The 57,176-nt window shown below is 71.1% G+C and carries 51 protein-coding genes and 2 pseudogenes (2 of these 53 cut by a window edge); 22 read left to right on the forward strand and 31 right to left on the reverse strand.

Features of this window, described 5'->3' with window-relative positions; translation table 11 throughout:
* The 5 genes from IM697_RS34120 to IM697_RS34140 all read right to left on the reverse strand — a co-directional run.
* Positions 1–1,204 carry the 5' portion of an ATP-dependent DNA helicase gene (locus IM697_RS34120; RefSeq protein ID WP_194039941.1) on the reverse strand. Its footprint begins 782 nt before the window's first position, so 1,204 of the gene's 1,986 nt are visible here — the first part of the coding sequence; its start codon is at positions 1,202–1,204; the stop codon falls past the left edge of the window.
* 478 nt (positions 1,205–1,682) lie between these two features.
* The gene (locus IM697_RS34125) at positions 1,683–2,504 is read right to left on the reverse strand and encodes a GNAT family N-acetyltransferase (protein WP_194039942.1); all 822 of its coding nucleotides are present in this window, start codon (positions 2,502–2,504) and stop codon (positions 1,683–1,685) included.
* 39 nt (positions 2,505–2,543) lie between these two features.
* Complete coding sequence (locus tag IM697_RS34130; protein WP_194039943.1) at positions 2,544–4,640, reverse strand: IucA/IucC family protein; 2,097 nt, start codon at positions 4,638–4,640, stop codon at positions 2,544–2,546.
* A gap of 251 nt (positions 4,641–4,891) precedes the next feature.
* Entirely contained in the window at positions 4,892–6,532 is a 1,641-nt protein-coding gene (locus IM697_RS34135) for a diaminobutyrate--2-oxoglutarate transaminase family protein (protein WP_194039944.1), read from the reverse strand.
* A 447-nt stretch (positions 6,533–6,979) separates the two neighbouring features.
* Entirely contained in the window at positions 6,980–8,296 is a 1,317-nt protein-coding gene (locus tag IM697_RS34140; protein ID WP_194039945.1) for an APC family permease, read from the reverse strand.
* Positions 8,297–8,367: 71 nt separating this feature from the next.
* Between IM697_RS34140 and IM697_RS34145 the strand changes: the two genes are divergently transcribed.
* The 3 genes from IM697_RS34145 (at position 8,368) to IM697_RS34155 (ending at position 12,302) form a co-directional block, all read left to right on the forward strand.
* The gene (locus IM697_RS34145) at positions 8,368–9,396 is read left to right on the forward strand and encodes a GlxA family transcriptional regulator (RefSeq protein WP_194039946.1); all 1,029 of its coding nucleotides are present in this window, start codon (positions 8,368–8,370) and stop codon (positions 9,394–9,396) included.
* 237 nt (positions 9,397–9,633) lie between these two features.
* On the forward strand, positions 9,634–10,854 hold the full coding sequence (locus IM697_RS34150) for a trypsin-like serine peptidase (protein WP_194039947.1): 1,221 nt from the start codon (positions 9,634–9,636) through the stop codon (positions 10,852–10,854).
* A gap of 221 nt (positions 10,855–11,075) precedes the next feature.
* Entirely contained in the window at positions 11,076–12,302 is a 1,227-nt protein-coding gene (locus IM697_RS34155) for a trypsin-like serine peptidase (RefSeq protein WP_194039948.1), read from the forward strand.
* A gap of 75 nt (positions 12,303–12,377) precedes the next feature.
* Here the strand turns inward: IM697_RS34155 and hflX are convergent, their stop codons facing one another.
* From hflX to miaA, 6 genes are all read right to left on the reverse strand, one after another.
* Entirely contained in the window at positions 12,378–13,871 is a 1,494-nt protein-coding gene (hflX, locus tag IM697_RS34160) for a GTPase HflX (protein WP_194039949.1), read from the reverse strand.
* A 178-nt stretch (positions 13,872–14,049) separates the two neighbouring features.
* The gene (locus IM697_RS34165) at positions 14,050–15,561 is read right to left on the reverse strand and encodes a M1 family metallopeptidase (protein WP_194039950.1); all 1,512 of its coding nucleotides are present in this window, start codon (positions 15,559–15,561) and stop codon (positions 14,050–14,052) included.
* 115 nt (positions 15,562–15,676) lie between these two features.
* Positions 15,677–17,848: a RelA/SpoT family protein gene (locus IM697_RS34170; protein WP_194039951.1), complete on the reverse strand. Its 2,172-nt coding sequence runs from the start codon at positions 17,846–17,848 to the stop codon at positions 15,677–15,679.
* A 300-nt stretch (positions 17,849–18,148) separates the two neighbouring features.
* Entirely contained in the window at positions 18,149–19,018 is an 870-nt protein-coding gene (gene dapF, locus IM697_RS34175; RefSeq protein ID WP_194039952.1) for a diaminopimelate epimerase, read from the reverse strand.
* Between the two features lie 46 nt (positions 19,019–19,064).
* Positions 19,065–19,568 (reverse strand): hypothetical protein, encoded by a 504-nt coding sequence (locus tag IM697_RS34180; RefSeq protein ID WP_194039953.1) that lies wholly within the window; start codon positions 19,566–19,568, stop codon positions 19,065–19,067.
* A gap of 108 nt (positions 19,569–19,676) precedes the next feature.
* A complete protein-coding gene (miaA, locus tag IM697_RS34185) occupies positions 19,677–20,615 on the reverse strand; it encodes a tRNA (adenosine(37)-N6)-dimethylallyltransferase MiaA (RefSeq protein WP_194039954.1) in 939 nt (312 codons plus the stop codon).
* A 182-nt stretch (positions 20,616–20,797) separates the two neighbouring features.
* On the opposite strand from miaA, the gene IM697_RS34190 reads away from it, so the two are divergent.
* Both IM697_RS34190 and IM697_RS34195 read left to right on the forward strand, forming a co-directional pair.
* On the forward strand, positions 20,798–21,067 hold the full coding sequence (locus IM697_RS34190) for a hypothetical protein (protein ID WP_194039955.1): 270 nt from the start codon (positions 20,798–20,800) through the stop codon (positions 21,065–21,067).
* Between the two features lie 24 nt (positions 21,068–21,091).
* A complete protein-coding gene (locus tag IM697_RS34195) occupies positions 21,092–21,361 on the forward strand; it encodes an antitoxin (RefSeq protein ID WP_194039956.1) in 270 nt (89 codons plus the stop codon).
* Positions 21,362–21,443: 82 nt separating this feature from the next.
* Here the strand turns inward: IM697_RS34195 and IM697_RS34200 are convergent, their stop codons facing one another.
* Together IM697_RS34200 and miaB are read right to left on the reverse strand one after the other, a co-directional pair.
* Positions 21,444–22,172 (reverse strand): class III extradiol dioxygenase subunit B-like domain-containing protein, encoded by a 729-nt coding sequence (locus IM697_RS34200; protein WP_194039957.1) that lies wholly within the window; start codon positions 22,170–22,172, stop codon positions 21,444–21,446.
* Positions 22,173–22,276: 104 nt separating this feature from the next.
* Entirely contained in the window at positions 22,277–23,803 is a 1,527-nt protein-coding gene (gene miaB / locus IM697_RS34205) for a tRNA (N6-isopentenyl adenosine(37)-C2)-methylthiotransferase MiaB (RefSeq protein WP_194039958.1), read from the reverse strand.
* A gap of 128 nt (positions 23,804–23,931) precedes the next feature.
* Here miaB and IM697_RS45175 point away from each other — a divergent pair, with 128 nt between their 5' ends.
* A complete protein-coding gene (locus IM697_RS45175; protein ID WP_228044287.1) occupies positions 23,932–25,524 on the forward strand; it encodes an oxidoreductase in 1,593 nt (530 codons plus the stop codon).
* Between the two features lie 51 nt (positions 25,525–25,575).
* On the opposite strand, the gene IM697_RS34220 is transcribed toward IM697_RS45175, so the two are convergent.
* Entirely contained in the window at positions 25,576–26,058 is a 483-nt protein-coding gene (locus IM697_RS34220) for a MarR family winged helix-turn-helix transcriptional regulator (RefSeq protein ID WP_194039959.1), read from the reverse strand.
* A gap of 174 nt (positions 26,059–26,232) precedes the next feature.
* Here IM697_RS34220 and IM697_RS34225 point away from each other — a divergent pair, with 174 nt between their 5' ends.
* The 3 genes from IM697_RS34225 to IM697_RS34235 all read left to right on the forward strand — a co-directional run bounded on the left by IM697_RS34225 (position 26,233) and on the right by IM697_RS34235 (position 28,324).
* The gene (locus IM697_RS34225; RefSeq protein ID WP_194039960.1) at positions 26,233–26,904 is read left to right on the forward strand and encodes a GTP cyclohydrolase II; all 672 of its coding nucleotides are present in this window, start codon (positions 26,233–26,235) and stop codon (positions 26,902–26,904) included.
* Between the two features lie 41 nt (positions 26,905–26,945).
* On the forward strand, positions 26,946–27,242 hold the full coding sequence (locus IM697_RS34230; protein WP_194039961.1) for a DUF2218 domain-containing protein: 297 nt from the start codon (positions 26,946–26,948) through the stop codon (positions 27,240–27,242).
* Positions 27,243–27,376: 134 nt separating this feature from the next.
* Positions 27,377–28,324 carry an NADP-dependent oxidoreductase gene (locus tag IM697_RS34235; protein ID WP_194039962.1) on the forward strand — a complete coding sequence of 316 codons (948 nt, stop codon included), beginning with the start codon at positions 27,377–27,379 and terminating at the stop codon, positions 28,322–28,324.
* Positions 28,325–28,359: 35 nt separating this feature from the next.
* Here IM697_RS34235 and IM697_RS34240 read toward each other — a convergent pair whose 3' ends face one another.
* A complete protein-coding gene (locus tag IM697_RS34240) occupies positions 28,360–28,764 on the reverse strand; it encodes a pyrophosphohydrolase domain-containing protein (RefSeq protein WP_194039963.1) in 405 nt (134 codons plus the stop codon).
* Between the two features lie 120 nt (positions 28,765–28,884).
* Between IM697_RS34240 and IM697_RS34245 the strand changes: the two genes are divergently transcribed.
* On the forward strand, positions 28,885–29,880 hold the full coding sequence (locus IM697_RS34245; protein WP_194039964.1) for a TAXI family TRAP transporter solute-binding subunit: 996 nt from the start codon (positions 28,885–28,887) through the stop codon (positions 29,878–29,880).
* Positions 29,881–29,898: 18 nt separating this feature from the next.
* Here IM697_RS34245 and IM697_RS34250 read toward each other — a convergent pair whose 3' ends face one another.
* The gene (locus tag IM697_RS34250) at positions 29,899–31,290 is read right to left on the reverse strand and encodes a sensor histidine kinase (protein ID WP_194039965.1); all 1,392 of its coding nucleotides are present in this window, start codon (positions 31,288–31,290) and stop codon (positions 29,899–29,901) included.
* 9 nt (positions 31,291–31,299) lie between these two features.
* Complete coding sequence (locus IM697_RS34255; RefSeq protein WP_194039966.1) at positions 31,300–31,986, reverse strand: response regulator transcription factor; 687 nt, start codon at positions 31,984–31,986, stop codon at positions 31,300–31,302.
* Positions 31,987–32,274: 288 nt separating this feature from the next.
* Here IM697_RS34255 and IM697_RS34260 point away from each other — a divergent pair, with 288 nt between their 5' ends.
* The 8 genes and pseudogenes from IM697_RS34260 to IM697_RS34290 all read left to right on the forward strand — a co-directional run.
* Positions 32,275–33,051, forward strand: coding sequence for an amino acid ABC transporter ATP-binding protein (locus tag IM697_RS34260; protein WP_194039967.1), 777 nt, complete (start codon positions 32,275–32,277; stop codon positions 33,049–33,051).
* A 133-nt stretch (positions 33,052–33,184) separates the two neighbouring features.
* Complete coding sequence (locus IM697_RS34265; protein WP_194039968.1) at positions 33,185–34,027, forward strand: glutamate ABC transporter substrate-binding protein; 843 nt, start codon at positions 33,185–33,187, stop codon at positions 34,025–34,027.
* Between the two features lie 96 nt (positions 34,028–34,123).
* The gene (locus IM697_RS34270; RefSeq protein ID WP_194039969.1) at positions 34,124–34,798 is read left to right on the forward strand and encodes an amino acid ABC transporter permease; all 675 of its coding nucleotides are present in this window, start codon (positions 34,124–34,126) and stop codon (positions 34,796–34,798) included.
* Positions 34,795–35,697, forward strand: a complete 903-nt coding sequence (locus IM697_RS34275; RefSeq protein ID WP_194039970.1) for an amino acid ABC transporter permease — start codon at positions 34,795–34,797, stop codon at positions 35,695–35,697. Before IM697_RS34270 ends, IM697_RS34275 begins: the two co-directional genes overlap by 4 nt.
* 174 nt (positions 35,698–35,871) lie before the next feature.
* Positions 35,872–37,509, forward strand: coding sequence for an FAD-dependent monooxygenase (locus IM697_RS34280; protein WP_194039971.1), 1,638 nt, complete (start codon positions 35,872–35,874; stop codon positions 37,507–37,509).
* A 269-nt stretch (positions 37,510–37,778) separates the two neighbouring features.
* Entirely contained in the window at positions 37,779–37,826 is a 48-nt protein-coding gene (locus IM697_RS45785) for a hypothetical protein (protein WP_309506048.1), read from the forward strand.
* A gap of 84 nt (positions 37,827–37,910) precedes the next feature.
* Positions 37,911–38,459 (forward strand): cupin domain-containing protein, encoded by a 549-nt coding sequence (locus tag IM697_RS34285; RefSeq protein ID WP_194039972.1) that lies wholly within the window; start codon positions 37,911–37,913, stop codon positions 38,457–38,459.
* Positions 38,456–38,878, forward strand: a pseudogene (locus tag IM697_RS34290) (rhodanese-like domain-containing protein); the annotation flags it as partial. The gene IM697_RS34285 and the pseudogene IM697_RS34290, both read left to right, overlap by 4 nt.
* A 318-nt stretch (positions 38,879–39,196) precedes the next feature.
* On the opposite strand, the gene recX reads toward IM697_RS34290, so the two are convergent.
* The 6 genes from recX to IM697_RS34320 all read right to left on the reverse strand — a co-directional run bounded on the left by recX (position 39,197) and on the right by IM697_RS34320 (position 44,055).
* A complete protein-coding gene (recX, locus tag IM697_RS34295) occupies positions 39,197–40,039 on the reverse strand; it encodes a recombination regulator RecX (protein ID WP_194039973.1) in 843 nt (280 codons plus the stop codon).
* An 8-nt stretch (positions 40,040–40,047) separates the two neighbouring features.
* Positions 40,048–41,175, reverse strand: a complete 1,128-nt coding sequence (gene recA, locus IM697_RS34300) for a recombinase RecA (RefSeq protein ID WP_194039974.1) — start codon at positions 41,173–41,175, stop codon at positions 40,048–40,050.
* Positions 41,176–41,763: 588 nt separating this feature from the next.
* Positions 41,764–41,916 (reverse strand): hypothetical protein, encoded by a 153-nt coding sequence (locus IM697_RS34305; RefSeq protein ID WP_194039975.1) that lies wholly within the window; start codon positions 41,914–41,916, stop codon positions 41,764–41,766.
* 115 nt (positions 41,917–42,031) lie between these two features.
* Positions 42,032–42,532 (reverse strand): GyrI-like domain-containing protein, encoded by a 501-nt coding sequence (locus tag IM697_RS34310; protein ID WP_228044288.1) that lies wholly within the window; start codon positions 42,530–42,532, stop codon positions 42,032–42,034.
* Positions 42,529–43,800 carry an AI-2E family transporter gene (locus tag IM697_RS34315; protein ID WP_194039976.1) on the reverse strand — a complete coding sequence of 424 codons (1,272 nt, stop codon included), beginning with the start codon at positions 43,798–43,800 and terminating at the stop codon, positions 42,529–42,531. The genes IM697_RS34310 and IM697_RS34315 overlap by 4 nt, the downstream gene beginning before the upstream one ends.
* A 60-nt stretch (positions 43,801–43,860) precedes the next feature.
* The gene (locus tag IM697_RS34320; protein WP_194039977.1) at positions 43,861–44,055 is read right to left on the reverse strand and encodes a DUF3046 domain-containing protein; all 195 of its coding nucleotides are present in this window, start codon (positions 44,053–44,055) and stop codon (positions 43,861–43,863) included.
* 80 nt (positions 44,056–44,135) lie between these two features.
* On the opposite strand from IM697_RS34320, the gene IM697_RS34325 reads away from it, so the two are divergent.
* Complete coding sequence (locus IM697_RS34325) at positions 44,136–45,080, forward strand: hypothetical protein (protein WP_194039978.1); 945 nt, start codon at positions 44,136–44,138, stop codon at positions 45,078–45,080.
* A 6-nt stretch (positions 45,081–45,086) separates the two neighbouring features.
* Here IM697_RS34325 and IM697_RS34330 read toward each other — a convergent pair whose 3' ends face one another.
* The 3 genes and pseudogenes from IM697_RS34330 to IM697_RS34340 all read right to left on the reverse strand — a co-directional run.
* Positions 45,087–45,395: an AzlD domain-containing protein gene (locus tag IM697_RS34330; protein ID WP_194039979.1), complete on the reverse strand. Its 309-nt coding sequence runs from the start codon at positions 45,393–45,395 to the stop codon at positions 45,087–45,089.
* Positions 45,392–46,114 carry an AzlC family ABC transporter permease gene (locus IM697_RS34335; RefSeq protein WP_194039980.1) on the reverse strand — a complete coding sequence of 241 codons (723 nt, stop codon included), beginning with the start codon at positions 46,112–46,114 and terminating at the stop codon, positions 45,392–45,394. The genes IM697_RS34330 and IM697_RS34335 overlap by 4 nt, the downstream gene beginning before the upstream one ends.
* A 31-nt stretch (positions 46,115–46,145) precedes the next feature.
* Positions 46,146–46,976 (reverse strand): annotated as a pseudogene (locus IM697_RS34340) (AraC family transcriptional regulator); the annotation flags it as partial.
* A gap of 141 nt (positions 46,977–47,117) precedes the next feature.
* On the opposite strand from IM697_RS34340, the gene IM697_RS34345 reads away from it, so the two are divergent.
* From IM697_RS34345 to IM697_RS34355, 3 genes are read left to right on the forward strand one after another with little or no spacing between them, the layout of a single operon-like run.
* Positions 47,118–52,052, forward strand: a complete 4,935-nt coding sequence (locus tag IM697_RS34345; RefSeq protein ID WP_194039982.1) for an ATP-dependent helicase — start codon at positions 47,118–47,120, stop codon at positions 52,050–52,052.
* A 57-nt stretch (positions 52,053–52,109) separates the two neighbouring features.
* The gene (locus IM697_RS34350) at positions 52,110–52,988 is read left to right on the forward strand and encodes an Fpg/Nei family DNA glycosylase (protein WP_194039983.1); all 879 of its coding nucleotides are present in this window, start codon (positions 52,110–52,112) and stop codon (positions 52,986–52,988) included.
* Between the two features lie 32 nt (positions 52,989–53,020).
* Complete coding sequence (locus IM697_RS34355) at positions 53,021–53,785, forward strand: SDR family NAD(P)-dependent oxidoreductase (RefSeq protein WP_194039984.1); 765 nt, start codon at positions 53,021–53,023, stop codon at positions 53,783–53,785.
* On the opposite strand, the gene IM697_RS34360 is transcribed toward IM697_RS34355, so the two are convergent.
* The 5 genes from IM697_RS34360 to rimO form a co-directional block, all read right to left on the reverse strand.
* Positions 53,733–54,029, reverse strand: coding sequence for a hypothetical protein (locus IM697_RS34360; protein WP_194039985.1), 297 nt, complete (start codon positions 54,027–54,029; stop codon positions 53,733–53,735). The genes IM697_RS34355 and IM697_RS34360 overlap by 53 nt on opposite strands.
* A gap of 275 nt (positions 54,030–54,304) precedes the next feature.
* Positions 54,305–54,685 (reverse strand): helix-turn-helix domain-containing protein, encoded by a 381-nt coding sequence (locus IM697_RS34365; RefSeq protein WP_019756312.1) that lies wholly within the window; start codon positions 54,683–54,685, stop codon positions 54,305–54,307.
* A 109-nt stretch (positions 54,686–54,794) separates the two neighbouring features.
* The gene (locus tag IM697_RS34370; RefSeq protein ID WP_194039986.1) at positions 54,795–55,340 is read right to left on the reverse strand and encodes a CinA family protein; all 546 of its coding nucleotides are present in this window, start codon (positions 55,338–55,340) and stop codon (positions 54,795–54,797) included.
* The gene (gene pgsA / locus IM697_RS34375) at positions 55,337–56,116 is read right to left on the reverse strand and encodes a CDP-diacylglycerol--glycerol-3-phosphate 3-phosphatidyltransferase (protein ID WP_194039987.1); all 780 of its coding nucleotides are present in this window, start codon (positions 56,114–56,116) and stop codon (positions 55,337–55,339) included. The genes IM697_RS34370 and pgsA overlap by 4 nt, the downstream gene beginning before the upstream one ends.
* Positions 56,113–57,176 carry the 3' portion of a 30S ribosomal protein S12 methylthiotransferase RimO gene (rimO, locus tag IM697_RS34380; protein WP_194039988.1) on the reverse strand. The gene runs 418 nt beyond the window's last position, so 1,064 of the gene's 1,482 nt are visible here — the last part of the coding sequence; the start codon falls outside the window, past its right edge; its stop codon occupies positions 56,113–56,115. The genes pgsA and rimO overlap by 4 nt, the downstream gene beginning before the upstream one ends.

A 57,176-nucleotide genomic window follows, 5' to 3' on the forward strand; every position in this document is an offset into this window, starting at 1 on the left:
TCGCGGAGGTCAGGACGACGGAGCGGTCCGCGAAGAGCTTCTCCCGCAGCAGACCCGACACCGACATGGGGGCCACTCGCAGGGACGCGCCGAAGCGGTCGTGGCGCTCGTACCAGACGACGTCCCACTCCGAGCCGTTGGTGATCCGCTCCGCCACGTCGTGCACGGTCTCGACCGAGGCCAGCGCCTGCTTACGGACCGCGTCCTCGTCCTGAACGGACTTGTCGCGGGTCGCGCCGATCGCGGAGATGACCGTGCGGCAAGCGTCACGCAGCGCCATGAGCGCGTACGCGAGGTCCTCCGGGATCTCCTCCAAGCGGCCCGGCAGAGCCAGCTCCATCAGCCGCTCAAAGCCCTCGGCGGCGGTCTGGAGCTGGTCGGCGGCCTTCTCGTTGACGAGCTTCGCGGCGCGACGCACCGCACGGTTGACCTGGCCGGGAGTGAGTTCGCCGGTGGCGACTCCAGTGACTCGGGAGACCAGTTCGTGCGCCTCGTCGACGATCAGGACCTCGTGCTGCGGGAGGACCGGTGCGCCCTCGATGGCGTCGATCGCGAGCAGTGCGTGATTGGTGACGACGACCTCCGAGAGCTTGGCCCGCTCACGGGCCATCTCGGCGAAGCATTCGGCGCCGTAGGCGCACTTCGAGGCGCCGAGGCACTCCCGCGACGACACGGACACCTGAGCCCAGGCGCGGTCGGACACCCCGGGCGCCAGGTCGTCGCGGTCACCCGTCTCCGTCTCGTCCGCCCAGTCCCGCATCCGCAGCAGGTCCTGCCCCAGCTTGCTGGTGGGCGCGGCGGCCTCGAACTGGTCGAAGAGGCCCTCTTCCTCGTCCTGCGGGACGCCCTCGTGCAGACGGTGCAGGCACAGGTAGTTCGACCTGCCCTTCAGCATCGCGAACTCGGGGCGGCGGCGCAGCAAAGGGTGCAGCGCCTCGACGGTCCGCGGCAGGTCCCGCTCCACGAGCTGGCGCTGAAGGGCCAGGGTGGCGGTCGCCACGACGACGCGCTCCCCGTGCGCGAGCGCGGGCACGAGGTAGCCCAACGACTTACCGGTGCCGGTGCCAGCCTGGACCAGCAGATGAGCATTGCCGTCGATCGCCTCCGCGACGGATTCGGCCATCGTCACCTGGCCGGGGCGCTCCGTGCCGCCAACGGCAGTGACGGCAGCATGCAGGAGTTCGGGGAGTGAGGGCTTTGTCATAGCGCGACCACCCTACGGCCCACCACTGACATTCGGGCCACCACGGTGGAGCCAGGGGACTGGATCAAGACCGGGAGTTCCTCGGTGGGGATCGGGTCGGTTCGGGTGGGTGTGGGAACGGTTCGGTTGAGGTCGGGAGTGGTTCGGGTGGGCGCGGAGTGGGGTCGGGGGTGGGCCGGATGTGATCAAGATCGGTCAGCTATCAGCCCGGGGGGTGGTCGGCTGCGAGCCCGGGCGTCAGCCGACTGCGGAACTGGGCTCGTCGGCCGCGCCCCGGGTTCGGTCGGCTGCGGCCCCGGGTATGGGGCAGGGGCTTCCGGCGCGGAGACGATGAAGCCCAGCCCATCCTGTGCCAGTCGCGCCCCGCGCAATCTCCCGATCACGGCAGACATCGACTCGGCCTGAATTCGGTTCCCCGGGAGTGGGAACCCGATCGGCGCGAGCGGTGTACCAAAAGTGATGATGCCGCGACGCGGCGTCACAGCAGATGACGCAGGCTCCGGTCTCTGATCATGAGTGCGGCCCGCTTGGCGGGCAGCTCGATCTCGGCGGAGAACCGGAAGCCGGCGGCCAGGAAGGCAGCCACAGAAGGGGTGTTGCGAATGTCGGGTTCGGCGACGATGCGAGCGCAGGCCGGCCACCTGTCGAGTGCGAGGTCGGCGACGGCTCGGAGAAGGGTCCCGCCCAGGCCTCGCCCACGGTCAGCGACGTACCCGACAAGGAGATGGACTCCAATGTCATGGGGCCGAGCCGGGTAGTGGCGGGCCAGCGGATCGAGATCGGCCCTGTAGATCTCCCAGTAGCTCATCGGCGTGCCCTCCAACACGCCCAGGCACGGGACGCTGCGCCCGTCACCGTGGAGCTGGGAGCGCAGATGCTCCTCGGTCGCGTTCTCGGGTCCGGCCAGCCCCCAGAACTCCGTGACGGCGGGGTCGTTCATCCATTGGCTGATGATCAGAAGGTCTCGCTCGATCTGCACGGGGACGAGGTGCAGAGTCCCCACCGTTGTACGGACCGGTCCCCAATTGGAGACGTCCCCGAGCAGATCGCCGACGTTCGGGAGGGCTGAGTCCGGCGCGCCCGTGCCTGCACCCGGGCTTCGCTTCCCACCGACACCGGTGTCCTCCGCGATGAGGGCGAGGAGTTCGTGGGGCAGGCGCAGATCCAGCGTGTCCTCAACGTCTGTGCCCGCGTCGGCTGCCGGGCCGATACGGCTCTCGCGAGCACCTGGACTCGAGGTGGTGCCGATCTCGGTGACCGGGGCGATGCCCGCGTTGGCACTCGCGTCGGTGGGAGGCACGGGGACGCTCCTCTCAGGAGGCGGGGTGGGTCATGTTCCTCAGGAATGAAGGGGGTTGGCGATGGTGACGTAGACGGACTGGGTGTCGACCGGGCCCACGAGTTCGTCGAGGCCGTGCAGCCGGGTCAGGAGGTTGGCCTTGCAGCGCAGGACCGGTGAGTCGAGGAGGTGAGAAGGCAGTGTGGTGGCCAGCCGAGCGGGACCGGAGGCCACTTCGCCGAGGAAGCGTCGGAACGCGGCGAGCAGCAGCCGTTCGTCGACGAGGCGCTGGGAGCCGAACGCGCCGATGAGACCGAACACGTTGTTGATCGCGAGGTAGTACGCGAACCGCTCATCGGCGACCTGGTCCAAGACGAAGGTGTCGCTGTGCTCCCCGATGCCGGGCAGTCGGGCCTCGAGCTCAGCTCGCCGCGACTCGCGGAAGTAGTAGCCCTGGTTGTCGCGGTACCGACCACCCGAAGGCCAACCGTCTCCGTCCAGCAGAAGCAGCGTGTTCTGCTGGTGCGCCTCCAGGGCGACTCCGGCCTGGGCGTCCAGCCACAGCACTGGGCGAACGGCATGTTCGAGGTAGCGCAGGAACCACTCGGCGGCAACGGCTCCTCGCGGGCGGCCGGTTCGGGCGCTAAGACGTGTGACCAACTCGGCCAGGCGGGACCGCAGGGGCTCGCAGCCCCAGCGGGAGCGGGCCGTGGGACTGCCGGGCTGAGGGAAAGGGAGGGGGCGAGGTGAGACGAGGCCGGCTACGCAGGACACGTCGTCGGAGGGCCGGAAGGGGTTGTGCCGGATCAGCACATCGAGACCTGGGACCGGGACGCCGTCCAGCCCGTCGACGGCCAGCCAGGCCGGGTCGCGAACGATGTCGAACGCCGGGTGCGCGGCCTGCCACTGCGTACAGAGTCCGCTGCGCAGAAGGCGGTGGGCCTCCACGCCTCGGTGCAACTCCTTGCGGAGGTTCTCACGGCGGGAGTTGGTGATCCGCAAGCCGAGGGACAGCTTGAGCATGGCCGGAGCGTGGGATCTGTGGACGGTACGTACGGAGGAGGTGGGGTGCCACGCGGGGCCGTGGGCGCCGAGGTCGACCAGCAGTCCGGCATCGAGCAGCGCCGCGACCTCGGGGCGGTACCGGACCTCGCGCAGTTGCCAAGGGTGCAGGGGCAGGGCCGCGTAGCCGTCGTCGGGCAGCGGCAGGTCAGGGCCGGCGAGTCGGGCTGTGAGCTGCGGCGCGGGGACGATTCGGCCGCGTTCGGTCCATGCCGAGTCGGTGGCGAGAAGGGAGGGAGCGACAGCCAGCCAGTGCAAGGGGAAGGAGCCGCGCAACTCGGGTGAGTACAGCCGTGCTTCTGCCTCGGAGAGGCCCTCGCGACTCTTCGCCGTCGGATGGTGCGGGTGTCCGAGGAGGAGTGCCTGCTCCGCTGAGAGGAAGAGGTCGGGGCTGTCGACCGGGTTCTCTCGCCGCTCCCTGATGAAGGTGGCGGTTCGTCGGGTGGAGTCGGCGACACGGGCGATGAGATCGGGCCCTGCGGACGTCAGGGGACTCGCGAGGAGTGCGGGTTTCGATGCGATGGGCGGCTCGGATACGGCGGTGGCGGAGGTGGTCCGGGACACGTCGTCGAACCCGGGGGCTGACGCAGCAGGAGCACCGCCGGAGGCAAGGCAGGCAGCGGAGTCGTAGCCGCAGGACGACGGGTCAGAGGCCGTCTCCCTGGTGAGCAGCGCGGTGAGGGTGGCGGCGTCGATGGGCGGGGACTGGGCCGGTGCATCGGCCAGGTGCGGTAGGCCCAAGCGGTGCCACCCCGTCGGGGACCAGTAGTGGACCGGGACCAGCAGGGCTGTGTCGGTGGCAGGCAGCGGGATGCGGAGGATCCCGTTGTGGGGTGCCGGGATGTTCCTCTCGCGTACCCAGCAGCGGAGCAGGTTCTCCACGGCTGCGGCCTGGGCTGCGATGTGGGGGTCGGGGTGTTCCAGGAGGTCGGAGCTGACGCCGTGCAGGCGCTCGATGTCCGGGGCGCCTGCCTGGGCCGGCGTGCGGGCCGGTACCTGCGCCGACACGGGCGGCTCCGCCTGAGGGGGGTGTGCTGCCGAAGGGTCTCGCGGGCGGGTGTCGGGACGGCCGTCCGTTGTGGGGGTGCTGTTCAAGGTTGGTCCTCTTGGGTGGTTCTGGCTGGTGCGGCGGCGACGGCCGTATCGCGGTGAGGGGGCGTGGGTTGGAGAGGGCCGCGTTTTTGAAGGTGCGTTTGGAGGGGGTGTGTCAGGTGGAGTCGTTGTGTCGGGGAGGCGTGATGTTTCGATTGAGGGTGAGCCGCTGCTCGGGAAGGGCTCGGCCGGCGGGCGACGATGCGAGGGAGCGGGTCGGGACGCGTACCGACCCGCCCCCACCGGCTGCCCGGCTATCCCACCCGGTCGGCGCGATCGGCCCGGTCGCCATGCCGCCGCTGCCCAGCGTGCGAACCGTGGGGCCGGTCGTGGCCGGGGGTGTGACCGCGGGAGACCGCGTCCACGGCGTCGGCGAGCCGGTCGAGTACCGCTGTCGCCTGTTCGTCGCTGATGGTCAGAGGTGGGAGGAGCCGTACGACACTGGAGTGTCGGCCGCCGAGTTCGACGATCAGGCCGCGTCGCAGGCACTCTCGCTGGATGGCGGCGGCGAGTTCGGGGGCTGCGGGTCGAGGGTGCCCTTCCGAGCCGCCGTGCACCGCCGCCGTTCCTCCCCCTCGACCCGCGAAACCTCCAGCCCCGCCTCCAAGGTGACCGAGTTCTGCCGAAGCGTCTGGCATCGCCTGGTCAGTGGCTCCCCCATGCCGGTCCGGAGCGCCCAGCGCGTCGATCCCGTCCCGCGTCGCCAGGGTCAGCGAGCGCTTCTCGTCGCGCTCGGGTTCGGCTTCTGGCTCCACCACCTCGACCCCGATCATCAACCCCCTCCCCCGCACATCCCCGATGCACTCGAACTCTCCCGCGAGTCCACGGAGTTGGTGCATCATGCGCGAGCCCAGTTCGGCCGCGCGCTCGGCGAGGCGGTTCTCGCGGACGTAGGCGAGCGTCGCGGTGCCGGCGGCCATGGCGAGTTGGTTGCCTCGGAAGGTGCCGGCGTGGGCGCCGGGTTGCCAGGCGTCGAGGTCCTCGTTATAGACGATGACAGCGAGGGGCAGGCTGCCGCCGATGGCCTTGGAGAGGACCATCACGTCGGGGGTGACACCGCTGTGGTCCACGGCCCAGAAGGAGCCGGTGCGTCCAACGCCCGTCTGGACCTCGTCGGCGATCAGGGGGATGGAGCGGTCGGCCGTGATCTGCCGCATGCGCCGCAGCCACCCGTCCGGCGCGGGGATCACTCCACCCTCGCCCTGGACGGGTTCGAGGATCATCCCGGCGGGGTGCCGGACGCCCGACTTGGGGTCGTCGAGGACGGACTCGGTCCAGCGGGCGGCGAGTTCGGCACCGTGTTCGCCGCCGACGCCGAAGGGGCAGCGGTAGTTCTGCGGGTAGGGCAGGCGCGCGACCCGTACGTCGAAGGCGCCCCCGGATGCTTCGAGTGCTCCGGCGGTCATGCCGTGGTAGGCGCCGCTGAAGGCGAGGATTCCGGTACGGCCGGTCGCGGCCCGGACGAGCTTGAAGGCGGCCTCCACCGCATCGGTGCCGGCCGGTCCGCAGAACTGCACACGGGCGTTGTCGGCGAGTCCGGGCGGCAGCGTGCGGAACAACTCGGTGACGAAGGCGTCCTTGACGGGAGTCGCCAGATCGAGGACGTGCAGGGGTGCGCCCGAGTCGAGGACCTTGCGGATGGCCTCCAGCACCACGGGATGGTTGTGGCCGAGCGCCAACGTCCCCGCGCCGGAGAGGCAGTCCAGGTAGCGGCTGCCGTCCGCCCCCTCGATGGTCAGCCCACGCGCCCGCACCGGCACGATCGGCAGGGCACGCGCGTAGGTGCGCGCCGCCGACTCGCGGGCCGACTGCCGTCGCAGGATTCCCTCGTGCACGGCGGCGCCCACCCCCGCCGACTCGGACACAACCCCGCGCACAGATTCGGTCACGACCATGGCTCCCTGTCCTCCCGCTGTCCAGGGGCGAGCAGGTCTCTCGCATCCTCGCCCGACCCGACATACGAAGCCCCGCGAGTGTCCACTCGAAACTCCGGGGAACTGGGCACGGGGGACCGCACACGGGCGGCCGGTCCCCCACGGCTACCAACCCCGGACCGGTCGCCCGGTTACGGGTTGCTCCAAGATCCTTGCCGGGACAAAACCATCGGCGATCCAGCCGCCCACCCGAGTGCCGCTGAGGGGGCCGAGGCGCTCGGTGCCGTGGCTGTCCGGTCACCCCGGACCGGGCCCCCCGGCATGCGTCGCCCCCGCGACCTCGCTATCTCCCGGCCCGAGGCCGGGCGGACGTCGCCGCCGCCCGGCGTGCCGACGGGGAGCACTTGGGTGGCGACGCCCGCACAGGGCGCCGACTCCTGGTCGTGGTGCCGTGAGGTGCGGCCTGGATCACTGGCGCCCACTGCCGGCGCGTGCCATGGCCGCCCGGTCGGCGCGTCGGCCGTCGAGCCTGAGGTAGAGCAGCGCGGCGCCGGTGACGGCGAGTGGCCACAGGAGGTACCGGCCGGACATGAGCAGCATGATCACCACAGCCACAAGGGCGACGAGCGCCGCCGCGCGGGCCTTGCCCCGCTTCGGCAGAAGCCGTATGGCGGCGGCCACGCCGACCGCGTACACGGTGACGAACGACCCGGTGGTCAGGAGTACCAGCGGACGAGCTCCTACCCCGGTCAGGGTCACGGCGCCCAGCGACAGGAGCGCGAGGGACGAGACGACGCTGAGGCTGCGGCGCGGCACCTCGCCGGCCGTGCTGCCCCGGGTGAGCCAGGCCGGCAGCGCCCCGTCCCGGCCGAGGGCGGCGCCGAGCTTGGCGGCGCCCGCGAAGTAGGCGTTCATCGCACCGAGGGTGAGCAGCAATGCCGCCACGGCGGCGAGCAGCCGGGCGTTGCCGCCCAGCCCCTGGGCCATGAGCTCGCCGAGCGGCGCTTCGGAGCGGGCGGCGCCGGGTCCCAGCACCGCGATGACGGCGAAGGCGACCGCCAGGTACAGCACGCCGACGATGACGACGGCGGCGGTCGTGGCCCGCGGCAGGTCACGGCCCGGGGAGCGGAACTCGCCCGCGAGGTGGGTGATCGCCTCCCAGCCGGCGAAGCTCCACACCAGCAGGGCCGCCGCGGGCGCGATCGCCGTCCAGCCGTGCGGGGCGAAGGGCCGCAGGTTGTCGGCGCCGGCGTGCGGCAGGGAGAAGGCGACCGCCACCAGCAGCAGGGCGACGAGCAGCCCGGCCAGGGCGAACTGGAAGCGCCCGGTCACCCGCACGCCCACCGCGTTGGACGCGGTGACGACGGCCATCAGCCCGACCGCGGTCACCGTGGTGGTGGTCCGACCGCCGCCGAGCGCCGCGGACACGTAGGCGCCGCCGAAGAGGGCCGCCGCGCTCGCTCCCGGAGGTACCGCGAGGTAGAAGCACCAGCCGACCACGGCCGCCGTACGGTCGCCGAACGCCAGGCGCGCGTAGTGGGACACCCCGCCCGCGTCCGGATGCCGTGCGCCCAGAGCCGCGAAGGTCGCCGCCAGCGGAGCCGACAGCAGCACGAGCGCGAGCCACGCGAGCAGGGAGGCGGGCCCCGCGGCCTCGGCGGCGAGCGCGGGCAGGGCGATCACTCCGGTGCCCAGGACCGCGCCCACGTACATGGCCGTGCCCTGCACCGCGGTGAGCCGGCCCGACAGCCGGCTCGGCCGCGTCTCGTTGGTGTCGGAACTCATGAGGAGAGGGTTTCCGAGCGTGATCAGCACGGACAAGCGGCAGAAACGACAGGGCACGCTAAATTTCTGCCATGCAGCGACATGTTGTGGCCGTCGCCGTGGCCGATGGCGCCCCGACGTTCGAACTCGCCGTTCCGTGCGAGGTGTTCGGCATCGATCGCAGTGATCTGGTCGATCCCTGGTACGAGATGCGGTTGTGTGCGGCACAGCCGGGGCCGCTGCGTACGGCGGCCGGGCTGGTCGTGCCCACCTCGCAGGGGCTGGACGGGCTGTCGGAAGCCGACACCGTGGTCGTGGCGGCCTGTTCCCGGGCCGTGCAGCTCGATCCCCCCGCCGACCTGCTGCAAGCCGTACGCAGCGCCCATGAGAGGGGCCGCCGTATCGTCTCCATCTGTTCCGGCGCCTATGTGCTGGCCGCGGCGGGGCTGCTCGACGGGCGGCGCGCGACGGCGCACTGGATGAGCGCGATGGACTTCAGCCACCGCTTCCCCGACGTGGACTTCGATCCGACCTCGCTCTACATCGAGGACGGCACGATCCTCACGTCGGCCGGCACGGGATCCGCCATCGACCTCTGCCTCCATCTGGTCCGCCAGGACCACGGCTCCGCAGTCGCCAACGAGGTGGCCCGGCGCATGGTCGTGCCACCGCATCGCGAGGGCGGACAGGCCCAGTACGCGCGGTCGCCGGTTCGGGTGCGGAAGGCGAGCGGCACGCTCGCACCGGTTCTGGAATGGGCGCGCCGTCATCTGCACGAGCAGCTGACGGTGCCCCAGCTCGCCCGGCGGGCGGGGCTGAGCGAGCGCACCTTCGCGCGCCGGTTCCGCGAGACGCTCGGCACCACGCCCCTGCAATGGATCCTGCAGGAACGGGTCCGGCTCGCCCAGGAGTTGCTGGAGACGACCGACGCCGCCGTCGAGAGTGTCGCGCGGCGAACCGGCTTCGGCAGCGCGACCAACCTCCGCTACCACTTCGGCCGGCTCACCGGAGTCTCGCCGCAGACGTATCGCCACGTCTTCCGTCACCGCGCGGCACAGGAGCGGGGCGGGGCGCGGGGTTCGGGCGCACGCGCCGGACAAGGGATACCGTCGGAGACGTGAAATCGGCGGTGTTCCGGACAGGTTGCCTGCTCAGACAGCCCGTAGCGAAACCGTTGCCGTTCCGTCGGAACTCCCCCACAGCGAACGCATAGTGTGTGGTGCCGTTCCAACGTGCCATCCCAGCGCGCCGTGACAGCCCGCACGACCAGCGTGTGATCAGCCTCTGATCAGCGACTGATCAGAGGCAGCGCTCACGGCCGCGGCGCCAAGTACCTTCACATCAGGGGGAATCAGATCATGCGATCGATACGGCCGTCGTTCACCGCCCGCCGAGGGAGGAGCGCGCGCCGCAGAACCTCCCCGGTTCCCCTGGTCGCGGTCGCCGCGGCGCTGGTTCTCACCGTCACCGCCTGCGAGTCGGGCGACGCGGAGGCGGGTGCCGACGCCGGCGCGTCCGCCGTGGCGGGAGGTGAGGGCAAGATCACGATCCCGGACGACATCAAGGACAAGCTCAAGGAACACGGGATCGACATCGACAAGTGGAAGGGCGGCGCCTGGAAGAACTGGGACCGGGACGACTGGCTGCGCGAGGCCAAGGACTACATCAACCCGATCATCGAGGGCCTGTGGGACCCGGACCGTATGCGTGACGCCGAGGACCCGGACCGGGGCGTCGACGACAGTGACCTCTCCGGTGACCAGGGCGTGACCGACCCGACGCCGGAGCCGGTGGACGCGCAGGCCGTGTCGCCCACGTACCACGCCAACGCCCCCGAGGCGGGCAAGGTGTTCTTCGACTCCCCCGAAGGCACGATGGTCTGCTCGGCGACGGTCGTACAGGACCCGGCCAACCCCGGTAAGTCCAACATGGTGTGGACGGCGGGCCACTGCGTGCACGCCGGCAAGAGCGGCGGCTGGTACCGCAACATCGCGTTCGTGCCGTCGTACAACGACAAGGCCCTGGGGTCGAGCGCACTGGAGAGTGCCACCCGGGAGCAGGTCGCCCCGTACGGCGTCTGGTGGGCCGACTGGGCGCAGACCTCGGACCAGTGGATCGACCAGGGCGGTCCGACGGGCGGCGACGGAGCCCCGTACGACTTCGCGGTGCTGCATGTGAAGCCGGAGGCGGGCGGCAACGGCAAGTCGCTGGAGGAGACGGTCGGTTCGGCTCTTCCGGTGGACTTCAACGCCCCGGCCGTACCCGATCTGGACAGCATGAAGGCGATCGGCTACCCGGCCGCCGCGCCGTTCGACGGCCAGAAGCTCTACCAGTGCCAGGACCAGCCGGGCCGCCTGTCGCTCAGCGCCTCCGACCCGACCATGTACCGCATCGGCTGCACGATGACCGGCGGTTCGTCCGGTGGCGGCTGGATCGCGGCCGGCTCGGACGGCAAGCCCGCGCTCGTGTCCAACACCTCGATCGGGCCGGTGGACGCGGGCTGGCTGGCCGGACCGCGGCTGGGCAAGGAGGCCGAGACGATCTTCGACGGGGTGAGCGAGAAGTTCGCCGGCCAGTGACGATCGCCGAAACCCGGGGGTGACGGCACCGTACGGCGGTGGGACGGTGGGGAGAAACCTTCACCGCCTCACCGCCGTTCGCTCTCAACTCCCCGGGCATAGTGGGGTGTCGCGTTCGAGGGGCCGCACAGAGCCTGAAGGCAGACGGCCACACCGCGGCTACCGCACAGCCCATGCACACGCGCACAGCAGCATCACGCTTCAACGGGGGTTATCGCACCATGCGTTCCACACCTGCGCCCGCAGATCCACGCCGTCGGCGGCGCTCCGTCCTCGCCGCCACCGGGCTCGTCGCCGCGCTGGCACTGGCCGCGACCGCCTGTGGCGGCTCAGCCGCGGACTCGGCGAACGACCGGGCCGAGGCCGCCGCCTCGAAAGCCGCCGAGGCCGCCGAGGCCGCCGACGCCGCCGGTGACGGCAAGGTCGAGATTCCGGCCGCGATCGCGGACAAGCTCAAGGAGCACGGGATCGACGTCGACAAGTGGAAGGACGGCGCCTGGAAGGACTGGGACAAGGACAAGTGGCTCAGCGAGGCCAAGGACTTCGTCAACCCGGTCATCGAGGGCCTGTGGAAGCCTGACCGGATGCAGTCCGCGAAGGAGGCCAACAAGACGGTCACCACGCAGGACACCGCCGCCGACCAGGGCGTGAGCGACCCGGAGCCGGCGCCGGTCCAGGCCACGGCCGAGAAGACGCCGTACCACGAGAACGCGGCCCCCGTGGGCAAGGTCTTCTTCGACACCCCCGACGGCCCGGCCGTCTGCTCCGGCACCGTCGTCAAGGACGTCAACCACCCCGGTAAGTCCAACCTCGTCTGGACGGCAGGCCACTGTGTGCACGCCGGGCAGAGCGGCGGCTGGTACCGCAACATCGTCTTCGTTCCGGCCTACAACGACCTCGGCAAGTCCGAGGCGGCGCTGCGCAATGCCACGTCCACTCAGATCGCTCCCTACGGCAACTGGTGGGCCGACTGGGTCTCGACCTCCAACGAGTGGATCCAGGGCGGCTCGGAGACGGGTGGCGCGGGCGCGGCGTACGACTACGCCGTACTGCATGTGAAGCCGGAGGCCGGTGCGAAGTCGTTGGAGGAGACGACCGGCGCCCTGGACGTCGACTTCACCGCCCCGTCCGCGACCGAGGTCGGCACGATGGGCGCCTGGGGCTACCCGGCCGCCCCGCCCTTCAACGGCCTGCGGATGTTCAAGTGCCTCGACCGCCCGGGCCGTCTCTCGCTCAGCCCGGCCCTGCCGACGATGTACCGCATCGGCTGCACCATGACCGGCGGTTCGTCGGGCGGCGGCTGGTTCCGCGTGGTGAACGGCAGGACCACGCTGGTGTCCAACACGTCGATCGGCCCGCAGGACAACACCTGGCTCGCGGGCCCGCATCTGGGCGCCGGAGCCGAGTCGCTGTACCAGAACATGAGCAGGACGTACGGCGGCCGGTGACCCACGCACACTGACCCATGCGGAAGGCCCGCCCCCTGGCGACAGGGGGCGGGCCTTCGACGGTGCTACGGCGACTCAGGCGGTCGGCGCCGGAACATACGGCGCGAGATCCGCCGCCAGTTCCTCGTGCACCCGCACCTTGAGCAGCGTGCCCTCCGGGGTGTGCTCCTCGGAGATCACCTCGCCCTCGGTGTGGGCGCGGGCGACCAGCTTGCCGTGCGTGTACGGCACCAGGGCCTCGATCTCGACGGACGGCCTGGGCAGCTCGTTGTCGATCAGGGCGAGCAGTTCCTGGATGCCCTGGCCGGTGCGGGCCGAGACGGCGATGGAGCGCTTCTCGATCCGCATGAGCCGCTGAAGGGTCAGCGGGTCGGCCGCGTCCGCCTTGTTGATCACGACGATCTCCGGGACATCGACCGCGCCGACGTCCCTGATCACCTCGCGCACGGCGGCGAGCTGCTCCTCCGGGTTCGGGTGCGAGCCGTCCACCACGTGCAGGATCAGGTCGGAGTCACCGACCTCCTCCATCGTGGAGCGGAACGCCTCGACCAGGTGGTGCGGCAGGTGCCGTACAAAACCGACCGTGTCGGCCAGTGTGTACAGCCGACCGCCCGGGGTCTCGGCCCGGCGCACGGTCGGGTCGAGGGTCGCGAACAGGGCGTTCTCGACCAGCACGCCCGCGCCCGTGAGGCGGTTGAGCAGGGAGGACTTGCCGGCGTTGGTGTAGCCCGCGATGGCGACCGAGGGCACCTTGTTGCGTCGGCGCACCTGGCGCTGGATCTCGCGGCCGGTCTTCATCTCCGCGATCTCCCGGCGCATCTTCGCCATCTTCTCGCGGATCCGTCGCCGGTCCGTCTCGATCTTGGTCTCACCGGGACCACGGGTGGCGAGGCCGCCGCCCTTGCCGCCGCCCATCTGCCGGGACAGCGACTGACCCCAGCCGCGGAGCCTCGGCAGCATGTACTGCATCTGCGCGAGCGCGACCTGCGCCTTGCCCTCTCGGGACTTGGCGTGCTGGGCGAAGATGTCGAGGATCAGGGCCGTACGGTCGATGACCTTGACCTTGACGATGTCCTCGAGGTGGATGAGCTGGCCCGGGCTGAGCTCACCGTCGCAGATCACGGTGTCCGCGCCCGACTCGAGCACGATGTCCCGCAGCTCGTCGGCCTTGCCGGAGCCGATGTAGGTGGCCGCGTCGGGCTTGTCGCGGCGCTGGATCACGCCGTCGAGCACGAGCGCGCCCGCGGTCTCCGCGAGGGCGGCGAGCTCCGCCAGCGAGTTCTCCGCGTCCTGCGCGGTCCCCGAGGTCCAGACACCGACGAGCACGACCCGCTCCAGGCGGAGCTGGCGGTACTCGACCTCGGTGACGTCCTCGAGCTCGGTGGAAAGGCCCACCACACGGCGCAGGGCCGCGCGGTCGGAGCGGTCGAGCTGGTCGCCGTCCCGGTCTCCGTCGATCTCGTGGCTCCAGGCGACGTCCTCTTCCATCAGGGCATCGGCCCGGCGACCGTCGGCGTAGGTGTGCGCGAAACGCTGCGTGTCCTGGGAAAAGGAAGAAGAGGAGGTCATTGGGTCCTTACGTCGGTCGGGAATCCACTTACGTCGGGTCAACGCACGAGCGCCCCGGGAGATTCCCGCGGGCCGTGCCGCACCGACCCCGAAATGGTCGCACGGCACGGCCCGTCTCGTCACCGCTTTATTTCTTGGTCACCACCGTCATGTCACCACCGACTCGGTCACCACCGTCCTATTTCTTGGTCGCCTTCTTGACCGCCTTCGCGGGATCCACCGACTTCCACTCCGGCCGGCCGGGCATCGGCGGGGTCTTCTCGCTGTACAGCCAGGCGTGCAGGAACCCGTCGAGGTGGCGTCCGGAGACCTCCTCCGCGAGCGCGACGAAGTCCGCGGTCGAGGCGGACCCGTCCCGGTGACGGCTCACCCACAGGCGCTCGAGTCGCTCGAAGGCATGCCGCCCGATCTCCTGCCGCAGGGCGTAGAGGATCAGGGCCGCACCGTCGTAGACGTTGGGCCGGAAGATGCCGGTCTTCTTGCCCGCAGCCGGTGCCTTCGGCGCCGCGGGCGGTCCGCCGGCCGCGCGCCAGCGGTCGGAGGCGGCGTACGCGGCCTTCATCCGTGCCTCCAGCGGCCGCCCGGCCGTTTCCGCCGCGTACAGGGCCTCGTACCAGGTGGCATGTCCCTCACTGAGCCACAGGTCGGACCAGGTGCGCGGGCTGACGCTGTCGCCGAACCACTGGTGCGCCAGTTCATGCACCATGATCGACTCGACGTACCACTTCGGGAACGCGCTCTGGGTGAACAGCTCCCGCTCGAACAGCGACAGGGTCTGTGTCTCGAGCTCGAACCCGGTGGAGGCGTGGGCCATGAGCAGCCCGTACGTCTCGAACGGGTAGCGCCCGACCTTCTTCTCCATCCAGGCGATCTGCCCGGGCGTCTTCTTCAGCCACGGCTCGAGCCGCTCACGGTCGGCGCTGGGCACGACGTCCCGCACGGGCAGTCCGTGCGGACCGCTGCGGTGCACCACCTTGGAGCGGCCGATGGACACCTGGGCGAGCTCGGTGGCCATGGGATGCCGGGTCCGGTACGTCCATGTCGTCGAGCCGCCCGCGCGTTCCACGTCCGTCGGGAGTCCGTTGGCCACGGCGGTGTAGCCGTTGGGCGCGGTGACCCGGATGGTGAACAGCGCCTTGTCGGAGGGGTGGTCGTTGCACGGGAACACGACGTGCGCGGCGTCGGCCTGGTTGGCCATGGCCAGGCCGTCCGCGGTCCGCACCCAGCCCCCCTGCCGCTTCTCCCCGTAGACGGGGTCGCTGGTGTGCCGCACGGTGATCCGTGTCCAACTGCCTTCGGACAGCGGCTCCGAGGGCGTGACCACGAGGTCCTCACCGGCGCTGCGGAACGCCGCGGCCTCCCCGTCGACCTCGACGGACTCGACCTTGCCGTGCGCGAAGTCCAGGTTGACGCGCTCCAGGTCCGAGGTCGTCCAGGCGTCGAGGGTGGTGACGGCCTGCAAGGGCCGGCTGTTCTTGCCGGGATAGGTGAAGGACAGGTCGTACGACGCCACGTCGTAGCCGGGGTTGCCCAGATGCGGGTAGAGACGGTCGCCGATGCCCAGCGGTGTGGCGGGGGCGCTGGCGGCGAGCAGACAGAGGGAGACGGCGGCGGAGACCATCGCGGGCACCCTCAGGCGCCGGCGGGGACGAGGAGTGCGCCGAACCTCGTTACGGGGGGTGAGCAGCATGCCCCACGGCTATCAGCACACAGTCACAGGACGTCGACGACGCGCAACCGACACACTCGAACGGGTGGGAACGAGTCGCAGCCCGGCGAATGGGCGCAAGCCGATGCGGGCGCCCTCACGCCCCCAGTGTCTGCGGCTGCGCCCTGCTCACGTCGTACACGCCGGCCACGTTCCGCATGGCCCGCATGAGCCCCGGAAGCAGCGTCGCGTCCGGCAGTTGGACCGTGTACGTGTGCCGCACGCGCTGCTGCGTGGGAGGCTCGACCGTCGCCGAGACGATCTCCGCGTCCTGAAGAGCCATCGCCTCGGTGAGGTCCGCCAGGAGATGCGGGCGGACGAACGATTCGGCGACCAGCGTGACCCGGCACTCGGAGGTCTCCCCCCACCGCACGCCGACCTCGGCCCGCCCCGCACCCTTCATCCGCGCCACCGCGGCACACCCCACGCGGTGCACCGTCACCACTCCCCCGCGCACGGAGAACCCGGTGACGTCATCGGGCGGCACGGGCGTACAGCACCCGGCGAGGCGCACACTCGCCCCGGGCCGGTCGACCAGGACGTTGGCGGCGGCCCGACCGCCCGCCCCGTCCGCGGCGGACCGCACGGCCGAGCCCTCCGTCGTGGGCCCGTCCGCAGCCCCGCGGAAGGCCACCCCGGGCTCCTTGGCCTCGGAGCCGCCCGGCGCGGGGTGCGCGGCCAGCCACCGCTGGATGGCGATCCGCGCGGCCGGCGTGTGGGCGTGCTCCAGCCACTCCCTGGAGGGCTCCGAGGCCGGGTCCTGCCCCATCAGGAGCTGTACGGTGTCGCCGTCCCGCAGCACCGTGCTGAGCGTCGCGAGCCGTCCGTTGACCCGGGCCCCGATGCACGCGTGCGCGTCCTCCCCGTACTGCGCGTACGCGGCGTCCACGCAGGTCGCCCCCTCGGGAAGCCCCAGGGTGCCCCCGTCGGGCCGGAACACGGTGATCTCACGGTCCTGGGCGAGGTCCTCCCGCAGGGTGGACCAGAAGGTGTCCGGATCCGGCGCCGCCTCCTGCCAGTCGAGGAGACGGGACAGCCAGCCGGGCCGCGTGGGGTCGGCGCGCTCGCCGTCGCCTGACACGGCCTGCTCCTCCGCCGAGGGAGCGTAGGGGTTGCCGAGCGCGACGACCCCGGCCTCGGCGACGCGGTGCATCTGGTGCGTGCGGATGAGAACTTCGGCGACCTGTCCGTCCGCTCGGGCGACTGCGGTGTGCAGCGACTGGTACAGGTTGAACTTCGGTACCGCGATGAAATCCTTGAACTCCGAGACGACGGGCGTCATACAGGTGTGCAGTTCACCCAGGACGCCGTAGCAGTCCGCGTCCTCGTTCACCAGCACCAGCAGCCGCCCGAAGTCGGTGCCCCGCAGCCGTCCGCGCTTGCGGGACACCCGGTGCACGGAGACGAAGTGGCGCGGCCGAATGAGGACTTCCGCCTGGATGTCGGCCTCGCGCAGGACGCCACGGACCTCGTCGGCGATCTCCGCGAGCGGATCGTCCGCGCGGGCGGCGTTCTCGACGATCAACTCCCGGGTGTGCTCGTACTCCTCGGGATGCAGGATCGCGAAGACCAGGTCCTCCAGTTCGGTCTTGAGCGCCTGGACGCCGAGCCGCTCGGCGAGCGGGATGAGGACGTCGCGGGTCACCTTGGCGATCCGGGCCTGTTTCTCGGGCCGCATCACACCGAGCGTGCGCATGTTGTGCAGCCGGTCGGCGAGTTTGATCGACATCACCCGGACGTCGTTGCCGGTGGCGACGAGCATCTTGCGGAAGGTCTCGGGCTCGGCGGCGGCGCCGTAGTCGACCTTCTCCAGCTTGGTGACCCCGTCCACGAGGAAGCGCACCTCCTCGCCGAACTGCTCCCGCACCTGATCGAGCGTCACATCGGTGTCCTCGACGGTGTCGTGGAGCAGGGACGCCGTCAAGGTGGTGGTCTCGGCGCCGAGTTCGGCGAGGATCAGGGTCACCGCGAGCGGATGTGTGATGTACGGCTCGCCGCTCTTGCGCATCTGGCCGCGGTGCGAGGACTCGGCCAGCACATAGGCGCGGCGCAGCGGTTCGAGGTCCGCGTCGGAATGGTGGGCCCGGTGGGCGTCGACGACGTGGCCGATCGCGTCGGGCAACCCCCGGCGCGACGCGGGGCCGAGCAGCGCCGCCCGGCCGAGGCGGCGCAGGTCGATGCGGGCGCGGGCCTTCCTGCGCGGCACGGTAGGCGGCACAGGGCCTGCTACCGGGCCTGGCGTCGCGGAATTCGTGGCCTCCGCACTCATGGGCACCTCCGGCTGCGTGGACCGGCGGACGGGGTACCCCATGGCGGACACGGCTCAGGGGATGGCGACTTGATCCCCCGTCCGGGCCGGTGCTTGATGCTACCGAGCCCATCACGTGCGACTGACCGCCTCTCGCTCAGCGTGAAACGGATCACCCATTCGAGCGAGGGTTTGCAGGTTTACGGTTTTGCGCCATACGACCAGCGGCAGTTCGCTTTTTCGAACCCGCACGGCGCACGGGAACCCTTGCTCCCACAACCCCGACCGGCTCACGGCTCCGCTTCCAAGCCCGCGGATCACTCAGCGAGCGATCGTTTCCAGCCACTCCGCGTCGATCTCACCCTCGGCCACGATCACCGCGGGACCGGTCATCTCGATCTCGCCGTCGGGCCGCTCGGTGATCACGAGTGTGCCGCCGGGCACATCGACGGTGTACGTCGCGGGGACGCCGGTGACCGCCGGGTCGGCGCCGTCCCGGCGCGCGGCGGCCACGGCGACGGCGCACGCGCCCGTGCCGCACGACCGGGTCTCGCCGGCCCCGCGCTCGTGCACGCGCAGTGCGACATGCCGGGGCCCGCGGTCGATCACGAACTCCACGTTGACCCCGTCCGGGTAGGCCGAGGCCGGGCTGAACGGCGGCGGGGAGAACAGGTCGCCGGCGTGTGCGAGATCGTCCACGAAGGCGACCGCGTGCGGGTTGCCCATGTTCACGTTCCGCGCGGGCCAGCTGCGCTCGCCGACACTCACCGTGACGTCCCCTTCGGGGAGGCGGGCCTGGCCCATGCCGACGGTGATGTCACCGTCCTTGTCGATGTGCACGGTCTTCACACCGCCGCGCGTGGCCACGGCGAGGTCGCCCTCGTCGACGTACCCGGCGCGCTGGAGGTAGCGCGCGAAGACGCGCACGCCGTTGCCGCACATCTCCGCGATCGAGCCGTCGCCGTTGCGGTAGTCCATGAACCACTCGGCCTCGGCCGCCAGGTGCTTGGCCTCGGGGTGCGCAGCGGACCGCACGACGTGCAGCAGTCCGTCACCGCCGATGCCCGCGCGGCGGTCGCACAGGGCGGCTACGGCGGCCGGGGGCAGCTCGATGACGTTCTCCGGGTCCGGGACGATCACGAAGTCGTTCTCGGTGCCGTGGCCCTTGAGGAAGGCGATCCGCGTACTCATTCCTCGATCGTACGGTGCCGCTATGACAGACCCGAAAGGAGAGCCCTCACCTCAGGCGGGCGACTCGCCACACGGCCAGCACGACGATCGCGGCGACGACCAGGACATACGCCAGCACGACCCGCCAGTCCGGCCGGCGCCCGGCGCCCCGCTGCGGCAGCCCCGGCCACGTGTAACCGACGCGGCGGGCGGCCATCATGCCCCAGCCGGCCGCGCAGGAGCAGATGAGGAGCCCCAGCATGGCGATCACGGCGCCGCTGTCGCCGAAGTCGAAGGCCAGCGGGAAGGCGAACATCAGGGAGCCGACCGCGGCCAGGCCCACGATGGGCGCGAGCTGCCAGATGCGCAGCCGACGCTGTGGGCGCAGCTCCACCTCGACCTCCGGGCCGGATGCGTACATCTCCTCCGGCTCGGGACCGTCGTCGGTGACGCCGCCCTCGGTCTCGTCGAGACCCTCGGGGATCGGACGGTCACCGTCCGTTTCCCGCTCACCCGTGTCAGTGGTGACGTTCTCGGTGCTTTGTGCGGTGTCGCGAGGGCCGGCCTCCATCGCCACGCGCCCTCCCAACTCGGACTCCACTTGGTCGATCGAAGCTCGATGATGGCATGGCGCCGGAGGCCGGGAAGACGGCCGGAGCGTCCCGATGCCATCACGTGATCAGGCTGTAACCGGTCGTTCGACCAACGCCAGTGCGAGATGCGGAAGTTCTGTGAGATCTGCCGCAGCCCCACTGAGCCAGTGCACCCGCGGGTCGCGCCTGAACCATGAATCCTGGCGGCGCGCGAAGCGTTTGGTGGCACGGACGGTCTCGGCCCGCGCCTCTTCGAGGGTGCATTCGCCGACGAGCGCGGCGAGCACCTGCTGGTAGCCGAGCGCGCGCGAGGCCGTACGCCCCTCGCGCAGCCCTTGCGCCTCCAGCGCGCGCACCTCGTCCACCAGTCCGGCGTCCCACATCCGGTCCACCCGCCGTGCGATGCGCTCGTCCAGCTCGGGGCGGGCCACGTCGACGCCGATCTGGACGGTGTCGTAGACCGAGTCGTGGCCGGGGAGGTTGGCGGTGAAGGGCCGGCCGGTGATCTCGATCACCTCGAGGGCCCGGACGATACGGCGCCCGTTGCTCGGCAGGATCGCCTGCGCGGCCTCGGGGTCGGCGGCGGCCAGGCGGGCGTGCAGCGCGCCGGAGCCGCGCAGTGCCAGTTCCTCCTCCAGCCGGGCCCTGACCTCGGGGTCGGTGCCGGGGAACTCCAGGTTGTCGACGGCGCCGCGGACGTACAGCCCCGAGCCGCCGACCAGGATCGGCCAGCGGCCCGCGGCGAGGAGCGCGTCGATGCGCTCGCGCGCGAGCCGCTGGTACTCGGCGACGGACGCCGTGACCGTCACGTCCCAGATGTCCAGGAGGTGGTGCGGGACCCCCTCGCGCTCGTCGGGCGTCAGCTTGGCGGTGCCGATGTCCATCCCTCGGTAGAGCTGCATGGAGTCGGCGTTGACGACCTCGCCGCCGAGCTGGCGGGCCAGAAAGACGCCCAGATCGGACTTTCCGGCCGCGGTGGGACCGACGACGGCGATGACTCTGGGGGCGGGAGGTGCACTGCTCACCGACCCAGTCTCGCAAACCTCGCGGGGTGGACTCGAACGAGTTACGTGACGGCACACCCGCGGGGTCGTTGCCTGTTGCGAGGTTTTCGCCGCCGGTTTCGTGGAGGCGGCGACCCGGGGGCGCAAACGGACGCACCGGACGACGCGGGATTTCGCCCGCACGAGTAACGTATGGAGTGGATATGGGCGTTTTCGCACGGATTTTTCGGCGGTCGAAGGCCGCGGAGGAGGCGTCAACCGCCGAGGCCCAGGCCGACACACCAACGGCCGAGCCCGCGGCGGAGGAGACGGCAGAGGCTGAGGCGTCGGTCGAAGTGAACGCCGAGGACGCGGACCGGTCGGCCCCGGCGGAGTCCGTCGAGGGCGAGAGCGACGACGGAGTCGAGATCCCGAAGCAGCAGTCCGCCGACGCGGCGGCCGACAGCGAGGCCGGTGAGGGCGCCCGCACATAGCTGCCCCGCGCGGGAAGGTGAACGATGGGTCTTCTGGAGAATTTGAAAGCCAAACTCGCCCCGGCCAAGGGCAAGGTCTCCGACTTCGCACAGCGGCACGAGGACAAGGTCCAGCACGGCCTGGACAGGGCCGCCAAGGCCGTCGACGAGCGGACCAAGGGCAAGTACAGCGACAAGATCCAGACGGGCACGGGCAAGGCCAAGGGCGCCATGGACCGAATCGCGCACAAGGGCGACGGCACGGCCACCGGCGACAGCGCGCCGCCGTCGGACTCACCCCCGCCGACCACCTGAAACGGCATTTCGACGGACGGCCGCGGAGCTTGCCGGCTCCCCGGCCGTCCGCCGTTTCCCGCGGCCTACGACCACGTCCGGCCTACGACCAGGTCGCGACCAGGTACCCCACGCCGTACGGCGCGTCCTCGTACAGCAGCGCGCCCGACAGGCCCGCCTCCTCGGCGGCACCCGCGAGGACCTGCCAGGGCGCCCGCCCCGAGGCCTTCAGCTCGTACGCGAGCTCGGTGTCCAGCGTCCTGAGCGCGGCCAGGTCCGCCTGGTCCAGCGCACGCGCGATGGACGCGTCGAAGGGTGCCGCCCGCTCGTCGAGGTAGCCGGGTGCCTTGAGCGTGCGGCAGGCGCTGGCGTCGCCCATCACCAGCAGCGCCACCCGCTCGGCCCGGGCGGCGACATCCCTTCCGATCTCAATACACCGCTCGGGCGTCAGGGGTTCCCCCACCACGAGTCCCTCGATCGGGGCGTCCGACCAACCGGTCCGCTCCAGCAGCCACGCGGCCACGGCGAGCGAGGACGGAAGCCTGCGTTCCAACGGCCCGGGGGCGTCCTTGTCGCCCCCGGGCCGTCCCAGCCGTACGTCGATGTCCACGCCGAAACCCCGGAACGACCCCCGCGCCCCCTCGGCGTACGCCCCGTGCTCGCCTTCCGCGCCGGGCCCGACGACGACGAGCAGGTCCGGCCGGGCCGCCGCGAGCAGGCCGAGCGCGTCGGTGCAGGCGGCACGCGCGGGGTCCAGCTCGGGTGCGGCGCCCGCGGCGACCGCGGGCACGAGCAGCGGGGGGCAGGGGCAGGCTGCGGCGGCGACAAGCATGATCCGCAGCCTACGGCCCCGTGCTCCGCACTCACGCCGCGAGGCAGTGGCGCGACTGGTGGGTACCCAGGAGTGCCTTCGCCTGCCGCAGTCCGCGTGTCCGGTCAGTCGACGGCGCAGCCGCCCGTGACCACCGGCAGCGGCTCGGGGACGCCGATCTTCGGCAGGCCCAGCATCACGCCCGCCGGCTTGGCCTGCTCGGCGGTGTTCCGCTTCTCCCAGGCGTCGCCCGCGCGGGTGCGGCGTACGCCCAGGACGGGTCCCTCGGCGAGGAGGTGGTGCGGGGCGGCGTAGGTGATCTCGACGGTGACCACGTCGCCGGGGCGGACCTCCTGGTCCGGCTTGGTGAAGTGGACCAGCCGGTTGTCGGGGGCGCGGCCGGACAGACGGTGGGTGGCGTCGTCCTTGCGGCCCTCGCCCTCGGCGACCATCAGCTCCAGGGTGCGGCCGACCTGCTTCTTGTTCTCCTCCCAGGAGATCTCCTCCTGGAGGGCGACAAGGCGCTCGTAGCGCGCCTGGACGACCTTCTTGGGGATCTGGTTCTCCATGATGGCTGCCGGGGTCCCGGGGCGCTTGGAGTACTGGAAGGTGAAGGCCTGCGCGAAGCGTGCCTCGCGCACGACGTGCAGGGTCTGCTCGAAGTCCTCCTCGGTCTCGCCGGGGAAGCCCACGATGATGTCGGTGGTGATCGCGGCGTGCGGGATGGCGGCGCGGACCTTCTCGATGATCCCCAGGTAGCGCTCCTGGCGGTAGGAGCGGCGCATCGCCTTCAGGACCGTGTCCGAGCCGGACTGCAGCGGCATGTGGAGCTGCGGCATCACGTTCGGCGTCTCGGCCATCGCCGCGATCACGTCGTCCGTGAAGTCGCGCGGGTGCGGGGAGGTGAAGCGGACCCGCTCCAGGCCGTCGATGTTCCCGCAGGCCCGCAGCAGCTTGCTGAACGCCTCGCGGTCGCCGATGTCGGAGCCGTAGGCGTTGACGTTCTGGCCGAGCAGCGTGATCTCGCTGACGCCCTCGGCGACCAGGGCCTCGATCTCGGCGAGGATGTCGCCGGTGCGGCGGTCCTTCTCCTTGCCGCGCAGCGCCGGGACGATGCAGAAGGTGCAGGTGTTGTTGCAGCCGACGGAGATCGACACCCAGGCCGCGTAGGCGCTCTCGCGCCGTGTCGGCAGGGTGGACGGGAACGCCTCCAGCGACTCGGCGATCTCGACCTGCGCCGCCTCCTGCACGCGCGCGCGTTCCAGCAGGACGGGCAGCTTGCCGATGTTGTGCGTGCCGAAGACGACGTCCACCCAGGGCGCCCGCTTCACGATGGTGTCGCGGTCCTTCTGCGCCAGGCAGCCGCCGACCGCGATCTGCATGCCGGGGCGTCCGGCCTTCTTGGGGGCGAGGTGGCCGAGGTTGCCGTACAGCTTGTTGTCGGCGTTCTCGCGGACCGCGCAGGTGTTGAAGACGACGACGTCCGCGTCGCCGTCCGACCCCTCGGGCGCGCGCACGTAACCGGCGTCTTCGAGCAGCCCGGACAATCGCTCGGAATCGTGGACGTTCATCTGGCACCCGTAGGTGCGTACCTCATACGTGAGATGTCCGCGGGCTTCCACTGCCGGGCTCCGGTCACTGCTGCTGGTCATGCGTTCCAGGGTATGTGCTTCGCGGAGGGCCCTTGTCCCCGTGCTCCCGCGCGGGGTCCCGACGAGGACGTCGTGATCGCCCACCGTAAGCTCCGTTCACCTGTCGGGCAGTTGAAAGGAAGCGTCGGATGTCCAGCGAACTGTTCTCCCCGGTTCGGCTCCGGTCCGGGCAGGTGCTGGGCAACCGGATCGCGAAGGCCTCCATGGAGGGCGGGATGGCCGGTGCCGGCCAGCTGCCGGACCGGCGGGTGCTGTCGCTGTACCGGCGCTGGGGCGCCGGGGGCGCCGGGCTGCTGATCACCGGCAACGTCATGGTGCACGCCGAGGCCCTCACCGTCCCCGGCGGCCTGGTACTCGACGAGGCGGCGCCGCTGGAGCCGTACGCCGAGTGGGCCGAGGCCGGCAAGGCGGGCGGCGCGGCGATGTGGATGCAGATCAACCACCCCGGCCGGCAGGTCCTGGCCGGCATGCCGGGTGTGGTGTGGGGGCCGTCGGCCGTGGGAGTCGAGCTGGGCCGGCACAGCAAGCGGTTCGGCCGCCCCGTCGCCATGACTTCGGAGCAGATCGAGGCCACGGTGGCGCGGTTCCGTACGACGGCGGTGCGGGCCGAACGCGCCGGGTTCGACGGGGTGCAGATCCATGCCGCGCACGGCTATCTGCTGTCGCAGTTCCTGTCCCCGCTGGTCAACACGCGCACCGACGCGTGGGGCGGCTCGCTGGAGAACCGGGCTCGGTTCCTGCTGGACGTCGTGCGCGAGGTCCGCGCCGCGGTGGCGCCCTCGTTCGCGGTCGCGGTGAAGCTCAACTCGGCCGACTTCCAGCGCGGCGGGTTCGACGTCGACGACGCGCGCCGCGTGATCGCGATGCTCGACCCGCTCGGCGTCGACCTGGTGGAGCTGTCGGGCGGCAACTACGAGAGCCCGGCGATGTCGGGACACGCGACCGACGGGGACCACACGGCGACGTCGGGACACACAGCCGACACGGACCGCACGGCGACATCGAGGCACACAGCCGACACGGACCGCACGGCGACATCGAGGCACACAGCCGACACAGACCGCACGGCGACATCGAGGCACACAGCCGACACAGACCGCACGGCGACATCGAGGCACACAGCCGACACAGACCGCACGGCGACATCAAGGCACACAGCCGACACAGACCGCACGGCGACATCGAGGCACACAGCCGACACAGACCGCACGGCGACATCAAGGCACACAGCCGACACAGACCGCACGGCGACGTCGGGCCGCGCCACCGACGCCCGTACTCGGGCCCGCGAGGCCTACTTCCTCGACCTCGCCGCCGATCTGGTCGCCACCAGCCCGCTCCCGCTGATGCTGACCGGCGGGATCACCCGGCGGGAGACCGCCGAGGAGGTACTCGCCGGCGGAGTCTCCCTGGTCGGCATGGGCACCGCCCTCGCGGCCACTCCGGACCTCCCCGCGCGCTGGCGCGAAGGCCGGGAGGCGGACGGCAGGCTGCGGTCGGTGACCTGGTCGGACAAGGCCCTCGCCTCGGCGGCCACCATGGCACTGGTCCGGCACCAGATGCGCCGCGTCGCCCGCGGACTCCGGCCCGCGCTCGGCACCCGCCCGGCCCACGCACTCGTGACCGACCAACTGCAGCAGCACCGGGCGCTGCGCCGCTACCGCTCCTGGCTGCCCACGACGGCCGCAGCGCGCACGGGGGCGGCGAACCGGAACGCGTGACGCCTGCCGGCTCCCGGAGCCCCGCCCCTTCCGTATCCCGCTCCTCGCCCGCTACCGCGCGGCTCCGGCCTCGCTCTCCTGCTCCTGTATGCGCCGGGTGACCTCGCCCAGTCCCTCGGCGACGGCCGCGAGCTGTCCCGGCGTGAGGACGTCGATGAGCAGCCTGCGGACCAGCGCGACATGGTCCGGCGCCGCCTGCTCCAGCATTTCCCTGCCCGCGTCGGTGAGGACGGCGTAGACCGCGCGCACATCGCTCGCGCAGGAGCGCCGGGCCACCAGCCCGGCCTTCTCGAGCTGGGTGATCTGGTACGTCAGGCCGCTCTTGGAGTTGAGCAGGGCGCTGGCGAGTTCGCTCATGCGCAGCTCGCGGTCCTTGGCGGCGTTGAGGCGCACGAGGATCTCGTACTGGAGGTGCGTGATCCCCGCGTCCTCCTTGAGCTGCTGATCCAGGCGGCGGTTAATGAGCGCTCCGGCGGCCACGAAGGCGTACCAGGCGCGCAGCTCGTCCTCATTCAGCCACTGCGGTTCGGCCATACGTCCAGGTTAGCGCGGTCGTTCAAATTCGAACTTGAGCCACCTGCAGCCGCTCGATGTGACCGGCGCAACACCACATCGGGATGTTCAAAATTTGAAGCTTCGGGCTATCGTCGTCGCATCGAGGTTCAAATTTGAACCTGCCGGCTATATCCCGCCCTCGAAGGAGTACTCATGGACGCCGCCCCTTCCACAGGCCACGCAGCATCCTCCGGCGCTTCGGTGCGCACCCGCGTAACCATCCCGCTGCGCTTCGCCGACGGTTACGAGGTCGCCGCCGAGGCCGTCACGTTCCACGGCCTGGCCGACGGCGAGGAGCATGTCGCCCTGGTCCTCGGCGATCCCACGGCGGCGCCCGCACCGCTGGTGCGGCTGCACTCCGAGTGCCTGACCGGGGACGTGTTCGGCTCGGCGCGCTGCGACTGCGGTCCGCAGCTGCGCGAGGCAGTGGAGCGCATCGCGGCCACCGGCGGCGTCCTGCTGTATCTCCGCCAGGAGGGCCGCGGCATCGGCCTGTACAACAAGCTGGACGCCTACGCCCTCCAGGACGCCGGCCTCGACACCTACCAGGCCAACACCGCGCTGGGCCTGCCCGAGGACGGCCGGGACTACACCGCCGCCGCCCAGATGCTCACCGCCCTCGGCATCGGCGACCTGGACCTGCTGACCAACAACCCGGACAAGGCCGGGCAGTTGCGCGAGCTGGGCGTCGCCGTGCGCTTCGTCCGGCCGACCGGCGTCTTCGCCACCGACAGCAACCTCCGCTATCTGCACGCCAAGGCGCAGCACACCCACCACACCATCACGCTGCCCGAACCGGCCGGCCTCGCCGCGCTGGCCGGGTGACCCGCCCCAGCGGCACTCCCACGCCTCCCCCGGAGCACTCCATGCCTTCCTCCCACGCCCGCGTCGCCACCGACGCCGCCCCGCGCTACGCCAAGCAGCTCGCCTCCCACTTCGGCCGGAAGATCCCCGTCGAGGAGAGGCCGGACGGCGGTCGGCGCCTCACCTTCCAGACCACCGACGTCGTCCTCGAACCCCAGGACGACCACCTGCTGATCCGGGTCACCGCACCCGACACGTCCTCGCTCACCGCCATCCAGGACGTCGTGGGCAGCCACCTCGAACGCTTCGGCCGGCGCAACGAACTCAGCGTCACCTGGGGCGAGCCCACGGAGGGCTGACCCCCGCACCGCGTACGACACGCACGACCTGCGGCCCGCACCGCACGCACGACCGCATCGCACCGCACGACCGCACCGCACGACCACACCGCACGAACGACCCGAGCTCAGGCGCCCCAGAGAAAGGCACCGTCATGAAGGCCGTCACCATCACCGACTTCGGCGCCGAGCCGCTCCTCACCGACCTGCCCATGCCGGAGCCGGGGCCGGGCGAGCTGCTGGTCCGGCTGCACGCCGCCGCGCTCAACCCCTTCGACTGGAAGGTCGTCGACGGAGCTCTCAAGGGCGCGGTCGAGCACGGCTTCCCGCTCGTCCTGGGCTCCGACGGCGCCGGCGTGGTCGAGCGCATCGGGCCCGGGGTGATCCACTTCCGGCCCGGCGACACCGTCTACGGCCAGTTCATGAACCTCCCGTACGGCCGCGGCTCCTACGCCGAGTACGTCCTGGCCGCCGAGAACGGGACCGTCGCCCGTATGCCCGACGACCTGCCGTTTCCGGTCGCCGCGGCCCTGCCCACCGCCAGCGTCACCGCCTACCAGGCCATCGAGGCCGCCCGCCTCGACACCGGGCACGTGATCCTGATCAACGGCGCGTCCGGCGGCGTGGGCCAGTCGGCGATCCAGTTCGCGGCGCTCCAGGGCGCCAGGGTGCTGGCCACGGCCACCGGCGACATCGCCGGCCACCTTCGCGATCTCGGCGCCGACGAGACCATCGACTTCACCGCCGTACCCACCGCCGAGCAGGTCCTGGCCGCCCACCCCGAGGGCATCGACTCCGTCCTGGACCTGGTCACCCAGCCCGGCGGCGACATCGACGCCCTGGCGGGTCTGCTCAAGCCCGGCGGCACCCTGGTGAGCACCAACCGGGCCGTCGACCCCGACGCCCTGGCCGCCCGCGAGATCCACGGCGTCAACCTCGTCAACGACCCCAGCCGCAAGGAACTGGAGTCCCTCGCCGCCCTCGCCGACGCGGGGAAGCTCCGCATCACGATCGACGCCGAGGTCCCCCTGGCCGACGCCCCGGCCGCCGTGGCCCGCGCCCGCGCCGGGGGCTCCCGCGGCAAGACGGTCATCCTGCTCTGACGCCCTGGCCCACCGCGCTGCGACGCCCCGGCCGCTCAGGCCCCTTCGGCCGCCCACCCCTGGCGGCGCAGCACAGCCGACACGTCCGGTGCCTCGTAGTGCTCGCCCTTGAGGACCTTGCCGTCGGCCCGGCGGGCGACCTGGCCGTCGGGGCCCAGCTTGCTCATGTTGGAGCGGTGGATCTCGGCCAGTACGGCGTCGAGGTCGATGCCGTGCACCAGAGCCGTGCCGTAGGCGACGTAGACGACGTCCGCCAGCTCGTGCGCGAGCTTGTCGAGCGGGCCGGTGACGGACACCTCGGCGACCTCCGCGGCCTCCTCGGCGAGCAGCTCCCCGCGGTGCGCGGCGATCTCCGGGGAGACCGCCGTCGGCGTACTGCGGGCGTCGAGCCCGAAGGCGAGGTGGAATTCACGGACCAGATCGGCGGGAGAGGAACTCATGCGGCGACTGTAGCGGCCGGGACCGGCAGTCCGACCGCGGACGGCTCCGGTTCCGCCCACCCCCCTCGCTGTGACCTCGGCCCTGGTCAGCACCGCCTTCCGGCTGGCAGGATCGCCGCCATGTCCAAGGCACTCACCCGCATCGGCAGGCGCCGCGCCCTTCAGGGCGGGGTCGCCGGCTTCGTGGCCCTCGGGCTGCTGCTGTGGTGGCTGTGGCCCCTGGGCGAGGAGCCGCCGAGCGGGACGATCACGTTCAGCACCGGCACGCGCGCGGGTGTGTATCACGAGTACGGCGAGCTCCTGCGCAACGAGCTGGCCAAGGACATGCCGCAGCTCAAGGTGCGGCTGCTGCCGAGCGCCGGGTCGCAGGAGAACGTGGAGCGCGTCGCGAACGGCCAGGCCGACTTCACCATCGCCGCGGCCGACGCGGTGGACACCTTCAAGAGCGGCGGCAAGCCCGTCACCGACCGGCTGCGCGGTGTCGCCCGCCTGTACGACGACTACGTACAGCTCGTCGTCCCGCCGGACTCGGACATCCGCTCCGTCGCGGACCTCAAGGGCAAGCGGGTGGCCATAGGGCTGCCCAACTCCGGCGTACGGCTGATCGCCACCCGTGTGCTGGAGGCCGCCGGCATCGACCCGGAGAAGGACATCACGCCCAGGGCGGACGGCATCGACACCGGGCCCAAGCGACTGGGGCACGAGCTCGACGCCTTCTTCTGGTCGGGCGGCGTGCCGACGGACGGGCTGGCGAAGATCGCCGAGAACTCCGCGTTCCGGTTCGTGCCGATCGACGCCGATCTGGTCGCCAAGGTGCACGCCCGGGGCGACGCGGCCCACTACTACCGCGCGACCAACATGCCGGAGTCGGCCTACCCCACCGTCCAGAACGGCGACACGGTGGCCACGATCGCCGTCTCCAACCTGCTGGTCACCCGCAAGGACACGGACCCCCGCCTCACCGAGTGGCTCACCCGCACGGTGATCAAGAGCCGCGACGGCATCGGCGCCCACGTCCACTCCGCCCAGCTCGTCGACCTGCGCACGGCGATCTACACCGCCCCGCTGGCCCTGCACGACGGCGCCAGGCGCTACTACCGCTCGGTCAAGCCGTAGGAACCCTCGCCGGCCCCGCTACGCCGTGGGCGCCGACCTGGGCACGGTCACCGTCACCCGCAGTCCGTGCGGCTCATGATGGCCGTACTCCATCGAGCCTCCGCCCGCCGCGAGCAGCGCACGGGAGATCGACAGGCCCAGGCCCGAGCCCTTGACGTTCTGGTGGCGGCCGCTGCGCCAGAAGCGGTCGCCGATGCGGGCGAGCTCCTCGTCGGTGAGGCCGGGGCCGTTGTCGGTCACCTCGATGGTGGACGCGGTGCCGTTGAAGGCGACGGTGACCTCGACGCTCTGGTCCTTCGGAGTGAACTTGACCGCGTTGTCGATCACCGCGTCCAGCGCGCTGGAGAGCGCCACCGGATCGGCCCAGGCGGTGGTCGGCGGGCAGGTACCCACCAGCCGGACGCCCTTGGCCTCGGCGGTCGGCGCCCAGGCGGCGACACGCTCGGCGGCGAGCGCGCCGACGTCGGTGAGCCGGAGGTCGGCGGCGGTGTGCTCGGCCAGGGCGAGGTCGAGCAGATCGTCCAGGACCTGCGCCAGGCGCTTGCCCTCCGCCTGCACCGACGCGATCTCCTCGTTGCCCTCGGGCAGCTCGAAGGCGAGCAGTTCGATGCGCAGCAGCAGCGCCGCGAGCGGATTGCGCAGCTGGTGCGAGGCGTCGGCGACGAAGGCGCGCTGCTGCTCCAGCACGTCCTCGACGTTGTCCGCCATCTCGTTGAACGACCGGGCCAGCCGCCGCAGCTCCGGCGGACCACTGGCCACCGCGACCCGTGACTTCAGCCGGCCGCTCGCGATTTCATGCGTGGTGACGTCCAGTACGCGCACCGGCCTGAGCACCCAGCCGGTCAGCCTGAGGGCGGCCCCGACGGCCACCAGCATCGCGGCCGTCAGACCGGCGCCGATGATCAGCCAGCCGTGCAGGATCCGCGAGCGCATCTGCCCGGTCGGCGAGTCCGTGACGACGACCGCGACGACGTCACCGTCCCGGATCACCGGCGAGGCGACCACGAGACGGCCCCGCTGCCAGGGCCACACCTGCTCGGGGTCGTGGCTGCGCCGGCTGAGCAGGGACTCCTCGAAGGCGTCGCGCACCTCGCCGGTCTCGGGCAGGAACCAGGTCGTCGGCCCGTTGGCCAGCGGTGTGTCGTTGGGCAGGAAGACGCCGGCCCGGATGCCGTAGACGTCGTAGTAGCTCTCCAGCTCCCGGCTGAGGATGCGCAGCTCGTCACGGGAGCCGGTGGTCGGGTCGGCGGCGGGCCGGGCGATGGCCGCGAAGTACGCCGTGTCGTCGATCCGGTCGACGACGACGTTCTGCTGCTGGGCCGAGGCCAGGCTGACGCCGAGCGGGATGCCGAGCGCGAGCAGCACGGCCGCCATCAGGACGATCAGCAGCGGGAGGAGGCGAGTGCGCACCCTTGCCCGCTACGAGCCCGGGGCGACGAGCCGGTACCCGACGCCGCGTACGGTCTCGATCAGCGCCGGCATCCGCAGCTTGGCGCGCAGGGACGCCACATGCACCTCGAGGGTGCGCCCGGTCCCCTCCCAGCTCGTGCGCCACACCTCGCTGATGATCTGCTCCCTGCGGAAGACCACCCCGGGGCGCTGGGCCAGCAGGGCGAGGAGGTCGAACTCCTTGCGGGTGAGCTGGACGACCGAACCGTCGACGCTGACCTGCCGGGTGGGCAGCTCGATGTGCACGGCGCCCAGGCGCAGCACGCCGTCGCCGTTCGCGCCGGGGTCCTCGGGCGCGGTGCGCCGGCTGACGGCGTGAATCCGGGCGAGCAGTTCTCCGGTGTCGTACGGCTTGACCACGTAGTCGTCTGCCCCGAGGTTGAGGCCATGGATGCGGGAGCGGACGTCGGAGCGCGCGGTGACCATGATCACCGGGGTGCTGGTGCGCTTGCGGATCTTGCCGCAGACCTCGTAACCGTCCTGGTCGGGCAGGCCGAGGTCGAGAAGGACGACGCCGAAGCCGTTGCCCTCCGGGACGAGCGCCTGCAGAGCCTCCTCGCCGCTACGCGCGTGCGTGACGTCGAAACCATGCCGTGCCAGGACCGCGGACAGCGCGGCTGCGACATGGTTGTCGTCCTCGACGAGGAGCAGTCTCATCCCGGCCTCCCTCAGTTCACCGGCCGTACAATTCGGACAGATACCCAATGCGTGTGCACACGCGCGTGCACCATGGAAGTCACGCTGATGGACGAGGACGCCGTCAAGAGGGTTCCGGTTGCGGGTTGCTTCCGTTATCCAGCCGGTACGCTCCCAGCTCACAAGTGCTACGACACGTGTCCGATTGCTATCGGATCGTGATGCTCAGATTCCCCTCAGAACTGATGACGCAGGTCGGATACGGTTATTACTGTCCTCCGAAACCGAGGAGGACGGAGCCTGAGAGCGATGACCGAAGTATCGGTGGCCAAGGAAGATGTGGCCGCGTCCGGCGACCTGGTCGTCCTGAAGAACGTCAACAAGCATTTCGGCGCGTTGCACGTGCTGCAGGACATCGACCTGACGATCGCCCGCGGTGAGGTCGTCGTGGTCATCGGACCCTCCGGGTCCGGGAAGTCCACCCTGTGCCGCACCATCAACCGCCTCGAGACGATCGACTCCGGCGCGATCGCCATCGACGGCAAGCCGTTGCCCGCGGAAGGCAAGGAGCTGGCCCGGCTGCGCGCCGACGTCGGGATGGTCTTCCAGTCCTTCAACCTCTTCGCGCACAAGACCGTGCTCGAGAACGTGATGCTGGGCCAGATCAAGGTCCGTAAGACGGACAAGAAGAAGGCCGAGGAGAAGGCACGCGCCCTGCTGGACCGGGTGGGTGTGGGTTCCCAGGCGGACAAGTACCCCGCCCAGCTCTCCGGCGGCCAGCAGCAGCGTGTGGCCATCGCCCGGGCGCTGGCCATGGACCCCAAGGTCATGCTCTTCGACGAGCCGACGTCGGCTCTCGACCCGGAGATGATCAACGAGGTCCTGGAGGTCATGCAGCAGCTCGCCCGCGACGGCATGACCATGATCGTCGTCACCCATGAGATGGGCTTCGCCCGTTCGGCCGCGAACCGGGTGGTCTTCATGGCGGACGGCAAGATCGTCGAAGAGGCTGTGCCGGACCAGTTCTTCAGCAACCCGCGCAGCGACCGCGCAAAGGACTTCCTGTCCAAGATCCTGCACCACTGAGGGACAGATCCTGCACCACTGAGGGACTGTGTTCCCGCACCACTGACGGACTGCGTCTCGCAGCCGACGACCTGCGTCACCCGCCGCCGCTCCTGACGGCATGCATCTCGTCTCCACACAAAGGATGTTCACCATGAAGCTCCGCAAGGTCTCCGCGGCGGCCGCCGCTGCAATCGTCCTCTCCATCACCGCCACCGCCTGCGGCGGCGACGGCGACAGCGACAGCGGGTCGGGCTCCGGTGGCGGCGACAAGATCAAGATTGGCATTAAGTACGACCAGCCGGGTCTGGGCCTGAAGGAGCCGGACGGTTCCTTCTCCGGGTTCGACGTGGATGTGGCCACGTATGTGGCGAAGGAGCTCGGCTACGACGCCGACCAGATCGAGTTCGTCGAGACCAAGACCCCCGACCGCGAGAACGCGCTGAAGCGCGGTGACGTGAAGTTCATCGCGGCCACGTACTCGATCAACGACGAGCGTAAGAAGTCGGTCGACTTCGCCGGCCCCTACCTGCTGGCCCACCAGGACCTGCTGATCAAGACCGACTCGGACATCACCGAGGCCACCGACCTCAACGGCAAGAAGCTGTGCTCGGTGACCGGCTCCACCTCGGCGCAGAACGTCAAGAACGACTTCGCACCGAAGGCCAACCTGACGGAGAGGAGCGGCTACTCGGAGTGCGTCTCCGCTCTGCAGAGCGGTGCCGTGGACGCTCTGACGACGGACGACTCGATCCTCGCCGGCTACGCCTCGCAGGAGCAGTACAAGGGCAAGTTCAAGCTCGCCGGCCTGAAACTGAGCAACGAGAACTACGGCATCGGTGTGCAGAAGGGCGACACCGAGACTCTCAACAAGATCAACGCCGCCCTGGAGAAGATGGTCCAGGAGAAGGCCTGGGACAAGGCGGTCGCCGACAACTTCGGTCCGGCCAACTACAAGAACGAGCCCGCGCCGAAGATCGGCGTCATCGTCAAGTAGCGCAAGGATCCACCGGCGCGCCGCCGTCCACCGCGATCAGGGCGGCGGCGCGCCGCGCTATCCACATACGCCACCCACCCGGAAGCGCGGGAGATCGTGTTCGACTTTCTTTCTGACTATGACAACCCGACCCTGTTGGGTGCCTTCTGGATGACGGTGAAACTCACCTTGCTCTCCGGTATCGGCTCCCTGGTCTGGGGCACCCTCCTGGCCGCGATGCGGGTCAGCCCGGTCCCGCTCATGCGCGGCTTCGGCACGGCCTATGTGAACATCGTCCGGAACATCCCTCTGACGGTCATCATCATCTTCACGTCGCTCGGTCTCGCCGACATCTTCGGCGTGACAATGGGCGCCACCGACTTCAAGGTCCAGGGCTTCCGCCTGGCGATCCTCGGTTTCGTCGCCTACACCGCGGCCTTCGTCTGCGAAGCGATTCGTTCCGGCATCAACACCGTGCCGATGGGGCAGGCCGAGGCGGCCCGTGCCATCGGGCTGACCTTCAGCCAAACCTTGCGGCTGATCATCCTGCCGCAGGCCTTCCGCTCGGTCATCGGCCCGCTGGCCAACGTGTTGATCGCCCTGACCAAGAACACCACCGTGGCGGCCGCGATCGGTGTGGCCGAGGCCGCCGCCCTGATGAAGACAATGATCGAGAACGAGGCTCAGACGCTGCTCATCGGCGCAGTCTTCGCCTTCGGTTTCGTGGTACTGACCCTGCCCACCGGCCTCTTCCTCGGCTGGCTGAGCAAGCGAATGGCGGTGAAGCGATGAGCTCCGTTCTCTACGACGAACCGGGCCCCCGCGCCAAGCGGCGCAATGTGGTCATCTCGGTGGTCTTCTTCGTCCTGCTCGCCCTGCTCGCGTGGTTCGTCTGGGACACCATGGACGGAAAGGGGCAGCTTGAGTGGGCTCTCTGGAAGCCGTTCACAGAGTCGAACGCCTGGACGACGTACCTGTTGCCGGGGCTCGGCGACACGCTGCTGGCCGCAGCGCTGGCCATGGTGATCGCCCTTCCGCTGGGCGCGGTCTTCGGCATCGCGCGCCTCTCCGACCACGTGTGGGTGCGGATTCCGGCCGCCTGGGTGGTCGAGTTCTTCCGGGCGATCCCGGTCCTGCTGCTGATGCTGTTCGCCAACGAGTTCTACGACCGTTGGACGAATGTCAGTAGTGAACAGCGGCCCCTCTACGCGGTCGTCACCGGCCTGGTGCTCTACAACGCGTCCGTCCTCGCCGAGGTCGTGCGAGCCGGCATCCTCGCCCTGCCCAAGGGGCAGACGGAGGCCGCAAAGGCGATCGGCCTGCGCAAGGGCCAGACGATGAACAGCATCTTGCTGCCGCAGGCGGTCACGGCGATGCTGCCGGCCATCGTCAGCCAGCTCGTGGTCATCGTGAAGGACACGGCGCTGGGCGGCGTGATGATCGGGTTCACGGAACTACTCAACTCGCGCAGCACCTTGGCAGCCGCCTACGCCAACGTCGTCCCAAGCTTCATCGTGGTGGCGGTCATCTACATCGTGCTGAACTTCATCCTCACCAGCTTCGCGAGCTGGCTGGAGAAGCGGCTGCGGCGCAGCAAGAGGAGCACGGGGGCCGTGCTCAGCGCCGAGGACATGGAGGAGCTGAACCCGGCGGCGACGGGTGGCAGCTACGGGACCGGTGCTGCGGTCTGACCACTGGTCACATCGCTTTGGCTGGGAGGGCAGTGGCATGATCGCCACTGCCCTCCGTCACTTGACGCAAGCACCGGCAATGGGTTGCATACGTTCTGTGATCGTGCACCCTGCTCCAACTTTCTGTTCACTCGCGTTCCTGGGAACACCGCTGCGGGCAGGGGGCGCCGCGCCATGGACCCGGTGATCATCGTCGGAGCGGGGCCCGTCGGGCTCACGCTCGCCCTGGCCCTGGCCCGTCAGGACGTGCCGTGCGTCGTCCTCGACGAGGGACCCGGCAAGGACGAACCCCGTCTCGCACGCACCGTCGTCCTGCGCGAGGACACCACCGCGCTCATGGAACGCCTGACCGGTGTGCCGCTCGGCGAGATCGGCACCCACTGGGCCGGATGGCGGTCCATGCGGCGCAAGCAGGTGATGCGCGAGGTCACCTTCGACGACGCCGACGAAGCGCCCGAGAACCTCACCAACCCCGCCCCCCTGCACATCGCCCAGCACGTCCTGACCAGCGCCCTGCGCACGGCCCTCGCCGGCGAACCGCTCGTCAAGGTCGCCGTGGACAGCCGCCTCGACGCCATCGAGCAGGAGTCCTCGGGCGTCACCGTCCACACGCGCGGTCCGAAGGGCACCTGGTGGCGCGGCAGCTACGCCATCGGCTGCGACGGCCCTCGCTCCACCGTGCGCAAGCTCATGGACATCCGCTTCCCGGGCCGTACGGCGGTGGAGCGACACGCCGTGGCCGCGCTTCGCGTGGAACTTCCGTGGGAAGGTCAGGCGTTGCTCCATCGGATGCCGCCGTGGCGGACGTCCGGGCCCTCGGGCGGAGAGGTCACCGGACGGCCGCTCCCGGAGGGGGTGTGGCGTCTGGACTGGCTGCTGCCCCCCGGCAAGGACCTGGTCACGCCGGAGCTGCTGGTGACCCACGTCCGCGAGACGCTCGCCGGCTGGTCCGACGGGCCGACACCGCCGTACGAACTCCTCGACACCGGGGTGCACACGGTGCACCACCGCCTGGCGCGCCGCTGGCGCGTGGGCCGCGTCTTCATCGCCGGGGACGCGGCGCACTGCCTCGGCACGCTCGGCACCCACGGGCTCGACGAGGGGTTGCGGGACGCCGACAACCTCGCCTGGAAGCTGGCGTCGGCCTGGCATCACCGGCCGCACGAGGGGCTGCTCGACAGTTACCAGGCCGAGCGGCGCGCGGTCGTCGCCGCCCGGCTGCGCGCCGCCGACCAGGCGCTGCCGCTGCTGCGCGCGGGCGGAGGGCTGCGCTCGTACGTCCCCGGCTCCGCCCGGGGCCATGACGCACTGCTGATGGACGGGCACCTGGGGCAGGGAGCGATCGGTGCGCCGGGGACGTACGCCGACTCGCCGCTCGCGCCCGGCCGGCTGGAGGGCGAGGTTCCCGTGGACACGCCGCGTGGGGCACCGGTGATCGATGTGCGGGTCACAGCGGAGGACGGCTCCTTCGTACGGCTGCGGGACCGGCTTGGGCGCGGCGCGCTGCTGGTGCTGCTGATCGCGCCGGGAACCGGAGTGTGGGACCGCAAGCACTGGGCGACCGCCGGGGTCATGCCCCGACTGGCCGCCGCGGTGACGGCGCTGCCGTATCCGGCCGAGTTGCTGGTCGCCGAGAGCTATCCGGGTGCGGCCGCCCACTCGGTCCTGCTGGTGCGGCCCGACGGTCATCTGGTGACGGCGTTGAGCGGAGTACGGCCGGCCGATCTGTACTCGGCGGCCGAGGCCGTGCTGGGCGGGCCGGTCAAGGCTGCGGAAGAGGCGGGGGCGAGGGCGGCGGCCGGATCGCGCTGACGCCGCCCGTCGGCCGCTGCCCCGCCGCGCGGCGCGCGCCGTATGCCGCACGCCGTATGCCGCACGCCGTACGCCGTACGCCGTACGCCGCCGGATGTGGTGCGTATTTGATCATCGGGTGCTCACGTCCGAAACCGGTTCTCGCCTGGAATTGGCACTCACCGTCACTGTGTGGTCCGCGTAGTGACAGTGAGTTGACCGCTCCGCACCGGCATGGTGTACTCCGGATCGTGACCGACACCTGTGTGCGCCTGTGGCGGAGGGTCCATATGGACCTCGTCCGCTATGCGGGCTGCGTGTGTCGCCCGTCCTGCTGAACTCGCATCCCCCTTCTGCCGCGCGCCTCGCCCTTCGCCGGTGTTCTCGCGCGCTCTTCGCGAACTCTCTTCAGGACGGTGCCCGTGTCTGTCCCCCCTGCCGCCGTACCCTCGTCCGAGCCGGTCGCCACGCCGAACTCCGCTCCGACGCAGGCGGACCTCCTCGACTTCGTACGGCGCACGGCCGCCGACACCGAACTCGTCGCCTCGCTCCCGCTCGATCCCGAGGGCCGTACCTGGGTACGCCTCGAAGGCCCGGGCGGCAGCGAGGCCTGGCTGATCGGCTGGCCGCCCGGCACGGGCACCGGCTGGCACGACCACGCCGAGTCCGTCGGGGCCTTCGTGACCGCGGCCGGCGAGCTCAGGGAGCACTCCCTCGCCGTCCGGCTGCCCGCCGACGGCTGGAAGACGCTGGAACTGACGGACGACGTGGACCGTTCACGCCGTCTCCCGGCCGGCAAGGGCCGCTGCTTCGGCCGCCACCATGTGCACGAGGTCCTCAACGAGTCGACCGACCTGCATGCGATCTCCGTCCACGCCTACTACCCCCCGCTGCCGCAGATCCGCCGCTTCAGCCGCAGCGGACCGATCCTGCGCCTGGAGCAGGTGGAGCGTCCGGAGGACTGGCAGTGAGCGGGGCGGGGAACGAAGCTGTGGTGCGTGATGTGGACGAACGGCCGGTCGGCATAGACGAGTTGCTGGAGCGGGTGCGCGCGGGCTACGAGCGGATCGCGCCCCGGGCGGCGTACGAGGCCGCCCGGGGCGGCGAGGCTCTGCTGGTCGACATCCGGTACTCCGCCCTGCGCGAGCGGGACGGCCTGATCCCCGGCGCCCTCGTCGTCGAGCGCAACGAACTGGAGTGGCGGCTCGATCCACAGGGCAGCCATCGCGCCCCCGAGGCGACGAGCCACGACCTGCGGGTCGTGGTGGTCTGCAACGAGGGGTACGCATCGAGCCTGGCGGCCGAGTCGCTACGGCGGCTGGGGCTGCACCGGGCCACGGATCTGGTCGGCGGGTTCCAGGCGTGGCGGGCGGAGGGATTGCCGGTGACGCTCGGGGTGGAGGCGGAAGCCCAGGGACAGAGGCACAGGCACAGGGACGCTCCGAGGGCACGCTCAGAGGTCAGTGAAGTGGGGCGTACTCAACGATCTGAGATCTGACGACCTCCCCCTATGCCGAACCCGGGCCCCGGACGCGATGGGCGCCCCCGCGCGTCCACCGTGTCCGGGCCGGAACCCTGCGATCGCTCGGTCGTCGTCGGCCCAGCTGTATGGCCGCCCCAGCGCATGCCCGGCATCGTGGGCCCTGAAGGTCTGAGCCGAGCCCTCCGCCCACTCCGGACCCCACTACCAACCGGCTCAGAAAACCGCTCAGTACCCCTCGTCCCCGAGGAACTCCGTGTCCTCGCCCTCTTCCTCCAGTGCCTGCCGGACCACTCTCAGGGCCATGCCCTCGGGGTAGCCCTTGCGGGCGAGCATGCCCGCGAGGCGGCGCAGGCGCTTGTCGCGGTCGAGGCCGCGCGTGGAGCGGAGCTTGCGGGCGACGAGTTCGCGTGCGGTCGCCTCCTCCTGCTCGGAGTCGAGTTGGGCGACGGCCGCGTCGATCAGTGTGGAGTCGACGCCCTTGGTGCGCAGTTCCCGGGCGAGGGCGCGTCGGGCCAGCCCTCGGCCGTGGTGCCGGGACTCCACCCAGGCGTCCGCGAACGCGCTGTCGTTGATGAGCCCGACCTCCTCGAACCTCGACAGCACCTCCTCGGCGGCGTCGTCCGGGATCTCCCGCTTGCGCAGGGCGTCCGCGAGTTGCTTACGGGTGCGCGGGGTCCCGGTGAGCAGGCGCAGACAGATCGCCCGCGCCTGCTCCACCGGGTCCGCTGGGGGCGTCCTCTCCTCGGCCCTCGACGAGGAAGAGGCGCCTCCGTCCTCACCGGACGGCTCTGTACGGCCACGCCGTCGGCGCCCGCGTGAGCCGTCCGGGCCTCGAGCCCCACCAGCCCGACCACGACGCGAACCGCCGCCCAGGGCACCGGCGCCGTATGCCGACTCGCCCTCAGGCCACGCTCCGGCGTCGTTCCCCCAGTCCGTGTCATGGGCCGTGTCCCCTCCATGGGCGTGACCGCCCGTCCCGGAGGAGCCCTTGTCGCCCCACTCCCGTGGGGCGTCGGGGTGGGTGGCGTACTTGGCCCAGTCCGTTCGCCGCGCCTTTGAATCAGACACAGTACGGATCAGCTCTTGGCGGTCGCGGCCTTGGTCTTGGCCGCCTTGGCCGCAGCCGGCGCGGGCACCGCCTTCGCGGCACCGTCCGGGGTGGCGGTGACCGCGGCGTCCGCGCCCGGTTCGGCGGCGGGCTCCTCCGGCCGTACGCCGACGCCCAGCTTCTCCTTGATCTTCTTCTCGATCTCGTTGGCCAGGTCGGGGTTGTCCTTGAGGAAGTTGCGCGCGTTCTCCTTGCCCTGGCCGAGTTGGTCGCCCTCGTACGTGTACCAGGCGCCGGCCTTGCGGACGAAGCCGTGCTCCACGCCCATGTCGATCAGGCCGCCCTCACGGCTGATGCCCTGGCCGTAGAGGATGTCGAACTCGGCCTGCTTGAAGGGCGGCGCGACCTTGTTCTTGACGACCTTGCAGCGGGTGCGGTTGCCGACCGCCTCCGTGCCGTCCTTCAGGGTCTCGATGCGGCGGATGTCGATACGCACCGAGGCGTAGAACTTCAGCGCCCGGCCACCGGTCGTGGTCTCCGGCGAGCCGAACATCACGCCGATCTTCTCGCGGAGCTGGTTGATGAAGATCGCGGTGGTCTTGGACTGGTTGAGCGCGCTGGTGATCTTCCGCAGGGCCTGGCTCATCAGACGGGCCTGCAGACCGACGTGGCTGTCGCCCATCTCGCCCTCGATCTCCGCGCGCGGGACGAGCGCGGCGACGGAGTCGATGACGATGAGGTCGAGGGCGCCGGAGCGGACCAGCATGTCCACGATCTCCAGGGCCTGCTCGCCGTTGTCCGGCTGGGAGAGGATCAGGTTGTCGATGTCGACGCCGAGCTTCTTCGCGTACTCGGGGTCGAGGGCGTGCTCCGCGTCCACGAAGGCGACCTGGCCGCCGGCCTTCTGGGCGTTGGCCACCGCGTGCAGGGTCAGGGTCGTCTTACCCGAGGACTCGGGGCCGTAGATCTCGACGACGCGGCCGCGCGGCAGGCCGCCGACGCCAAGGGCGACGTCGAGCGCGGTCGACCCGGTCGGGATGACCTCGATGGGCTCCTTCGACCGCTCGCCCATGCGCATGACCGCGCCTTTGCCGAATTGCCGTTCAATCTGTGCGAGCGCGGCGTCGAGGGCCTTCTCGCGGTCGGTTCCTGCCATGGGTTCCACCCGATTTGCTTGAGTCGATCGCTTCACGTCAAAGACGCTAACGCCTGCCACTGACAATGCGCCCCGACGCCCGTCCGGCCTGTGGATAACTGGGGCACTTCTCCATCGAAACCATGGCGAAATGCCTACCGAGCGCCTCGCCGGCACCTCCATCAGAATGGATGTTCGATTTTCGTGTCAAGCGCACCACGCGACACCAGCGGCTTCTGACCGCGCCGCGGTGGCCCGGGGCCTGTCGGCCCCGGATACGGTCCGCGATGGGCACGTGAATTGCCTACGCCTATGCTGCGGCAGCGGCTCCCACTCGCTCCAACAGCGGCTGGAGTGCCCCGGGGCACGCGGTAGCCGGTCGGCACTGTGCCGGGTTCCAGGAGCGCCTGCTCGGGTGGGTCGACGTCGCGCGCTCCGCAAAGGATCACGTTCTCGGTCCTGAGTCCTTCACCCTGAGTCCGTCGCCGAGGCGCGACCGCGTCGGGGCGCTGTCCGGCGACGACCGGCTGGGTCGCCGGAGCCACCGCGCACCGGCTCAGCGCGGTGACCGGTGTCCCGCCGTCACGGAAGATCTGCTCGTACTGCTGCTTACTGCTGCTCCATCGCCCGGAGCGCGGGCTCGGGCGCTCCGACCACGACCGGGGCGGCCTTGAGACGGGATGCCAGTTCGGCGGCGGTCATCCACGAGCCCTGCACCGCGCGGTCGTTGTGATCACCGGCGCGAGCGGCGAAGTGCGGCACGTTGACCGTATGCCCGGGATCGCCTCGCAAATGGGGCGCGGTACGTGGTCGTACAACTGCGTGCGCGCCGCGCCACCCCGCTGCCGGAGTTCGATCAGGACCGGACGCCTGCCTCCTACGGCAGCTCCGTCACCGGCCAGTTGAGTTCGGTGCGCAGGTCACGCGGGTCCATGTCCGGCGTGGGCTGCGTGACGTACGTCTCCCACCTGTCCTCCGCGGCTGCAAGACCCCGCGCCCGCATCCAGGAGCCCAACCGGTCCCAGGAGGGCCCGAGACCGTCGAAGGACCCGAAGTGCGTCAGCCGCGCGACCCGGCCGCCGGGCAGGGAGCCGGCCACGACGCCCTGCTCCGGCCGCACCGCCCGATCCGTGACGAACCCGACCTCCAGGTCCAGGGTCTCTCCCGGCGGCCCGTGGTAGAGGCCGAAGGCCGGACTCAGCACCGCGATCCGCTGCGCCTCGATGGCCCGGGCCAGGGCGCCGAAGGAGGCGTCGAAGAAGTCGCGCAACTCGGCCATCGGCACGACACCGCGGACGACAGCCGTCGTCGCCGGGTCCAGAACCACGAGCCCCGGCTCGGAGGCAGGGGCCTCGTCCTGCGATCCGCCCGCGGTCACTCGGAGCCCTCCCCGGAGCCCGCCGCCTCCGGCAGGGGCTGCTGCCCCGGCTTGCGTATCCACAGCTCACGCGCGCGTGAGAACAGGTTGCGCCCCGTTCCCCGCTCGCGGTGCCCATGGACGCGAGGGTCGTCCGTGACGTCGTAGCGCTTCACATAGGCACCCAGGAACGCCTGCAACGTGGCGACCGCCGGGATGGCGATCAGCGCGCCCACCGCGCCGAGGAGGGCGGTGCCGGCGATGACCGAGCCGAAGGCGACCGCGGGGTGGATGTCGACGGTCTTGGCGGTCAGCTTGGGCTGCAGCACATAGTTCTCGAACTGCTGGTAGACCACGACGAAGATCAGCACCCACAGCGCGTACCAGGGATCGACGGTGAACGCGATCAGCATGGGCAAGGCGCCCGCGAGATACGTGCCGATGGTAGGGATGAACTGCGACACGAGTCCGACCCATACGGCGAGCACGGGCGCGTACGGCACGTCCAGGCTCTCCAGCAGGATGTAGTGGGCCACGCCGGAGATGAGCGCCATCAGGCCGCGCGAGTACAGATAGCCGCCGGTCTTGTTGACGGCGATCTCCCAGGCACGCAGCACCTCGGCCTGCCTGTTGGGTGGCAGTACGGAGCACAGGGCGCGGCGCAGCCGGGGGCCGTCCGCGGCGAAGTAGAACGAGAACAGCGTGATCGTCAGCAGCTGGAAGAGCCCACCGAGGACCTGCGCCGACACGTCGAGGACGCCGGTGGCGCTGTTCTGCACGTAGTTGCGCAGCCAGTCGGACCGGAGCAGGCCTTCCTGGACGTCCACGCGTCGCAGCTCGGTGTGGAAGTGCGCGTTGATCCAGTTGATGACGGAGTCGAGGTAGTCCGGGAAGTCCTCGACGATCTTGATGATCTGGCCGGCGAGCATGGACCCCATCAGGGTCACGAACCCGGCCGACGCGATGATCACGGCGAGGAAGACGGTGGCGGTGGCCAGTCCCCGGCGCATGCCGCGCGAGGCCATCCAGCTCACCGCGGGCTCGATGGCGAGGGCCAGGAAGAACGCGATGAGGATGTTGATCAGCAGCCCGGTCAGCTGGTGAAAGGCCCAGCTGCCCAGCTGGAACACACCGACGAGCGCCAGCGCGAGCAGCATGGCGCGCGGCAGCCAGCGCGGCATGCGGGCGTTCGACCCGGCGTCGCCCGTGCCCGGAGGCGAGCTGGGCGGCGTCGTGCCGAACGGGGATCCTTGCCGGGGCAGCTGCCCGGTCTCGTCAGTGCGTGCCACGGAGCAAGTCTCGCCCACGCCGCTGACAATCGGCTGCGGTCCTTCGATCTTCGTGCCCTGTCAGCGTCTCTCCCCCGGAACGTTCATGACGGCACACACCACACGCCATACCTCCTTGGCCTCCCAGCCGGCTTCGAGCGCCTCGTGCACCGTACGCCCGCCGAGTTCCGCCATCACATGGTCGCGAGCGAAGGTGTCGGCGTACCCCGGACCGAAGTGTTCCGCCATCCGCTGCCAGAAGACCGTCAACCGCATGCGTCCAGTATCCCGCCCCTGAGAGTGGGCCTGTGCCGGGTCCGCTTGCCGAGACCGCTTTCCGCCCTACGGTCTGACGCATGCCCGAAACAGGAGCTTCCCCACTCCCCCCGCCGTCCTTGTCGCACTCCCCGCTGTTCTGCGCCGAGCAGTTCGTCTGGCTCACCGCGCGCGTGCTGGAGCAGCGCCTCTTCGCGTACCACTTCCTGAACGGCGCCGCCGCCCCGGTGGAGACCGCGCTGGACGCCTACCGCAACGAGGACGGCGGGTACGGCCACGCGCTGGAGCCGGATCTGCGCGGCCCGGTCAGCCGGCCGCTGCACGCCGGTCACGCGCTGCGCGTCCTGGACGCCATCGGGCGCTGCGGCGGACAGCGCGTGGACCGCGTGTGCCGCTATCTGACGTCGGTCTCCACCCCGGACGGCGCTCTCCCGGTGACCCATGGCGGCCGGGACGGCTATCCCACGGCCCCCTTCATTCCGCTCGTCGAGGACCCGCCCAGCTCGCTCCTGGCCACCGGGCCGGTGGTCGGCTTACTGCATCGCAACGAGGTGTGGCACGCCTGGCTGTTCCGGGCCACGGACTTCTGCTGGCAGGCGGTCGAGTCGTTGGAGAAGTCCCATCCCCACGAGATCGAGGCCGCCGTGGCCTTCCTGGACTCCGCTCCCGACCGCCCGCGCGCGGAGGCGGCCGCCGACCGCTTGGGCCGCCTGGTGCGCGAGCAGCGCCTGGCCGCCCTGGAACCGGACGACCTCGACGCGTACCCGCTCTCCCCCGGCTACGCCCCCGCCGAACACCACTTCCCGCACGACTACGCGCGGACACCGCACTCCCTCGCGCGCGCATGGTTCACGGACGACGAGATGAGCCGCTCCCTGGACCAGCTGGCCGGCGAACAGCAGGAGGACGGCGGCTGGCCGATCCGCCGGCGTCAGTGGGCGCCGAGCGTCCCCCTGGAGGCCCGCCCCATGGTGACCATTCAGGCACTGCACACCCTGAGGGCATACGGCCGCCACATCGGCTGAGCCGTCTCACCCGCCCATGGCCCGCACTCCCGCCGTCACCACCACGGCCGCCGCGACGACGAGTAGAAACGGAGCCCGCAGGACGAGCGCCAAGGCAGCCGCAGCGACTCCGGCCGCCCTCGCGTCCAGCACCAGCGCCTGCCCGTCGCCGAACGTCTGCTGAGCCGTCAGAGCGGCAAGAAGCGCGACGGGCAACAGCGCGGCGAGACGCCGTACGAGGGGTCTCTCCAGAGCCCCCTCGGGCACGAGCAGCCCGACAAGCTTGACGGCGTAGCAGCCGACGACCGTGAGGCCGATGGCGATCCAGGTACTCATCGCACGCTCCCCCGCACGTGTCGTCCCCGCGCCCAGAGCACGACGGGTGCCGCGAGGGCGGCCACCAGCACGGGCACCCCGGCGGGCAGCACGGGCAGCAGCCCGAGTCCCAGCACCACGGCCAGTCCGGCGGCGGCACGCTCGGTGGCGGACTTCACCATCGGCGCGAGCAGGGCGAGGAACACAGCGGGTCCGGCAGCGTCGAGCCCCCAGGCGTCGGTGTCGCCGATGGCCTCGGCCCCCAGCGCGCCCAGCAGTGTCGTGAGATTCCACAGCACATACAGACTCAGGCCGGTCACCGCGAACCCGATCCGGGCACTGCGTCGCGTGGGCTGCGCCAACGCGACGGCAGTCGTCTCATCGATCACCCACTGCGCGGCGAACGGCCGCACCGCGCGCGTGAGACGCAGCACCTCCGACAGCCGCAGCCCGTAGAAGGCGTTACGCACTCCGAGGAAGAAGGCCCCCGCGGCCGCGGTGAACGGACTGCCGCCGGCCGCAAGCGCCCCCACCAGCGCGAACTGCGACGCGCCCGTGAACACCAGCAGGCTGAGCACACAGGTCTGCACGAGCGTGAGCCCGCTGCCCGCCGACGTCACCCCGAAGGCGAACCCGGACAACCCGACGGCGCCCCCGACCCCCAGGGCGTCCCGCACCACTACGGCATCAGGCTTGTCCCCGTCCACATCGGGGTCTGCGAGAGTTCTCTGTTCTGCCACGCCCGAGACGCTAGGCAACCCACTACCGCGGGTCTTGTACGTTCTTGCGCTCCCGCTGATAGGCTCCCGGCGGCACGCCCACGATCCGGGTGAAGTGCCGGTTCAGATGCGGCTGATCGGTGAACCCCACGGCCACGGCCGCCTCGGCCGGCGAGATCCCCGTGTCCAACAACCGCCGAGCCCGCCGTACGCGCGCATCGGTGAGCCAGGCATGCGGCGGCATCCCGTACACATCCCGGAAGGCACGCAACAGGGCAAACGGACTCGCCCCAAGATCGGCAGCCAGCTTCTCCAGACTCGGCGGCGCGGCCATCCGGCCTTCGAGCACCTCACGCGCGCGTGCCGCCACCCGAGCCCCCGCCGTCCGTACCTCCCGCTGCGGCAGCGCACCACCGTTCAACCGCAGCAGCCGCGTCACGGCAACCCGGAGCAGCGTGTCGGCGGCCAGCGCATTGCCCTCGTCAGCCGCCCGCAGCACCTGATGCACCAGCCCCACCGCGTAGGCATCGTCGAGCACCGGCCGGACAAATCCCGGCGTACCCCGAAGAGCCGTGGTCTCGGCGGCGATCTCGCCCACCACCTCCGGCGACGGGTAGACGGCCCCGTACCGCCATCCCTCGGGAACGCCCGCCCGCCCCGTGTGCGCCGTGTCCGGATTGACCAGCGCGAGGGCACCGGCCCCCGCGTACACATCGGTCCCTCGATGCTGAAAGACCTCCGCGCCGTCGGCGATGGCGGCGATCACGAAGTGCTCGTGGGTGTGCCGCACAAACGTCTTCTGTATGTACCGGGCCCGCAGCAGATCAACCCCGGGCAGGTCGGCATACCGCCAGTGCCGCGCCCGCTCGCCTGAACCTGCCACGGATCCATTGTCGGCCTGCGCGGGCATCCCCCCGCGGACAGGTAGCCGCAGTGCCGGGCCGCCCGCAGGCACCTCGGCCCGACCAGCAGCCCGTTTCCCCAGCTCAGCCGCATTGTCAGTCCCCGGGTGCAGGATGGACGCATGGTCAGCAATCCGCACCGAGCCCTCGCCGGCTTCTCCCCCGCGACCCGAGGCTGGTTCACGGGCGCCTTCTCCGCGCCCACCGCAGCCCAGGCCGGCGCGTGGCAAGCCATCCAAGAGGGCTCGGACGTGCTGGTCGTAGCCCCCACCGGCTCCGGCAAGACGCTCGCCGCGTTCCTCGCGGCCCTGGACCAGCTGGCCTCCACACCCCCGCCGGCCGACCCCAAGAAGCGCTGCCGTGTCCTTTACGTCTCTCCGCTCAAGGCCCTCGCCGTGGACGTGGAGCGCAACCTCCGCAGCCCGCTGACCGGCATCCGCCAGGAGTCGGTTCGCATGGGCCTCCCCGAGCCCGAGGTGAAGGTCGGCATCCGCTCGGGCGACACCCCCGCCGCAGAGCGCCGAGCACTGTCCACGCGCCCCCCGGACATCCTCATCACCACCCCCGAGTCCCTCTTCCTGATGCTGACGTCGGCCACCCGCGAGGCTCTGACCGGCATCGAGACGGTGATCCTGGACGAGGTCCACGCGGTCGCGGGCACCAAGCGCGGAGCCCATCTCGCGCTCACCCTGGAGCGCCTGGACGAGCTCCTGCCGAAGCCGGCCCGCCGCATCGGCCTCTCCGCGACCGTCCGCCCGGTCGACGAGATCGCCCGCTACCTCTCTCCCCGCCGCAAGGTGGAGATCGTCCAGCCGAAGTCGGGCAAGGAGTTCGACCTCTCGGTCGTGGTCCCCGTGGAGGACCTCGCCGAACTCGGTGGCTCCCCGGTGGCCGACGGCTCCGAAGGCGCGGAGCGCCCCTCGATCTGGCCGCACGTCGAGGAGCGGATCACCGACCTCGTCCAGTCCCACCGCTCCACCATCGTCTTCGCCAACTCCCGCCGCCTCGCGGAGCGTCTCTGCAACCGCCTCAACGAGATCGCCTACGAGCGCGCCACCGGCGAACCCCTCGACGAACACCACGCCCCGGCCGAACTCATGGGCGGCTCCGGCGCGGCCCAGGGCGCACCCCCGGTCATCGCCCGCGCCCACCACGGCTCGGTGTCCAAGGAACAGCGCGCCCTGGTCGAGGAGGACCTCAAGGCCGGCCGCCTCCCCGCGGTCGTGGCCACCTCCAGCCTCGAGCTGGGCATCGACATGGGCGCGGTGGACCTGGTGGTCCAGGTCGAGTCACCCCCCTCCGTGGCCTCCGGCCTCCAGCGCGTGGGCCGTGCCGGCCACCAGGTCGGTGCCGTCTCCACCGGCGTGGTCTTCCCGAAGTACCGCGGCGACCTGGTGCAGGCGGCGGTGGTCACCGAGCGCATGCGCACCGGCGCCATCGAGTCCCTCAGGGTCCCCGCCAACCCCCTGGACGTCCTGGCCCAGCAGCTCGTCGCGATGACGGCGATGGACACCTGGCAGTTCGACGACCTCCTCACCACCGTCCGCCGAGCCGCGCCCTTCGCCTCCCTCCCCGAATCCGCCTTCACCGCGGTCCTCGACATGCTCGCCGGCCGCTATCCGTCCGACGCCTTCGCTGAGCTGCGCCCGCGCGTCGTCTGGGACCGAGTCGCCGGCACGATCACCGGCCGCCCCGGCGCACAGCGCCTCGCCGTCACCTCCGGCGGCACCATCCCCGACCGGGGCCTCTTCGGGGTCTTCCTCGCCGGATCCGATCCCAAGAAGGGCGGCGGCAGGGTCGGCGAACTCGACGAGGAGATGGTCTACGAGTCCCGCGTCGGCGACGTCTTCACGCTCGGCACCAGTTCCTGGCGCATCGAGGACATCACGCGCGACCGGGTCCTGGTCTCCCCGGCTCCGGGTGTACCGGGCCGCCTCCCCTTCTGGAAGGGCGACCAGCTGGGCCGGCCGCTCGAACTGGGCCGCGCGGTGGGCGCGTTCCTGCGCGAGGTCGGCTCGCTGCCCAAGGACGACGCCCGCCTGCGCCTGGTCACCGCCGGCCTGGACGCCTGGGCGGCCGACAACGTCCTGTCGTACCTGGACGAGCAGCGCGAGGCCTGCGGCCATGTCCCGGACGACCGCACGATCGTCGTGGAACGCTTCCGCGACGAGCTCGGCGACTGGCGCGTCGTCGTGCACTCCCCCTTCGGCGCCCAGGTACACGCCCCCTGGGCCCTCGCCCTCGGCGCGAAGCTCTCCGAACGGTACGGCATGGACGCGCAGGTCATGCACGCCGACGACGGCATCGTGCTGCGCCTGCCGGACGCCGACCTCATGGGCCTGGACCTGCTGGACCAGGAGCCGCGGAAGGCGGGCACGGAGTACGACGCCGACCAGGCGCCCGTCGGCGCGGCGGACGTCGTCTTCGACAAGGGCGACGTCGATCAGCTCGTCACCGACCAGGTCGGCAGCTCGGCCCTCTTCGCCTCCCGCTTCCGCGAGTGCGCCGCCCGCGCGCTGCTGCTGCCGCGCCGCAACCCCGGCAAGCGCACCCCGCTGTGGCAACAGCGCCAGCGCGCCGCCCAACTGCTGGAGGTGGCGAGCGAGTTCGGCTCGTTCCCGATCGTGCTGGAGGCGGTCCGCGAGTGCCTCCAGGACGTCTTCGACGTCCCGGGGCTGACCGAGCTCATGGGGGACCTGGAGGCGCGCAAGGTGCGCCTCGTCGAGGTCACCACCCCCGAGCCGTCCCCCTTCGCGCGTTCCCTCCTCTTCGGCTACGTCGCCCAGTTCCTGTACGAGGGAGACTCGCCGCTCGCCGAGCGCCGCGCCGCCGCCCTGTCGCTGGACTCCCGGCTGCTGGCCGAGCTGCTCGGCCAGGCGGAGCTGCGCGAGCTCCTCGACGCGGAGGTACTGACCGAGCTCGAGCGAGAGCTCCAGTGGCTCACCGAGGACCGCCGGGTCAAGGACGTCGAGGGCGTCGCGGACGTCCTGCGCCTCCTCGGCCCGCTCACGGACGCCGAACTGGCCGAGCGGGGCGCCGAAGCGCACTGGGCCCGGGAGCTGGCCGCCGCCCGCCGCGCCATCAAGGTCCGTATCGCCGGCACCGACCACTGGGCGGCGATCGAGGACGCGGGCCGCCTGCGCGACGCGCTCGGCACGGCCCTGCCGGTCGGCGTGCCCGAAGCCTTCACCGAGCCGGTCAAGGACCCGCTCGGCGACCTCCTCGCCCGCTACGCCCGCACCCACGGCCCGTTCACATCGGCCACGGCTGCGGCCCGCTTCGGCCTGGGTGTGGCGATCACGGACGGCGCCCTCCAGAGGCTGGCGGCGAGCGGGCGGGTCGTACAGGGCGAGTTCCACCCGGCGGGCATCGGCCAGGAGTGGTGCGACGCGGCGGTCCTGCGCCGTCTGCGCCGCCGCTCTCTCGCCGCGCTGCGGCACGAACTGGAGCCGGTGTCACCGGCCGCGCTCGCCCAGTTCCTGCCGCAGTGGCAGCACATCGGCAAGGGCCATGGGCTGCGCGGCATCGACGGGCTGGTGCGCGCCATCGAGCAGTTGCAGGGCGCGTCCGTGCCCGCGTCCGCGCTGGAGAAGCTGGTCCTGCCCTCCCGGGTCGCCAACTACACGCCCGCGATGCTCGACGAACTCACCTCGGCCGGAGAGGTCGTCTGGGCCGGCGCGGGCTCACTCCCCGGCAAGGACGGCTGGGTGTCCCTCTACATGGCGGACGCGGCCCCTCTGCTCCTGCCGCAGCCCCACCCGCTGGAGCCGACGGCGCTGCACCAGTCCGTCCTGGACGCCCTGTCCGGCGGCTACGGCCTGTTCTTCCGCCAGATCGCCGACCAGGTCCGTGCCACCACCCACCCCGACGCCACCGACCCGCAACTCGCCGACGCCCTCTGGGAACTGGCCTGGTCGGGCCGCCTCACGAACGACACGCTGGCCCCCATGCGCTCCCTGCTCGGCTCGGGCCGCACCGCCGGCTCCACGGCCCACCGCGCCAAGCGCACCATCCCCCGAGGACGCTACGGCTCCCTCACGGCCGCCGCCCGCCCCGCCTCCCGTACCGGCCCACCGACCGTCGCCGGCCGCTGGTCGCTGCTCCCGGCCCACGAACCCGACCTCACCGTCCGCGCCCACGCCCTCGCCCGCACGCTCCTCGACCGCCACGGCGTGGTGACCCGGGGAGCGGTCGCCGCGGAGGGCGTCGAGGGCGGCTTCTCGGCGACGTACCGCATCCTGTCCGCCTTCGAGGACAGCGGCCAGGCGCGGCGCGGCTACGTGGTCGAGGGCCTCGGCGCCGCCCAGTTCGCGATGGACGGCGCGGTGGACCGCCTCCGCGCGGTGTCCAACGCCCGCGACCGGGGCGACGGCCTGCCCGGCCCGGGCACCCACGGCACCCCCGAAGACTTCGGCACACCCGACCCCTACGACACCCCCACCACTCACGACTACCCGAACACCGCCCCCGCCTACGACATCCCCGCCCTCGACCACGACTTCCTGGACGCCCACCTCGGCCCGAGCGAATGGGTCTCCCCCCGGGACCTCGCCCCCCAGGACGACCACCGCACCCCACCGGGCAGCCGCCGGTCCGACGGCGGCGCACCCTACGGCACAGGCCCCGGCTCGGGCCCCGCCGCCCACCGCACCCGCCCCACACCGGACACCCGAGCCGTCGTCCTCGCCGCCGCCGACCCGGCGAACGCATACGGCGCCGCCCTGGCCTGGCCCGAGCCCCCCACCGGCGCCGGCCACAAGCCCGGCCGCAAGGCAGGCTCCCTCGTGGTCCTCGTCGACGGCGAGCTGACCCTCTACATGGAGCGCGGCGGCAAGACCCTGCTGGCCTGGCCCTCGGCCCCGGACACGGAGCCCGCCGACGACCCCCGCCTGCACACGGCAGCGGAAGCCCTCGCCGCGGCCGCCCGCGCAGGCTCCCTCGGCACGGTCACGGTGGAGCGCGTGAACGGCGCCCAGGCACTCACGTCCCCCATGGGCACCCTCCTGGAAGGAGCGGGCTTCATCGCGACGCCCAGAGGCCTACGCCTACGCGCCTGACCCCACCCCACACCCCGCCGCCCCTCACACATCTCCGCCCCATGCCACCCTTGACCCATGCCCGAAGGAGACACGGTCTGGCAGACTGCGAAGCGGCTCCACACCGCCCTCGCGGGAAACACCCTGACCCGCACCGACTTCCGGGTCCCCAAGTACGCCACGGTCGACCTCACGGGCCGCACCGTCCTGGACGTCACCCCGCGCGGCAAACACCTCCTCACCCGCATCGAAGGCGGCCTGACCCTCCACTCGCACCTCGGTATGGAGGGCTCCTGGAAGGTGTACGCCGACCAGCAGCGCTGGACAGGCGGTCCCGCGCACCAGATCCGTGTGATCCTCACAACCGCCCCCGGCGCACAGGCCCCCGACGCCCCTCCCGCCCGCACAGCCGTCGGCTATCGCCTCCCCGTCCTCGACCTGCTGCGCACCAGTGAGGAACACAACGCGGTCGGCCACCTCGGCCCCGACCTGCTGGGCCCCGACTGGGACCCCGACCGCGCCCTCGCCAACCTCCTCACGGACCCGGCCCGCCCCATCGGCGAGGCCCTGCTGGACCAGCGCCACCTCGCCGGCATCGGCAATGTCTACAAGAGCGAGCTCTGCTTCCTGCTCCGCGTCACCCCCTGGCTCCCCATCGGGGCCCTCCCCGCCGAGCACACCGCGCAACTGCCCGTCCTGGCCAAGAAGCTCCTGGAAGCCAACCGCGACCGCCCGGTCCGCAGCACGACGGGCCGCCGCGGCCAGGACCTCTTCGTGTACGGCCGCGCCCGCCGCCCCTGCCTGCGCTGCACCACCCCGATCCGCGCGGCCGACCAGGGCGACGGCTCCCGCGAGCGGCCCACCTACTGGTGCCCGGCCTGCCAGGCGGGCCCGGCCCCGAGCCCCGCGCCCGGCACCGCCTCACACCGCAGAACCCAGCACCGTACGACCAATTGACGACCCATCAGAAACCCTCGTACCGTCCCTTCATGGCCGTCAAGGCGTACGACCTCACCGGACGCACCGCATTCGTCACCGGCGCCGCCAGCGGTATCGGCCGCGCCTCGGCCGTCCTCCTCGCCGAGGCCGGCGCCACCGTGCACTGCGCCGACCGTGACGCACAGGGCCTGCACGACACGGCGACCGCCATCAAGGCGAGCGGCGGCACCGCCCGCACCCACCACCTCGACGTCACCGACCGCGAGCAGCTCCGCCAGGCCGTCGCCTCCTGCGAGTGTCTGGACGTACTGGCAGCGGTCGCCGGGATCATGCACAGCAGCCCGGTGCTGGAGACGAGGGACGAGGACCTGGACCGAGTCCTGAACGTCAATTTCAAGGGCGTGCTGTACGCCTGCCAGGAGGCGGCCCGCGCGATGCTCGCGCAGCGCATCCGGGGCAGCATCGTCACCATGGCCTCCGGCGCCGTGGACACCGGAGGCCCCGGCCTGCTCTGCTACGGCGCGGCCAAGGCGGCCGTCGTGCAGTTGACGAAGACGCTGGCGACGGAGATGGGCCCGCACGGCATCCGCGTCAACGCGGTCGCCCCGGGCTGGATCCGCACCCCCATGACCGACCGCCACGAGACCGCTGAGCAGACCCGTACCGAGGCCCTGATGGCCCGGATGTCACCGCTGGGCCGGGTCGGCGAGCCTGCGGACATCGCACACGCGGTGCTTCACCTGGCGTCCGACGCGTCGTCCTTCACCACGGGGCAGATCCTGCGTCCGAACGGCGGTGTGGCGATGCCTTGGTAGCCGGCACCAGCCGTCCGCCCCGCCCCGCCCGCCAGGCCTCCGCCCACCGCCGTGGATCGACGGCTCCCTCGGCGCGCGCCTTCGGCACACAGTGCACCGGCAACAGGCTCAGCCCCCACCCTCCGGCGGCGACGGCCGCCTCCAGCGCCCCCGCGTCCGGCACCAGCGCGAGCCGCAGCACGGCCCACCACCACAGCGCCCCGAGCCCGAGAGCCACCCCCCAGCGCGCTATCGGCCGTGCCATCCGCTCACCTCCAGCCCGAGGCTAGGCCGCCCGTTCACCGGCCGGGAGGGCGCACCGACGACACACGGAGCGCGAACGGACGCTTTCACCGCGTGTCAGGCACCGTCACACCCTCCACGATGACCGCCGGGCCATCCACCGGCAAACGGACACCGCGCGGCCCCACACAGCACGAAACCCCGACCGCACTCCCCCAGATCTCCCTGGAGAAGCCCTGGCCGGGGCCTCACACAACTCCTCAGCGCACGGTCACTCCACGCGCAGCGGCGGCACCGTCACGCGGCGACCACGTCCACCGCCTCGGAAGGCGCCTTGATGGTCACCCGTTCCGGTGGCACACCGGTCACCGACACGGAACCCAGCATCGGACGGACCGACGTGGGTACAGGCTCGCTGGGTGTGGCCGCAGCAGACTGGGCCAGCTCGGCGAGGGCGAGCTCGTCGCTCACTTCCCGCATGAGCTCGGACATCCGTACGTCCAACGCGTCGCAGATCGCGGCGAGCAGCTCGGAGGAAGCCTCCTTCTGCCCCCGCTCCACCTCGGAGAGATAGCCGAGTGAGACTCGGGCGGACGAGGAGACTTCGCGCAGAGTACGGCCCTGGCGCTGGCGCTGCCGACGCAGCACGTCACCCAGCAGGCGACGGAGCAGAATCATCGGTGGCTCCCTCCTCGGACCGCGTAGCCGCATCCTTCACGCCCCACCGTACCGCCTTGCGCCGCGGCCGTGCGGGGAGCGATGTCGTGTTCACTCAGGGCTGCAAACATCAAAACCCCCCGTTCTGTTCCGTATCCTGTGCCCGCTCATTCCCAATGTGTTCGCCCGCAAGCTCCCTCAGGAGCAGTGCGAGTACGCTCCGTACACTCTCCATACGAATTTCCGCGCGGCTGCCGTTCAACCGCAGGGCCTCCACTTTTCCGCCACCGGCGGAACCGGCGCCAGGGCCGAAGGGCCCATCCACGGCCACGAAAACGGTCCCCACTGGCTGCCCGTCCTGCATTTCGGGCCCTGCGACGCCGGTCGTGGCGATGCCCCAATCGGCCCCGAGCGCCTTTCGTACACCGGCCGCCATTTGGGCTGCGACCTGCGGGTTCACCGCTCCGTGCCGCTCCAGCAAAGTGGCGTCGACGCCCAGCAGCCCGTGCTTCAGGTCGGTGGCGTAGGCGGTCACCGAGCCACGGAAGGCCTTCGAGGCCCCCGGGGCGGTTGTGATTTCCGCCGCAACCAGTCCACCGGTCAGCGACTCGGCGACAGCGAGCGTCTCACCCTTCACTGTGAGTAGTCGCACCACGTCGGCGGCCGGGGAATTCACGCTTCCGTCTCCTCCAGGGCGGCCTTGCGCTCCGCGATTCCGCGCCTGCGCAGCACAATGGCTTGTCTCACATAGTCGAGCCCGGTCACCACGGTCAGGATGACCGCCGCAGCCATCACCCAGAACCTCAGAGTGGCCAGCCACCCCGTCAGCGCCAGGATGTACATCCCGACGGCCACGCCCTGCGTGAGGGTCTTGAGCTTGCCGCCCCGGCTCGCCGGAATGACGCCGTACCGGATGACAATGAAACGCAGAAGCGTGATCCCGAGTTCCCGGCCGAGGATGACGCCCGTCACCCACCACGGCAGATCGCCCAGTGCCGACAGACAGATCAGCGCCGCCCCCATGATCGCCTTGTCGGCGATGGGGTCGGCGATCTTCCCGAAGTCGGTGACGAGGTTGTAGGTGCGCGCCAGGTGACCGTCGAACAGGTCCGTGATCATGGCGACGGCGAAGGCCGCCCAGGCGAACGAGCGCCACGCAGGGTCGTATCCGCCGTCGGCCAGCATCAGCGCGACGAACGCGGGCACGAGGACCAGCCGGAGCATGGTCAGGAGGTTGGCGATGTTCCAGACGCTGGCCTGGTTGACGGCCGCGGCCGCGATCTTCCCGCCGCGCGGGGATTTCGCACCGCCCTGGGCACCGGTCTCCGCGCCGCCCGCGTGCGAACCGCCGGCTTTGGGCGACCCGGCCTTGGACGAGCCCACCGCGCTCGCCTTGCCCGTCGCGCCCGCCTGGGAGGGACCACCCGCGGCGGACGCCGGAACTCCGGTCATCTGTCCGCCTCCTCACTACATGCGAGCGTGCCCACCAGCGGCTCGGCCACCAGGTCGACGCCCTCCGTACCGACCACCTTCGCCTCGACCATACGACCGACGCTCAGTCCTTCGCCGCTCGTGAGCAGCACCTGCCCGTCGGTCTCCGGCGCCTGGTGCGTGCCGCGACCGTAGGCGCCGTCCGCCGAGTCCCCGGAGCCGACCGACTCGACGAGCACGTGCACGGTCTCCCCGACGCGCTCCTCGGCCCGCTGCGAGACGAGTTCCTCGGCCAGCCGGGAGACACGTGCCAGCCGCTCGGCGACGACGTCCTCGTCGAGCTTGGTGTCGTACGTCGCGGCCTCGGTGCCCTCCTCGTCGGAGTAGCCGAACACGCCGATGGCGTCCAGCCTCGCGTGGTTCAGGAAGCGCTCCAGCTCGGCGAGGTCGGCCTCGGTCTCGCCGGGGAAGCCGACGATGAAGTTGGAGCGCACCCCGGCCTGGGGGGCCTTGCCGCGGATGGTGTCGAGCAGCTCCAGGAAGCGGTCGGTGTCGCCGAAGCGGCGCATCGCGCGCAGCACGTCGGGCGCGGAGTGCTGGAAGGACAGGTCGAAGTACGGGGCGACCTTCGGCGTCGAGGTCAGCACGTCGATCAGGCCGGGGCGCATCTCGGCCGGCTGGAGGTAGCTGACGCGGATCCGCTCGATGCCGTCGACCTCGGCGAGCTCGGGCAGGAGGGACTCCAGCAGGCGGATGTCGCCCAGGTCCTTGCCGTACGACGTGTTGTTCTCGGAGACCAGCATGATCTCCTTGACGCCCTGTTCGGCCAGCCACCGCGTCTCGTTCAGCACATCGCTGGGTCGGCGCGAGATGAAGGAGCCGCGGAAGGACGGGATGGCGCAGAAGGAGCAGCGCCGGTCGCAGCCCGAGGCGAGCTTCACCGAGGCGACCGGGGAACCGTCGAGACGGCGGCGCAGCGGTGCGCGGGGCCCGGAGGCCGGAGCGAGCCCGTCCGGAAGATCGACGGGGGCGTGCCCGGGCAGCGCGACCTCGGCCGCGGACTCCTGGCGCTCGGCCGGGC

This window comes from Streptomyces ferrugineus (assembly GCF_015160855.1).
Lineage (GTDB): Bacteria > Actinomycetota > Actinomycetes > Streptomycetales > Streptomycetaceae > Streptomyces > Streptomyces ferrugineus.

Coding starts and splice junctions, on each gene's coding strand:
- IM697_RS34180 (WP_194039953.1), bottom strand. CDS start 19,568: ATGGAGGCCGGCCCTCGCGACACCGCACAAAGCACCGAGAACGTCACC.
- IM697_RS34275 (WP_194039970.1), top strand. CDS start 34,795: ATGAGCTCCGTTCTCTACGACGAACCGGGCCCCCGCGCCAAGCGGCGC.
- IM697_RS34260 (WP_194039967.1), top strand. CDS start 32,275: ATGACCGAAGTATCGGTGGCCAAGGAAGATGTGGCCGCGTCCGGCGAC.
- IM697_RS34265 (WP_194039968.1), top strand. CDS start 33,185: ATGAAGCTCCGCAAGGTCTCCGCGGCGGCCGCCGCTGCAATCGTCCTC.
- IM697_RS34220 (WP_194039959.1), bottom strand. CDS start 26,058: ATGGCCGAACCGCAGTGGCTGAATGAGGACGAGCTGCGCGCCTGGTAC.
- IM697_RS34155 (WP_194039948.1), top strand. CDS start 11,076: ATGCGTTCCACACCTGCGCCCGCAGATCCACGCCGTCGGCGGCGCTCC.
- IM697_RS34350 (WP_194039983.1), top strand. CDS start 52,110: ATGCCCGAAGGAGACACGGTCTGGCAGACTGCGAAGCGGCTCCACACC.
- IM697_RS34360 (WP_194039985.1), bottom strand. CDS start 54,029: ATGGCACGGCCGATAGCGCGCTGGGGGGTGGCTCTCGGGCTCGGGGCG.
- IM697_RS34165 (WP_194039950.1), bottom strand. CDS start 15,561: ATGCTGCTCACCCCCCGTAACGAGGTTCGGCGCACTCCTCGTCCCCGC.
- recA (WP_194039974.1), bottom strand. CDS start 41,175: ATGGCAGGAACCGACCGCGAGAAGGCCCTCGACGCCGCGCTCGCACAG.
- IM697_RS34135 (WP_194039944.1), bottom strand. CDS start 6,532: ATGGTCGTGACCGAATCTGTGCGCGGGGTTGTGTCCGAGTCGGCGGGG.
- IM697_RS34190 (WP_194039955.1), top strand. CDS start 20,798: ATGGGCGTTTTCGCACGGATTTTTCGGCGGTCGAAGGCCGCGGAGGAG.
- IM697_RS45175 (WP_228044287.1), top strand. CDS start 23,932: ATGTCCAGCGAACTGTTCTCCCCGGTTCGGCTCCGGTCCGGGCAGGTG.
- IM697_RS34225 (WP_194039960.1), top strand. CDS start 26,233: ATGGACGCCGCCCCTTCCACAGGCCACGCAGCATCCTCCGGCGCTTCG.
- IM697_RS34245 (WP_194039964.1), top strand. CDS start 28,885: ATGTCCAAGGCACTCACCCGCATCGGCAGGCGCCGCGCCCTTCAGGGC.
- IM697_RS34240 (WP_194039963.1), bottom strand. CDS start 28,764: ATGAGTTCCTCTCCCGCCGATCTGGTCCGTGAATTCCACCTCGCCTTC.
- IM697_RS34345 (WP_194039982.1), top strand. CDS start 47,118: ATGGTCAGCAATCCGCACCGAGCCCTCGCCGGCTTCTCCCCCGCGACC.
- IM697_RS34150 (WP_194039947.1), top strand. CDS start 9,634: ATGCGATCGATACGGCCGTCGTTCACCGCCCGCCGAGGGAGGAGCGCG.
- hflX (WP_194039949.1), bottom strand. CDS start 13,871: ATGACCTCCTCTTCTTCCTTTTCCCAGGACACGCAGCGTTTCGCGCAC.
- IM697_RS34330 (WP_194039979.1), bottom strand. CDS start 45,395: ATGAGTACCTGGATCGCCATCGGCCTCACGGTCGTCGGCTGCTACGCC.
- pgsA (WP_194039987.1), bottom strand. CDS start 56,116: ATGACCGGAGTTCCGGCGTCCGCCGCGGGTGGTCCCTCCCAGGCGGGC.
- miaB (WP_194039958.1), bottom strand. CDS start 23,803: ATGACCAGCAGCAGTGACCGGAGCCCGGCAGTGGAAGCCCGCGGACAT.
- IM697_RS34325 (WP_194039978.1), top strand. CDS start 44,136: ATGCCCGAAACAGGAGCTTCCCCACTCCCCCCGCCGTCCTTGTCGCAC.
- IM697_RS34355 (WP_194039984.1), top strand. CDS start 53,021: ATGGCCGTCAAGGCGTACGACCTCACCGGACGCACCGCATTCGTCACC.
- IM697_RS34365 (WP_019756312.1), bottom strand. CDS start 54,685: ATGATTCTGCTCCGTCGCCTGCTGGGTGACGTGCTGCGTCGGCAGCGC.
- IM697_RS34255 (WP_194039966.1), bottom strand. CDS start 31,986: ATGAGACTGCTCCTCGTCGAGGACGACAACCATGTCGCAGCCGCGCTG.
- dapF (WP_194039952.1), bottom strand. CDS start 19,018: ATGAGTACGCGGATCGCCTTCCTCAAGGGCCACGGCACCGAGAACGAC.
- IM697_RS34320 (WP_194039977.1), bottom strand. CDS start 44,055: ATGCGGTTGACGGTCTTCTGGCAGCGGATGGCGGAACACTTCGGTCCG.
- IM697_RS34145 (WP_194039946.1), top strand. CDS start 8,368: ATGCAGCGACATGTTGTGGCCGTCGCCGTGGCCGATGGCGCCCCGACG.
- IM697_RS34140 (WP_194039945.1), bottom strand. CDS start 8,296: ATGAGTTCCGACACCAACGAGACGCGGCCGAGCCGGCTGTCGGGCCGG.
- IM697_RS34200 (WP_194039957.1), bottom strand. CDS start 22,172: ATGCTTGTCGCCGCCGCAGCCTGCCCCTGCCCCCCGCTGCTCGTGCCC.
- IM697_RS34280 (WP_194039971.1), top strand. CDS start 35,872: ATGGACCCGGTGATCATCGTCGGAGCGGGGCCCGTCGGGCTCACGCTC.
- IM697_RS34230 (WP_194039961.1), top strand. CDS start 26,946: ATGCCTTCCTCCCACGCCCGCGTCGCCACCGACGCCGCCCCGCGCTAC.
- IM697_RS34235 (WP_194039962.1), top strand. CDS start 27,377: ATGAAGGCCGTCACCATCACCGACTTCGGCGCCGAGCCGCTCCTCACC.
- IM697_RS34195 (WP_194039956.1), top strand. CDS start 21,092: ATGGGTCTTCTGGAGAATTTGAAAGCCAAACTCGCCCCGGCCAAGGGC.
- IM697_RS34170 (WP_194039951.1), bottom strand. CDS start 17,848: ATGAGTGCGGAGGCCACGAATTCCGCGACGCCAGGCCCGGTAGCAGGC.